This window comes from Kitasatospora sp. NBC_00240, assembly GCF_026342405.1.
In the GTDB taxonomy this organism is placed as follows: domain Bacteria; phylum Actinomycetota; class Actinomycetes; order Streptomycetales; family Streptomycetaceae; genus Kitasatospora.
Window position 1 is genome coordinate 55,035 of sequence record NZ_JAPEMU010000004.1, and the last position, 56,864, is coordinate 111,898.

Consider the following 56,864-nt stretch of genomic DNA (forward strand, 5'->3'; position numbering starts at 1 on the left):
GGGGCGTGGCCCAGCGGGCTCTTCCGCAGATAGCCGGGGCGGGCGGTACCACGGACCACGCGCGGGACGGACGCGGGCGCGGGCGCGGGGGCGTCGGGCGGCTTGTACTGGTAGAGCGCGGTGCCGGCCCGGATGAACGCCGTGTAGGCGCCGGGGTCGGTGGGGTCCGAGCTCCACAGGGTTTTCGCCTGCTGCCACGCACACCGCAGCTCGGCCACCATGAGTGCCCGCTCGTCAACGTCGTCGAGGTGGTCGTTCGTCACTGCCGTCATCGTAGGGGGCAGGCGGGCCGGTGCGATCCGGCACGCCCAACCGGCGGATGCCCCGGATGTCGCCGGTTCCCCGGGGCCTTGGCCGTGAGGTGGCCGGGCCCGGAGGAGTGCCTCACTCGGACTCAGCGGGCCGGCGCACAGAGCCGGCCCCCGCTTGCGACCCGCGTGGCGGCAGCCTGCGGGCGGGGGCGTGGGGGCGGGGGCTCAACAGGACGGGTGAACCTGCCCGGGTCCGGTGGAAGCCGGCGCGTGGGGGCTGACCCGCAGGACCCGGTTCACCCCGGTGCGCCCGAACAGGGCCACCACCCGGGCGGTCGGCGCCACCACGTGGAGCACCGCACCTGCTGCCTGGGCCCGCAGGTGAGCGCGGAGGACAGCGTTGAGGCCACCGGAGTCGCAGAACCTCACCCCGGCCATGTCCAACACCAGCTCCCCCGCCGCCGGGACGGCGTCCAGCGCGCCGTCCACCGCCGCATCCAAAAGCCCACCGGTGTACTGGTCCAACTCCCCCACCGCCTCCAGCACCGGATCACCCCCTCCCGGCCGCAACCGCACACTGAACAGGGGCGGATGCGTAGTCATCGGGTACGTCCTCACGGCCACGATCTCCGCGGCCCGGGGGTGCACCCGCGAAGCGGACGCGATCACCAGCCGGCCCGCACACGGGGCGGATGGCAACCGTAGCGCCCCGACCAGCGGCGCGGGCCGGGCTCGCACAGATGCAAGCCGAACGGGAAGCGCGTGGCGGCCGCGGGTGTGAGCGCGTTCCTGCCGCGGCTCGGCAGTGGTCCGCCCGGCCTGCTCCGGGCCGGGCGGGGCGGTCTTCTGCTGGAGCGTCAGGTGTCCGCGGTCGGGAGCGGGTCGCCGGCGTCGTGGCGTAGTTGCTCGTTGATGCGCAGGGCGTCTTCGAGTTGGTCCTCGAGGATGACGATGCGGCAGGCGGCCTCGATCGGGGTGCCCTGGTCGACGAGGTCGCGGGCGCGCATCGCGATCCGCAGTTGGTAGCGGGAGAAGCGGCGGTGGCCCCCGTCGGAGCGCAGGGGGGTGATGAGGCCCTGTTCGCCGAGGGCGCGCAGGAAGGCGGCGGTGGTGCCGGTCATCTCGGCGGCGCGGCCCATGGTGTAGGCGGGGTAGTCGTCGTCGTCGAAGGAGCTCGGGCCCGGGGTGCTGGGGCCGGAGGTGTTGGGGTTGGGGTTGTGGGGCCGGTTGGTTGCCGTGGTCACTGCACCTCTTCTGTGTGGGGTCGGGGACGCGTGGAGGGGCCCCGGCGCCGTGGCGGCTCCGGGGCCCCGAAGGGATACATCACCATCTGCCGGCCTCGGGCCGGCTTTTTTCAGTTCCGCACTGCCCCGGGGGAGGGGGCGTGCGGGGATCGCGTATGCGTGACCGGAAACCACCGTCCTTCGTAACTGGGGGGTCTGCGGTGTCCGCCCGGACGAACCTGCCTCACGGGCCGGGCGATCCTGATGGCGCTCTGTCCCCTCCGTTCATCCTCTGTGTGTGCTGACCTGCGTACTGCTCGGTACTGCTGGTTCTTCTCAACACGGGTACTGCTCGGTACTGCTGAACTGCCAACTGCCTGGTACTGCTGTGGCGGCCTCGAAGGGTCACCGTGTCCGGCAGCCAGCCCCGTCGCCCGTCCTGCACTTTCCCTGGCTTGGAACCCCACTGCCCGGACCTGCCCGGCACGCGCGCCCGCAGCCTGGGCGCCTTCACCGGGATACCGCGTACTGCGACTGCAACCTCAACTTCGACCTGCCGGGTACTGCTCCTACCGCGGTACCGCTGGGTGGCGGCCCCTGATACCTGCGGGCCGCCCGGTCCGGCCGCCGGTCCCGTCGCCGTCCTGCAACCGCTCTGGCTCCGAAACCCTGCCGCCGCACCGCGTCACGCCCACCTGCCCGGCGCATGTCCTGCGTACTGCTCACCCGCGAACTGCCGCGGTACCGCTGGGTGGCGGCCCCTGATCACTGCGGGCCGCCCGGCCCGGCCGCCGGTCCCGTCGCCGAACTGCAACCGCTCTGGCTTCAGAACCCCACCACCGCGCCGACCTGCGAACTTCTGTCCTACTACCCGCCAGTTCGTGTCTGCCGGGTACCGCTCGACTGCTTGCTACGGGAGAAACACTAACCACGACACCGAGCGATGTCTACTCCGGCCAGCACAGATTTTTCGCTGTTCGAGGGGAAGGTAGTCTTCGGCCGAACAGCGAAAGGCCGGCACAGCAACACGAACGGGAGGACCGACAGGTGGAAGGGCAACAGCCGGCACCAGGAGCGCGCGCACCCGCCCCGCATCCCCCGCGCACCCGGGCGTCCCTGCTGGCCGCCCTCACCGAAGCCGTCCACGACCGCGACGAACACGTCCTGCGCCGCCTCCTCGCCCGCTTCGCCGAACAAGCCGCCCTCACCGACCTGCCCGCCCTGCGCCACGCCCTCAACCCCCCGCCCAGCCACGACAACGACCGGCCACCAGCACCCCCATAGCTGGCGTGGCCGCGACCCCGGCGGGGGAAGTACAGGTCAGACGCGTCGCACCGCCCGCCCGCAGCCACGGCGCGACGCGCGCCCGGGCGGAAGATTTCAAGTCCAGTGAGACGGTCGTGACGCTATGAGGTTTGTGGTGCGGGTTCCCTGCGCTTGGCGGGGTCGTTGATCCACGCTGTCTTCGGGATCTCGGGTGGTCTGGGGCGGCGGCCGAAGCGTTCGGGGTGCCGCGCGTAGGCCTCGGCGAGGGTGACGGCCCGCTGGTCACGGATCTCCTCGGCGGTGCCGAAGTGGACGCTGGCGGGCGTGTGAAGTCCGATGCCGGAGTGCCGATGCTCGTGGTTGTAGTACGAGGTGAAGGCGTCGAACCATTCGCAGGCGTGGGCCAGGGAGTCGAACCGCTCGGGATAGTCGGCCATGTACTTGGTGGTCTTGAACTGGGCCTCGCTGTAGGGGTTGTCGTTGGAGGCCTTCGGGCGCGAGTGGCTTCTGGTGACGCCGAGGTCGATCAGCAGCTGGGAGACCTTCTTGGAGGTCATCGAGGTGCCGCGGTCGGCGTGCACGGTCTCGGGGACGATGCCGTTGCGCGCGAGGGTCTCACGGATCAACTCCTCGGCCCGCTCAGCTGATTCGGCCAGCTCGACGGTGTGGCCACGATGTAGCGGCTGAAGATGTCGATGATGACGTAGGCGTGGTACCAGATGCCCTGCGTGGGCCGGCTGCCTTGGTGATGTCCCAGGTGAAGACCTGGGAGGGGCCGTCGGCGACCAGTTCGGGCACCGTTTTGGCCGGGTGGGCGGCCTGGCGGCGGCGCTCACCGGGCTGCCCCCGCTCGCGCAGGATCCGGTACATCGTGGAGACCGAGCAGTAGTTAGCGCCCGGTGTCCAGCTCGCGGGCCCAGATCTGCGCGGGCGCCAGCTCGGCGTACTCGGGGCGGTTCATCAACTCCATTACCGCATTGCGCTCTTCGGCTGTCAGGGCCGACGGCTGGACCTGGGGTGACCTGGGCTCGCGCACGGGCGTGGGCTTCAGCCTGCGGTAGTGGGTGGCGCGGGAGCGGCCGGTCAGCCGGCATGCGGCCGTGGTGCCCAGCTCGTGTTCGACGGCGGTGAACGCCTCGTCCATGACGGGATCGGCGGTGCGCCTCAGTCCGCGCTCTCGGAGATCATTTCCAAGAGCGCCGACGCTTTTCCCAGGACCTCCAACGCGGCTTTGTTCCGCGCGAGTTCCTTCTCCAGCCGTTCCACCTGCCGACGCAGCTTCTCGTTCTCGGCCTCGGCGGCGGACTTCTTCGGTCGGGCCGGGCTCGTGCGGCGGTCGACCAGGTTCTCCAGGGCGCCGGCATCGCGCGCGGTCCGCCATTCGGTGACGTGGGAGTGGTACAGGCGCTCGCGGCGCAGGACCGCACCCTTCTCACCCTCGGGCGCGGCGTCGTACTCGGCGACGATCCGCAGCTTGTACTCGGGGCTGAACGTGCGGCGCTTCGGCCTGGGAGCCGGGTCGGCAGCGGACGGATTGGTACTGGTCATCAGGGGTGGAACTCCTACTCGGGCCCTCTCAGCCTAACCCGACAAAGCGGGATGTCTCACCCAAGGCTGACAGAGAGGGGAGAGCCCATGCCCTTACCGCTTGACGCGACTGCGGACGGCGAGGATGGCGAGGGCAAGAAGGACTGGTTCGATGATTCGGGACGCCATCTCGACGCGGCCGGGGGTCGGCTAACGTCTCGTGGTGCCCGCCAGGGCACGCGCGCCGAGCGCTGCCACGAGACGTTAGCCGACCCCCGGCCGAGTCTCTGAACGAGACCCGAGCCATCGCCGAGGGCTTTCTGGCCGCCTCGCCGTGGTTCGGCGACGTGCAGTGGGGCCGGATCCTGGTAGGCCCTGGCGTCGAACACCTCCTCGGTTGGGACGGCAAGGTCCCGGATGACGTCGAGCTCTCCGCGGGCCAGCACTGGACCTGGAGGGTGTCGTTTACTGACCCGGCCGGAGCAGTCCAGTCCCTCACCCATGAAGTCGTCCTGAAGGGCATCACGGACCTCGTCTACAGCAAGGACAGCTCGGCCGAGGGCTACCTGGTCCTGCCCGTCATGCAGTGGTTCCAGGAGCCCGCGCAGGACCGGCGTTCGTTCAAGTTGTCCCCCACCCAGCAGTCGCTGATCTGCCAGAAGGGCCTCTACGAGCGGACAGTCTTCTCCACCGACGAGCCCGGCGAACGACTGAGGCTGGACTTCTTCGCCAACCAGCGTTCCGACCCGAACAAGTCGGAGGGCTGAGCCCCTGCAGAGCGGCCGTCCCGGCTGGACGGCCGCGGGGGGAATCCGTGGTGGGACTGGTCCGGCAGCTGTGATGCCGGACCAGGACCACCTTCGTCTCGCCGTCCGTCAGCCTCGGCCGCGGCTGGGAGAGGGGCCCCTGCGCCAGGTCGAAGGGGCCCGACGGCGGAACGATTCCCCGGCCAGCACCGCCTGCGATCGCCGCGGCCGGCCTGCCATCAGTGACGACTCGCCGTATCGGTCCGCTCCGCCCCGGATCCACATCGGCGGTGCCAGGTCCAGCCCGGCGTCCGGCACGCCTCCTGGCGCCCTTGCAGGGCCGCGTCTGGCCCCGCTGCGCCGGCAGGCACAGCGCAGGGCGCCGGCGCCCTGCGGCTTGTCAGAACCGGTGGCTGCGCTGCACGACGGGCCGGGCGGGCGGGGCCGCCTCGGCGCCGCGCAGGGCGAGGGCCGCGGTGCGGGTGCGCTCCAGCCAGCTCATGACCTGGCGCAGCGTGGCGGGGTCGAGGTGGCAGGTGAGGTCGCGGACGGCCTGGTGGTCGTCGTCGGTGAGGGTGTGAAGGCCGGCGCGGTCGAGGGCGGTGTAGAGGGGTTGGGCGGCGGACCCGGCGAGGCGGCGGTGGGCGGCGTCGGTGGTCTCCCGGGCTTTGTGGGCAGCCTCGGCGGCGCGGTCGGCGATGTCGCGGCGGTGGTGCTCACGGCGCAGGGTGTGCTGGAGGGCGGTGTCGTTGTCGGGGTCGTAGCGCTCGGCGCCGGTGGCGGCGGTGTGGTCGTGTACCCGCTGCCTCTCGGCCAGGGTGTCGGCCGCGGTGGCGAAGGCAGCCTCGTCTTCGGCGTCGGCGTGCCGGTCGGCGCAGCGTTCCTCGAACCGAGCCTGTTCCAGGGCCTGCTGCAGGTTGTCCAGGGTCATCCCGGCTGCCCGGCGGCGGACCCGGCCGCGGGCGTCGCCGAGCAGTCCGTGGTCCTGGTCGTCGGCCTCTTCCTCGTCCTGGCCGTGGTCGAGACGGGCGGGGTGCTGGGCGAGGGCGGCGTGCAGGGTTGATCCGGCCTCCCAGGCCTCGGCGTGCAGGACGGGCCGCGGCCGGCCGTCGGGGCCGGCGCCGAGGACGATCCGTCCCTCGATCAGGGCCGCCCAGCCGCCTTGGCCGTCGACGTCGCGTTCGGTCCAGCCGCGGGCGAGGCCGGCGCCGTGGTGCAGGGTCAGTCGGCGAGGGCCTCCCCGATCACCTGCCGCACGTCCTCCTCGTCCTCGGCGCGGGCCAGGGCGGCGGCCTGCTCGCCCGAGAGGTTCAGGTGGACGTCGCGGGCCCGGACCGCGTCAGAGCCCTGGATCTCGAACGTCATCGTCCGCCCGACCCGAGCGCTGACACCGGAGACCCGGCCGCGCTGCGCCAACTGCTTGGCCTTGCGCTCTCAGTCGCGCTTGGTGGTCTGCACGTCGAGTGCGTCCAGGCGCAGCTTCTCCTGCTGCATGGTGGGGTGGCGGGTACCGTCGATCCAGTGCAGCCAACCCGCGCCGAGCCTCTGGTGTTGCCCGGCATTGTCACCGGCGTCCCGTCGAGATCAACTACTTGGCAGCCTGTGAGGATGCCGGGGGCGTTGCTGCTGTCGTGTTGGCGGCAGTGGTGGCCGGGCACGGTGGGGTGTAGGGGAGTTGGGGGATGTAGCGGTTCCACTGCTGGGGGCTGAGCGCGCTTGCGCTGGTCTCGCAGATCCGGTGGATGGCTTCGTCGGTGGTGAGGTTCCACAGGCCGACGACGCCGTCGTCGGTGGTGGCGGCGAGGATACGGCTGTTGGGGCTGAAGGCCACGATGGCGACGGGTCCGGTGGTGACGGTCAGTGGCTGGCCGATCGGCTCGGGGTGGTCCGGGTTGGTCACGTTCCACCGGCTGATGGTGCCGTTGCCGGTTTGGCCGCTGGCGACGAGGGTGTGGCCGTCGGGGCTGAACGCCACTGACCATAGCGGGCCGGGCAGGAGCAGGGGCTCGCCCCGGGGGGTTGGGTGGTGGGGGTCTGTGGTGTTCAGCAGGTTGATGGTGCCGCTGCTGTTGCCGACGGCGAGGGTGCGGCCGTCGGGGCTGAAGGCGACCCAGGCACTGGTCGAGCCGGGCTGTTCCAGGGGCTGGCCCATACGAACAGGGGAATCTTCCCTGCCCACTCTCCACAGGCCGACGGTGTGGTTGCTGTTGTCGCCGCCGGCGGCCAGGACGTTTCCGTCGGGGCTGAACGCCAGGGACAGTACCGAGTGGGTGGTGTCGTCTCCGAAGACGGTGGTCTCGTCCGTCGGACGACTCGGGTCGCTCACGTCCCACAGCAGGATGTCGCCGGAGATGGGGGCGTCGCCCGCAGCGGCGAGTGTGTGGCCATCCGGGCTGAAGACGACCGTGTGGACCGAGCCGCCGAGGCGTTGCAGCGGCTGTCCGAGCGGTTTGGGGTGCTGGGGGTCCGTCAGGTTCCACAGGGTGACCTCGCCGGCCTTGCTGCCTGCGGCGAGGGTGTGCCCGTCGGGGCTGAACGCCACCGACAGGGCGGGCTGCGTGGAGTTGGGCAGGGGTGGCCCCAGCGGTGCGGGGTGGTTGGGGTCGGTGGTGCTCCACAGGCTGATCGTGCCGTTCTGATTGCCTGCGGCGAGGGTGCGGCCGTCCGGGCTGAATGCCGCTGCCTCGACGTTGCCGCCGTCTCCGGCAAGGAGCGTTGCAGGCAGGCTCCACAGATCGGTGGCGCCGTCGGCGTTGCCTACCGCAAGGGTTCGGCCGTCGGGGCTGAACGCCACCGACAGGGCGGGCTGGCTCGGCCCCGTCAGTGGCCGGCCCAGCGGCGAGGGACGGCTGGGAAGAGTGACGTTCCACAGGTGGACGGTGTTGTCGGCGCTGCTGGCGGCCAGGGTGTGGCCGTCGGGGCTGAACGCCACCGACATGACGCTGTTGGCGGGCCCGGCCAGGTTCTGGCCCAGGGATGTGGGGCGCGAGGGGTCGGTCACGTTCCACAGGTGCACGGTGCTGTCGGCGCTGCCGACCGCGAGGGTGTGGCCGTCGGGGCTGAACGCCACGTCGGTTGCATCCTGGTCGGATGCCGTCTGGGCCTGGCCGAGCGGGATGACGGTCTCGGGGCGTGTCACGTTCCACAGGGTGACGCTGCCATCGGCGCCGGCGGCCGCGAGGGTGTGGCCGTCCGGGCTGAACTCCACTGAATAGACGGCTGACCCGGGCCCCGTCAGGACCTGGCCGAGCGAGGTGACGGCCCCGGGGCGTGTCACGTTCCACAGGGTGACGGTCCAGTCGGCGCTGCCCACTGCCAGGGTGTGCCCGTCCGGGCTGAAGTCCAGCGTCTGGATGGCGCTGAGGTCCGTGGTCACCGGCCTGCCCAGCGCGACAGGGCGGCTCGGTGAGGACACGTTCCACAGATCCACGAAGCCGCCGCCCGCCCAGCTGCCCCTGTCGTGGTTGCCGACGTGGCCGGCGACAGCAAGAGTCTTCCCGTCCGGGCTGAACTGCAACGACAGGATCGAGTCGACGGAACTGTCCTGGGGCAGCTCCGGGACCAGCAGGCGCGGACGGCCGGGGTCGGTGATGTCCCACAGCCGCACGGTGTTCTCATAGACACTCCCGGTTGCCAGGGTGTGCCCGTCCGGGCTGTAGGCCACCGTGTAGACGGATCCCTGCGGGCCCGAGGGGCTGCGCAGCCGGGTGGCCAGCGGGGTGTTCTCCGTGCTGATCAGTCGTGACGCCGCATCCGGGTTCGGTTTCATGCGGTAGGCGGCCAGGGCGAGTTGGGCGCCCAGGGAAGGATCACTGTCCATGAGCTGGAGGGCTTCCGCGGTGACCTGGGCGTAGATGGCCTGGTCCCGTTCGCGCAGTGCGGCGGCGGCGGAGTCCTGAGCGCGGAAGGTTTGGGTGACGGCGATGCCCGTGGCCCCGAGCGCGGCTGTCAGCAGTACCGAGAGAGCACTGATCACTCTGCGCCTCACGCGGACCGCACGGCGTTCCCGGCGGTCGGCGGCGAGAAGAAATGCCTGTGCGGTGGCGCTGATCTCGCCAGGGTGCTTCTCGACCCAGGCGTCGGCTGCCGCCCGGCGGTTCCCCCCGTAGAGGGAGGTCGGCTCCCGGCTGGCCTCGTCCCAGGCTCGGGCCGCCTCCTCAAGGTCCTGGCGCACCAGGTTCCCGGCCCGGTCGTGTCCGATCCAACTACTCAGGAGTGGCCACGCTCGTATGAGCGCCTCGTGGGTGATGGCGACGAATTCCTCGTCCTTGGTGAGCAGCCTGCCCTCGGTGAAGACGTCCACGACCTCCTTCGCCAGCGCGGGGTCCGGCGACTCGCGCAGCAACTGCTGGTAGTCGACGCGGCGGCGGACATCGTCGGCGTCGCGGCCGACCACCACCAGCCGCAGGAACACCGACTTCGCCGCCTCGCCGCCGCCCTCGGGCAGGGACTTGAAGAGCTGATCTGCCGTGTGCTCGATGGCTTTCTGGATCCCACCGGTGACGCGGTACCCGTCCAGGGTCATGATGTGGCCGCTGCGCGCCTGCCACGTGGCCCGCAGCGCGTGTGCCAGGAACGGCAACCTGCCCGCCTGCCCGGCGCCCTCCCAGCCGTCAACGGCATCTGCGGCCTGCCCCGCAGCCCCGAGTTCGCTCAGCAGGACCTCGACCAGGCCGTCCTCGATCTCGAGTCCCACGTCCCGGGCGGGCAGGCGGATCGCCTGCCTGAGCTCCGTTTCGGTCATCGGGGTGATCAGCACCGGGTCGTCCGCCAGAGCCTTGTGCAGCTGCGGATAGGCCGTGCAGGCCGCGTAGAAGTCGGCCCGCACCCCCAGGACGACGAGAACGGTCGGCTCACCGGGTGCCGCCTTCCGTCCGAGCCGCTCCAAGACCTCGATGAACCATCGCCGCTCGGCGTCGTCAAGGCACTGAGTGAAGGTCTCCTCGAACTGGTCCATCACCATCACCAGACCCGCCGAAGGCACCTGCACGGTGCCCGAGGTCCCCGGGCCGGGGCCGGCCACCCGGCGTAGGTCGGCCACGCACTGGCCGGGATCGGCCCGCCAGGCCGCGGTCCTAAGTATCACCTCTTCCGGCGGGATCCTAACGGCGGCGGCCAGTGCCTCCGCTGGTGCCGCGGTCGGCGTCAGCGTGATCCGCGGCCACCAGCGTGACCCGCCGGCGGGCAGTGCACCCTCGGCGATTGCCGGGAGCACCCCGCCGGATAGCAGCGATGACTTCCCCGTACCGGAGGCGCCGATGACACACAGCAGACCGCCGTCGTCCACCTGGTCGGCAAGCCGGGCGCAGACGGCCGCCACCATCCGGTCCCGGCCGTAGAACCACCTCGCGTGTTGCGCCGTGAAGGATTTCAGACCCGGGTACGGGCACGGGGGGTCGTCGTCGGCGCCTGGCCCCGGGAGTGTGCGGCGGGTTCCGTCCTCGTAGCGGATGTTGACGTCCCGGCCGGCCAGGATCGCGTCGCCGTGGGTGACGTGGGCTTCTATGTGGCGGGGTTGCCAGGGCTCCACTTCGTCGCTGGGCGGCGGGGTGGGCCCTTCCGTCACTGCCGGCCGTCCCGGGTGACGGTGATGTCGCGGCCGGCCAGGTAGGCGTCCCCGTCGGTGACGTGGGCCTCCTGGTTCAGCGAGCCGACCACCTGACCCACCGGGCTGCTGCCACGCAGTTCCTCGCTGATCAGCTGACGTACCTCGTCGGCGAGGTCCGGCTCGGTCGCGAGCAGCAGAGCGAGCTTGGCCTGCCATACCGCCACCAGCAGCGCTCGCAGGTTCTGGTCGTCGCCGCCCCCCTGGCTCGCGAGCAGCCTGTCGCGCGCCTCGCCCAGTTCCTCTTCTGCCCGTTCGGGGTGCGAGCGGCGCCACAGCGATGACACTGCGGCACGTACGGCGGCCCAGCCGTCCGTCGCCACCATGTCGATCAGGCGCGCCGAGGCGACCGATGCCAGCGTGGCCAGTTCAAGGCTTGTCTCCATGATTTCCCCCAGTGAGATTTGGCGTCGTGTGCTGTCTACGGCTTGTGCGCCGGAATGGCGGTGACCGTCAAGTTCGATGAGATGTAGACGTGGTCGCCGCCGACGGTCCAGAGGAACCCGACCGCGGGCTGCCCGGGGTCGCTGTAGGTCCACCGGGCCCTTCCGGTGGCGGCGTCGATGGCCCACAAGGTGCCCTTCACATCGGTGGCGAAGACCGTGTCACTGGAGCACTGGAGATCGGCGCTGACCCCCGAAAAGGCGAGGCTGGCCTTGAAGTTGGTGAGCGGGGGGAGGTGTGCGATCCATTTGACGCTGCCGTCGGCGGTGTTCGTCGCCACCAGGTCCTCCCCCACCGGGATGTAGACCGTCTTGCCGTCGAGGCTCGGCGTGGGGAAACCGAAGCGCACGTCGGGCTGCTCCGGTCCCCCGCTCAGGTGCCATGCCTCCTTGCCGGTGGCCGGGTCGACAGCCAGAATCTGCTCATCCCCGAAGATGAACAGCCCACCGGCGAACGCGGTCATCGGCCGCCCCTGCTGGTACAGGGCGTGCGGCACCGGCATCTTCCAGCCCCGCGCCCCCTGGTTCTGCGCGTCGATCATCTGAACCTGGTTGTTCCTCCCGTCCACTTCGGTGGGAGCCCCTGCGAGCAGGTAGCGGCCAGACGGAGGGATGAGAACGTTGGCGATGTCGGTACCGGTGGTCCGCCACAGGTTGCGGCCGGTACTCATGTCGAAGGCCCAGATGTAGCCGGACGCCAGGGAGTCCATACCGCTGCTCTTAATCCCGCACACGTACACCACACTTCCGCTCACCGCCACATACGACGGGTCATTGCGGATGTCTCCCTCCGTGTCGTTCCCGTTGACGACCCACTTCGATTTGCCGGTGCCACCGTCGACGGCGCCCAGCTGGTATCCGCTTTTCGATCCTGTGTCGCCGAGGATGTAGAGCACACCGTCGGCGAACGTTGCCAGCGAGTTGTAGCTCGAACTGAACTGGCCCACCGGCAGGGGGCTGTACGTGCTCTTGCCTGCGGAGTCCAGGAAGGTGGTGGCCTTCTCCGAGAGAAGGACGATCACTTTGTCGGATGCCACCACGGCAGTTGGCTTCGCCTCCACGACAACCGACCACGCCGGGACCGCCTCCGGAGCTGCCAGCTCGATCCGGGGCGGCTCCGACGAGGATGGGGACGAGGAGACTGAGGGGGAGACCGTTGCCGGGCCCGAAGCCTTGGGTGATCCACCTGGCGAGGTTGATGTCGGTGCAGAGCCGCCTTTCGCAGTAGGAGCCGAGGTGGGCGAACCGCCGGACAGGCCGGCCACGGCGGCAGCGACGCCTCCGACCGCAACCGCGCCACCCGCCAAGCCGATGATCAGAGTCCTCCGGCTGATCCCGCCGCGCCCTGTGCCGGGCACCAACGCCGTGCTCCCGCCTGTAAAGGCGGCCGGAGATGCCCACTGGCGGTTGGCGGCTGCTACCTCCTGCGCGAGCGGCAGCGGAAGCCAGGCGTTCGCAGGCACTGGTGGTACGCCTTGGCGGCCGAGGTAGTCCAGCAACTGCCGGGCTGTCGGGCGGGCCTGGGACTCGTCGTAGAGACAGCCCGCGACCACCTCCCGAAGCGACGGCGGCAGGGCCGCAACGTTGAAACCGGAGCCAGGCCCCAAAGGATCCCGTCCTGACGCCGCGAAGACCAGGGTCGCCCCCAGGGAGAACATGTCGCCAGCAGCTGTTCCTGCCTGCCCCGAGACCTGCTCGGGCGCGATATAGCCCGCCAGGCCGACGCTTGCCCTAGTCGCACCCTCAGAGAGCAAAGGCTCCAGGAGCCGGGGCACCCCCAGGCCGACGACGTAGGGCCCGCTCTCGGCCACCACCACGTTGTCCGGCTGCAAGCTGCCGTGGGCCACCCCGGCCTCGTGCACGGCGGCCAGCGCGCCGGCGAGACCCTCGGCCAGCACACGCAAGGTGGACTCAGGCAGATGCTGCTGCGTACCCACTGCCTGACGCAGGGACAGGCCCGGAATCAGCGTGCTCGCCACCCATGGGACGGGACCTTCTACATCAGCGTCCACCACCCGAGCGACGAAGGTATCCGGCAACCCGCGCGCCGCCGCTACCTCATCCCGAAGCCGTTGCCTGAACCCACTGTCCTCGGCCGGGTCGGGCCGGATCAGTTTGACCGAGACGATCAACCCGCTCGCTGAACGGCCCACGTAGTCCGTGCCCGCCCCGCCGGACCCCAGTCTTCCGAGCAGTGTGTACGGCCCGATCTGCTCAGGCTCGTCCGCCCCCAGACGCTCCAACTCGTCGCCCCCTCGATTGGCGTGAAGCAAAAAATCGTCCCACCTGCGGGACCAACTGTCACCATGCCCTTTCGCCACGAACAGCTCAGGGCAGCTTGAGGGGATGGCGCACGCACTGAACACCAACACACGCAGGCATATGCCAGCTGCGTCGGCTGCCAGGCATTCTTCGGTGGCACCACATCACCACGCAAAGCCCCCGCCCGGAGCGTACCCAAGGAAGGCGACTTCGGCTCGCACTTCTCCCAAAGGTGCCCGGGGCGGTGCCGGCTCCGGTGCGGACGATGGTCATGCCGCCGGGGATGGGGTAGTACCGGGTGCCGATCGGGTTGGTCTTGGTGGCGGTGTCGAGGGTGAGTTCGTCGGTGCCGAGGTTGATAGTGGTCTTGTCGGGGTTGCGGCGGATGAGCTGGTTGCATGGAACGCCCGAGGATGTGGACAAGGATCAGCGGGGTGAACGCGGCGGATTCGAAGTCGTCGACGATCAAATCATCGTCGACGAAAGTCTAGCCCTGCCGGTTAACTTTTCTGCGCCGAGTAAATTTATCGAGGCCTATAACTCGCTCGCAGCGAAAAAGATCGACGCCTACCATAGTCCAATTTCCCAATATCACCTCGCCGTCGACGTTTGCGCTTTCACGCCGGGTGCCTGCACAGACGACGAAGCCACACAAATATGGATGCTTCTAGGTACGGCCCTGGTTGCAATTGGCATGGAGGCTGGCGCCGATCGCCTCGCCAATGGCAATGGTGGGAAAATTGGTGCCGGATTCCTTTCTTCGAAGGGACCATTCTGGAATTCGATGACAAGCGCAGAAACGCCGCGCGGCATCAGAAGCTACATAGTTGCCCCGGGTGGTAATGGCCGCTTGTCGGATTCCCTGCCAAGGAAGTTACCCAAAACATTCATCGAGGAGTACGAGGAGATCCGGGCGGGGAGGGGAACTCCCCAGGTGTACGAGCAGGGCCACCCGCAAGCGGGTCAGCAGAAGATTTTCAGAGGAGATGACGGCCACAATAGTTTCTGGCAAGGCGCCAAGGAATGGCTCGTTCCTGCCGCGAAGGACCCAGGAAATGCGCGCATTCTGCAGAAGACGCTTCCAGACGGTCGAATCGTCATGGGTTATTCGAAGGATCATTATGAAACAATCCATAAATTCGATGCCCCCCATTTCCCAGATAATGGCTGGCGCTAGCCTCACTGTTTGCCAGGCCACCCCTACTCAAATCATGACTGGAGAAGAGAAATCTTCTGCCCTGTCATATTGAAAATGCTTTTCTGAGGAGGGCTGGGGACTGGAAACGGCGCATCAGCTGCCGCTCCAGTCCCCAGCCCTCCTCAAGGGCTGTCTCGTATTCCGTTCTGTAGCGCCAGAGCAAGGGCCCTGGGGGACTTGCTCACTCAGCCGGCGAGGGCAGGTTGTGCATACGGGGCAATGCCCCTGGCTACCCAGTGGACGACGGGGCCCTCGCGTCAGCACAAGCGGAGGATTTTCCCGGTGGCCGGGCCTGGACGGGTCCAGGCCCGGCCACAGCAGTCATCCGCTGCCTTGGCGAGCACCGGAAACCAGGCTGGGCGCGGCCTGGTGAACACCTTAGAAGTCATCTCATTTGGACGTTTGAGTAGACTCCGGGTGTGCTGATCGTGGATCGTCTCGTGCCGGACGAGTTGTGGGAACTGTTCCAGCGGGTGGTGCCCCCGGCGCCGACGCGTCCGCAGGGCGGCGGTCGGCGGCGACATGGGGACCGCGAGGTGCTGGCCGCGATCGTGTTCGTCGCAACGTCAGGGTGTACTTGGGCTCAGCTGCCGCCGTGCTTCGGCCCGTCCGGTCCGACCGCGCACCGGCGCTTCACCGAGTGGACCGCGGCGCGGGTGTGGGCCAAGCTGTACCGCCTGGTCCTGGACGAGCTCGGCGCCCGGGGCAAGCTGGACTGGTCCCGCTGCGCGGTCGACTCGGTGAACATGCGGGCCCTGAAAAAGGGGATCTGACAGGTCCGAATCCTGTAGATCGGGGCAAGTACGGTTCGAAGATCCATCTGCTCACCGAACGTACCGGTCTGCCCCTTTCGGTTGCGATCTCCGGGGCCAACCTCCACGACAGCCAGGCCCTGATCCCGCTCGTCGAGGCTGTCCCGCCGATCCGGTCCCGCCGCGGCCCCAGGCGCCGGCGACCCGGCAAACTCCATGCCGACAAAGCCTACGACCACCGCTTCATCCGGGCCTACCTGCGACGCCGCCAGATTGCTCACCGCATCGCCCGCCGCGGCGTCGAGGCCTCCACCCGCCTCGGCCGCCACCGCTGGACCATCGAACGGACGATGGCCTGGCTCGGAGGCTTCCGCCGGCTCCACCGCCGCTACGAACGCAAGGCCGACCACTTCGCAGCCTTCGCCACCATCGCCGCCACCCTCATCTGCCACCGCAGACTCACCAAATGAGACGATCTCTTAATGAGCTCACGGCACTCCGCCGACAGCACCTGCACACCTAGGCCAACGCCTCCTGGCCCACAGGTCCAGAGAAGCCCTTAGACCTTTTCCTATCACCCCAATTATCTTCCAATTGGGTAGCGCGGATCAGCCCCCTTAACTAATGGCTCTCGCGTTGATGCGGAGAAATTTGCGGCAGACACAGGCCGCGCCAGGCATCGTTTAACGGCAAAGCGGGCGGTCTACCGGATTAAGTCATTCCAGAAGGTAATGTCCGGCCGCTAGATCCACGTAGCAGGATGCTGTTGTCGACCCTAAGGGCTGTCCCGTAATTGATCTTCGGGGCGTCTCGGGCGGTGGGTTGCGTGGCGGCCGCCCGGCTCACGCGGCTTGGAGGAGGTTGTGCAGGCGGGCGATGCCGAGCATGGCGTGGTGAACGCCGTCCCCCTTGAGACGGCAGTCGCGCAGGGGTCACCGCTCCAGCTCTCGCAGCGGACGCTTCCCGATGGGAAGTCCAGCTCAGTGCCACGCGCCCTGTTGCCGGCTCCCACTCCTGGCGGACTCCGATTACGGGCTCCCCCAGGTGGACCTCGAAGGGTGTCTCGTCATGCACGGGCAGCACGTCGATCCGACCCCAGTCGCCCATGTCGAAGCCATCATCCGGCCGAGAGGTCTCGACCATGAGGCACCAGTCCGTGCCGCTGGCGATATTGGTGGACCTGTCTCGATCATCGATCAGCCAAACCTCGACCGGGCTGTCGCCGGGCCGCCCATCGTATGTTTGCCACGACGCCAGCACCTGGACGAGGCGCCTGCCGACCAAAGACGAGGGGTCGATGCCGGGTCCGTGCAGCGGGCAGGCCAGGTTCAAAAGCTCCACCCGGGGACCGTACCGCGACCGTCAGCGCCGCCTCACCTGCTTAAACGGGACAGCCCTTAGGCTTCACAAACCTCGCCAATAGAGAGGGAGCGTTAAGAAAGACCAGCCGCAGACGGACTCTCATACATGATCAAGGCTCAAGAGGCTCATGCCGCGTTCTGACTTTCCGTGAGAGGTTGGAGATTTTCTGGAAGTCACAGCTCAATCTACACGAAGCGCACCACAAGCCATGAGCGCACGCTATCATCATCATGTGACGAACCACGATGGACACCAACTAGGCGCCGAGGCCGCGCACCGTTTGGCAAGACTTGGATGCTGCACCATAGAGCAGGGCCTCAGCGATGCAGAGTTTGATGAAATTGAAGGACTGTACGGCTTTCAATTCGCTGAGGATCACCGAGATTTTCTCTCCGTAGGCCTGCCGGTAAGTTCGCCCCCCCGGGAAGGAGCGAGCTGGAATAATCCTTGGCCAGACTGGAGAAATGGCGGTCCGGATCTTCTTCGGAAACACCTCTCATGGCCTGAAAGAGGCGTTGCACGTGAGATTGAAATTGGACTCTGGAAACCCGAATGGGGATTGCGTCCCGCCGATCCTGAAGCTGCAATTTCGCTTTCCAGGAATCTACTCAAAGAAGCACCGAGACTAGCTCCCGTGTATGGGCATAGATTCCTGCCGGCAGGCCCCGGCTATGCCAGGCACCCTATTTTGTCGATTTGGGGAACCGATATCGTGCCCTACGGAGAAAATCTGATCGCCTATGTCGGAAACGAATTTGACGAAGAATCCGAAACTCCTCAATATGACGCTCGCCCTCAAGTAACTGTCACCTTTTGGCGAGATTTTATTCTCTAACAGCGTGTCCTATGTGGCCGCCGGAACGTTGGATCAGCCATGGGGAGTTATGGGTGAGGCTGGATCGTTCCTGACGGCTTGTGGGATCTGGTCCGAGGCCTGGGCGTCGTCGCCGGAGCCGGCCTCGACGCGCAGCTGGTGACCGCCCGGGTCGACGATCGGGCGCACGGGGGTGTTGCGGGTGGCGACCAGGGCGACGCGCTGGATGGCGGCGACGGCGTCGGCGACCGGGACGTTGATCGTCATCGGCCAGTCGCCGTCGAAGAAGCTGCCCATCTGCGGGAACTCGCTGTCCAACAGGCGGGTCATGTAGGTGCGCCGGCCGGGGAGCGACAGGCCGAACAGCCCTGCCGACCAGTGGACGCTCACGATGTGCTCGCCCTCCATCGCCTTCGCGGCCTCGGCGAGGCTCTTGCCGGGCACCAGGACCGCCGCAGGGTCGTCGCCTGATGGCGCTGCGCTCGCACGACGCGGCCGCCGTCGAGCGCCTGGCCCTGCCGCAGTCCGAGACCAGGCCGGCCCGCGAGCCGAGGCATGCCGGCGACCCTGAGGAGCGCCGCTCCGGCCAGGCCGGGGAGCAGCTGCTGCAGTTCTCCACGCAGCGGGATCCGGCGGTGGTCGCGGCGTTCGTGCGGACCCGGGTGTTGGAGCCGGAGCGGGAGGAGTTCCGGCGGGGCCTGGAGGAGCTGCTGGCCTACAAGGCCGCGTTCGGGGACGTGAAGGTCGCCTACGCCTACGTCGCGCCGTCCGGGCACCGGCTCGGGGTGTGGGTGGCCGACCAGCGCCGGTAACAAGGCCGCCGACGTCCTGGACGCCGAGCGCGTCAAGGAGCTGGACGCCCTCGGCATGGTCTGGTCGGCGTTCGACTCCGCCTTCACCGACAACCTGACCGCGGTCGCCGGCTATGCGGCCGAGCACGGGCACGCCTGCCCGCCGAACGAGGCCGTCTGGGGCGGGCGGCCGGTCGGGACCATCATGAAGAACCTGCGCACCGCCCAGCGGCGCACCGAGGCACTGGAACGCCGCGCAGAAGCCGGCGAGGAGGGTCTGGACTGGACAGGGGCGCTGACCGCCGACCGGAAGGCCGCCCTGGACGCCATCGACCCGGCATGGTGCCCCACCTGGGCAGTGGAATGGCAGCGGTGCTTCGCGCTCGCCTGGCGGCACGTGAAGGCCGGCGGGACCCTGACGGGTGATCCGGGCAGCGTCGTCGTCCAGGGCGAAGACCTCGCCGCGTGGGCGCGTACCCAGCGGGTCGGCTGGGACAAGCTCGGACCGGCGCAGCAGTGGCTGTGCGAGCACGTCCTCGGGCTGGAGCCGCTGGCCGCCGAGCAGCTCCCGCCGGCCAAGGTCGGCCACGCGGAGAAGGAGCGGCGCAACCTCGCCGCAGCCGCCCAGTACCGGAACGGGAGGGCCACCTGAACGCCCCGCGCAAGCACAAGGAGGCGCTGGAGCTGGCCGACGGCAGCACCGTAAAAGTCAGTCTCGGCCTGTTCATCGCCAACAGCCGCAGCCGACGCGCCGACATCCCCACCGAACGCGCCGCCCGCCTCACCGAACTCGGCATGCGCTGGGCGTAGCGGGGCCGGGGGCTAGGAGCGTGTCTCAGTAACGGGCAACCCGCCTGCGTCTCGTGACCTTTCATGCGGGATGATCCCGGTATGCGTGGTGGGGATGGGCTGTTCGAGATCGAGCCGGTCGAGGTGAAGCGGGCGCCGGGTCGTGCGGCAGCGGTGGACAAGACGTTCCGGACGTTCGATCCGCATCAGGTCCTGCTACTGCCGCCGTCTCTGGACGACTGGCTGCCCGAGGGCCACCTCGCCCGGTTCGTGGCGGACCTGGTCGACGAGGTACTCGACCTCTCCCCGATCCTGGCCGACTACACCGAGAAGCGGGGCTACCCGCCATATGACCCCAGGCTGATGGTGCGCCTGCTGATCTACGGCTACACCACCGGCGTCCGCTCCTCGCGGGCGATCGAGCGCAAGTGCTCCGACGACGTCGCGTTCCGGTTCCTGGCCGCCGACCAGGCCCCGGACTTCCGCTCGATCGCCCGGTTCCGCCGTCGCCACCTCGACGCCCTGGCCGACCTGTTCACCCAGTCGCTGCACCTCGCGACCAAGCTCGGCATGGTCAAGATGGGCCGCGTCGCCCTGGACGGCACCAAGCTCGAAGCGAACGCCTCCAAGCACAAGGCGATGAGCTACGGCCGCCTCGTCGACAAGGAAGAGCAGGTCGAGGCCGAGATCGCCGCGCTGGAGGCGAAGGCCGCAGCCCTGCTCGCCGACGCCGAGGCCACCGACGAAGCCGAGGACGCCACCTTCGGCGTCGACGGCAAGGACATGGACCTGCCCGCCGAACTCGACCGGCGCGAGAAGCGCCTCGCCAGGCTGCAGGCCGCCCGCGCCCAGATCGAGGCCGAGGCCGCCGACAAGGCCCGCCGCCACGCCGAGGACAAGGAACGCCGCCGCCGGCAGCGCACCGGCACCAGCGACCAGCAGGCCGTCATCGACGCCGGCGAGGCCGCCGCCAAGGCCCGGCCGAAACCGAAGGCCCAGGCCAACTTCACCGACCCCGACTCGCGGATCATGAAGAACAGCGACGGCGCCTACATCCAGGCCTACAACGCCCAGGCCGTCGTGGACGAGGCCCACCAGGTCATCACCGCCGCCGACGTGATGACCAACGCCTCCGACGCGCTGAACTACACCACGATGCTCGACCAGTCCGCACAGAACACCGGCCGCCACCCCAAGCAGGCCCACGTCGACGCCGGCTACTGCTCCGAGACCAACCTCGAAGCCGCGCAGGAGCGCCAACTGGCCTGCGGCACCGACACGTTCATGGCTACTGGTCGGCTCGGCCACGACGAACAGGTCCAACCCGCACCACGCGGACGCATCCCCAAGAACGCGACCCTGAAGGAGCGCATGGCCCGCAAACTGCGGACCAAGCCAGGCCGGAAGGCCTACAGCCGCCGCAAGGCCATCGTCGAACCAGTCTTCGGCCAGATCATGACCTGCCAGAACGGCCGCCAGCTCTTCCTGCGCGGCGAGGACGGCGCCCGCGGCGAGTGGCGCCTGCTCGCCGCCTGCCACAACCTCCGCAAGATCTTCCGCCACGCCGGGACATCAGGGCTCGCCGCTCTGGCCGGCTGACCAGCCGGGCCTCCCGGCCGCGACACGAGCCCTGACAGCCGGACACCCGACGGGCAGGCCCCCGCCACACCCCCACACAGGGCCTGGCAGGGCCGCCGCGACCGCCCCACAGGTCACGCGAGCAGAGCCGCTTGCTCGTTACTGACCCACGCTCCTAGCCGGGGCGGCAGCGCGCACCTCGCCCCAGCTGGCGGGTTCAGCCAGCCGCATGCGACACCCGGGTGAACGGAGGTGGCCCGTCGTCACCTTGCGGGCCGGGCCGGGGCCGCGTGGCGATCGAGTGAAGCGGTCGGCGCGGGTCCGTGATCCGGTCCTGCCGGGCGTGTTTTGTACATAGCAGACCCGGCAGAACCGCGGTGAGCCGTGACCTGGGCCACATCGCTCGTCCGAGGACAGGAGAAACGCATGGCCAGGTACACGTTCAAGCGACGGGCGTCCGCTCTGTGCACCCTGATGGGGCTCGGCATCGTCATGCCCCTCGCGCTGGGAACGGGCACCGCACACGCCCAGGCCCAGCTGCAGATCACCAAGACGCACAAGGGGGACTTCACCCGCGGCGGCCAGGGCACGTACGTCATCACCGTCACCAACAGCGGCGATCAGACAACCGAAGCCAGCCTCTCGGACTTCCTGCCCACCGGCCTCACAGTTCGCCCCTACGGGCCAGTCATCACCGCCTCGAACGGCACGGACATCAGCATTAGCAACTGTCTGTACGACGCGAACAGTTTCGACTGCAACAGCGTCCACTTCTCGCCCGGTGGGAGCTACACGCTGGAGGCCACCGTCGATGTCCTCGCCGACGCCCCGTGCAGCGTCAGCAACACCGCCACCATCACGGACGACCTCAACGGTTCCAAGGCCACGGCTACCGACACCGCGCCTATCACGGGCGGCGGGTGCGGCAACAGCGGTGGATCGGGAGGCGGAAACAGCGGGTCCATCCTGCCCATCAACCTCAGCGGCATCCTGCCCCTGTTCAACAACATCGCCACCAACAGCAACATCTACAGCCCCGGCGCCAGTAACGTCGCCGACCAGACCTTCGGCCTGAACACCCCCTGAAGCAGCGCGGCAGTGAAGTTCCAGCTGTTGGCGGTGTTGATGCCCCCGCGCGGCAGGCGTGCCCGCGCGCCGCACGCCACCGTCCAGGCCGCGCAAGTACGTCGACGCGTACGGGCTCGACGCCACCTCCCGCTCCCGCCTCATCGATGCCGTTCTCGACCGCCAGGCCCGCAACGCCAGGATGTCGGTGGAGTACCGGGGTGCCCGGCTGGCGGCCCTGCAGACGGCTCTGCTGACCGCTGCCGCCGAGTGGGATCTGGGCCGGGTACTGCCGTTCCACCACTTCGTGGCGGAGGCGCTGACGCTCAGCATCGGCCTGCGGGACGTGGCCAAGGTGCTGTACGAGCAGGAACCTGCCTTGCACCCGTCCCCGGAGCTGATCGGGACGAGCTGGCTGGAGTCCGAGCACACCGTGGCCGAGCGGCGTGATAGTGGCCAGTTGGATCTCCCCACTGGCGGCCAGCGAGTGGGGAGATATCTGGCCGCCAGTGGTCACACTGTGTAGCGCGGGGTGTGACGCGTTCCTTGTGTCACCTGCTCTGCGATGCCGGGAGTGCTCAGCTCGCAGGCTTCAGGACGGGGTTGAGGGCGAGGCGGTTGTCGGTGGGGTGGTGGCCTTCGGGGCTGAAGGGCGGCACGGTGGCGGGGAGGCAGTCGGCGATGAGCAGGGTGTCGTGGTGGCGGTCTTCGGGGGTGGCGGCGACGAGGGGTTCGCCGTCGGGGGCCCAGATGCCGGAGTTGCCCTGGTACTGCCAGGCGCCGGCGGGGACCTGTTCGCAGCCGCGGCGGTTGGCGTAGGCGATGAACAGGCGCCAGATGCTGGCCATGGCGGGGATGATGTGGCGGGTGGCGTCCTGGTAGGGGACCTGGCTCATGGTGCCGTCGGCCAGGCGGAAGTGCCCGTCGGCGGCGGTGGGCCCGAGCACGACCTGGGCGCCGTGTTCGGCCAGGTACTGGTACAGCGGTGGGAACTCGCACTCGTAGCAGTTGAGCACGCCCACCGCGATGCCGTTCATGGTGACCACGGGCGGCAGATCCTGACCGAAGGAGTAGTTGCGCCGCTCGGCAGCCCCGTACAGGTGGGTCTTGCGGTAGTTCGCCGCCACCAGCCCGTCGGTCGCGATCACGCTGATCGAGTCGTAGAAGTCGCTCCCGTCGCGTTCGGGGTAGGGGAGGACCACGGCGAGGTTGTTCTCCTTGGCCGCCAGCCGGGCGCGCTCGACCGAGGGGCCTTCGCGGTCCTCGGCCAGCTGGCGGCACTGCTCGGGGTCGATGGCGTAGCCGGTGGTGTACTTCTCCGGGAACACCACCACCTGGCAGCCGTAGTCCGCCGCCAGCGCGGTCACCTCGACCAGGCGCTCCAGATTTTGCTCCACCGCCTGGCGGCTGCCGACCGGGCCCTGTCCCTGGTACAGGGCCACCCGCAGCCCTTCGCCGAAAGCGGGCGCCGTGCGCGTAGCAGAGCGGAAGACGACACGGACGGGCTGGGTCATGAGCATGAGATCCCTCGTTGAAGGGCGGTCCGGGTGACCGCCGCTCCAGCAAGAACGATTCACCACGCCACCGGACACCAAGATCCCCGTCCGGCCTGACCAGGACCCGGCTGGGACAAGCACGAGCCGTCAGCGATCGGCCCCCACTCCCGATCACAGGGGGTGACTCCGCTGCTGGCCGTCCACGGGGAAATCATGGTGGCCGCTGTCAGCGGCGGCAGACCCTTGGTAACTTCTCCTCCCTGCTCGCCGGGGACGGGCTGCAGCTGCTGCGCTACGTCCTGCCTCGGTGAAGGTCTTGAGTGAAGGCGTCGACACCTTCGACTGCGACTCGGTGTTCTTCGCCGACGTGCGCGGGTCGATGGTGGACCTGGTGCAGGCCGTCGGCCGGGCGCTGCGGATGAGGCCGGGCAGTGGGAAGGTCGCCACCATCGTGGTGCCGGTCATCCTCGGTGCCGGGGATCGCGGAGATCAGCTGCTCTCCTTCCGGGCGTTCGACGGGCTGGCGAAGCTGTTGATGGCGCTGGGCTCGCACGACGCGGCCGCCGTCGAGCCTGGCGCTGCCGCAGTCCGAGAGCCGGCCCCCGCGCGAGCCGAGGCACGCCGGAGACCCGGAGGAGCGGCGCTCCGGGCAGGGTGAGGCGCAGTTGCTGCAGTTCTCCACGCAGCGGGATCCGGCGGTCATCGCGGCGTTCGTGCGGACCCGGGTCCTGGAGCCGGAGCGGGCCGAGTTCCGGCGGGGCCTGGAGGAGCTGCTCGCCTACAAGAGGGCCTTCGGGGACGTGCGCGTGCGGTACGCCTACACCGCGCCGTCCGGACACAAGCTCGGGGTGTGGGTGGCCGACCAGCGCCGCTACTGCTCTGGCCGCATAGGTTCACCGTGTTGGGGGTGTCTCTCAGTCTGCCTCCGGTGGGTCTGATCACTCGGCTACTGCCGCCCGCCATGTCCATGAGGTGCGGCGGGGATGGTCGTCCAGGTCGCCCCTGCCGGTGGACCAGAGGAGGACATGAGCCGGGTCACCGGGCGGAGCGTCGGGGAAGAGGCGGTGGAGCACCGCCTCACAAAGAGAGGCCGGGGGCAGCCACGGCACGCCCAGCCCCTGGGTGATGTCACGGGTGTGCAGGAGAACCTCGGCGACACCCATCGCCGCGAAGCCTGGCGGATCGCAAGGACCCCAGTGCCAGGCCCGCACCTCCGGGCCGGCCGTGGCCAGCGCACTGCCGAGCAGCCCCGCGCAGGCGGTGACCACCTGGAGCACCTCGCACGGAGAGCTGTCCGAGTGGACGGCGAGGTCGAAGGGTAGGTAGGCGTCCGTTGGGCGCGCGGCGACCTGCCCGGCGTAGGCCAGCAGGTCATGGGCGATGTGGGCGGCCGTCGTCCAGCAGCTCCATTCCAGCGAACCTGCCGGCACCGACCAGTCCTCCGCGTCGTGCGGGCCGAGTACCCGCACCATCTCGGTCACGGCCTCGTTGACGTCTCGGTTGTCGATGTAGCGCATCAGGCAATGCTATGGCTGCGCCCACGAGCGTTCAGCCGTCCACGGTCAGGCCGCTGTCGCGTTTACGAGAGGGCGACCGCCCCAACGGATGCCCTTCTCGCTGCGGATCCGGGAGCGTTCGCGGCGTTGGGCGGCCAGGATGTCGGGGTGACGGGCGTTGGCGTTGCGCCAGCGCAGGTATCGGTGCAGTTCACGGGTCTGGACGGTGTGGTTGGGGTGGTTGGAGTTGGCGAGGGTGAACTGCCGCAGCGGCCCGAAGTGCGCCTCGATGGGGTTGGCCCAGGAGGCGTTGGTCGGGGTGAAGCACAGCTCCACCTTGTTCTTCCGGGCCCACTGGCGGATCTTGGCACCCTTATGTGCGGAGAGGTTGTCCATGATCACGTAGATCGGGGCGCCGTCGGGGCGGGCGGCGCGGATGGACTTGAGCGCGGCCAGGCTGTTGGCGGTGCCCTTGCGCCGGTGGTTGACGCCCCAGAGGGTGTCGTCGCCGATGGAGTAGCAGCCGTGGAAGTAGGTCACGCCGTGGGTGCGGTGGTAGGTCGCCGGGGTCCGGTCGGGCCGGCCCTGCTCGGCCTAGCAGGATCCGCCGGTCGGGCGTATGCCGAGCGGTCCGAACTCGTCGAACGCGAAAACGCGGTCGGGGAAGGACGTCGGCGTCTCCCAGCCCACCGTCTCCCACCACCTCAAGAAACTCCGCGAGGCCGGCCTGCTCACCAGCGAGCGCCGCGGCACCTGGGTCTACTACCGCGTCGCCCCCGAAGTGCTCGCCGCCATGGCTGGCCTCCTCTCCACCGCCCACTGAACCATTTCGGCCGCGATCCACCCGGGACTGTCGGCCCCGCTATTCATCGACTAATGGACGCGCAGACCGCCGAGACGTACGCGGCGTGGTTCAAGGCATTGGCCGGCCCCACCCGTATCCAGCTGCTGCACCTGCTGGCGATCGCTGGCCGGCCGGTGAGCGTGGGCGAGATCGTGGAACGGTCGCCGGTGGGGCAGTCCACCGTCTCGCACCATCTGAGGGTCCTCGCCGAGGTCCGCTTCGTCCTGCCCGAGCGGCAGGGAACCTACACCCGCTACGCGGTCAACCGGACCTGCCTGACGGTCTTCCCGGCTGCGGTGCGGGCGATCCTCGGCGAAGACCCGGCGTCACTGGACACGGGAGAGTGCTGTGCGCGGTGACTTCACGGTGACCCCGATGACCCCGGACCACGCGGAGCAGGTGTTGGTGGTCTACCAAGCGGGGATCGACGAGGGCAACGCCACCTTCGAGACCACTGCCCCCACGTGGGAGGCGTTCGACGCGGCCAAGCCCGCCGGTCACCGGTTCGTCGCGCTCGACCGGGACGCACAGGTGCTGGGCTGGGTGGCAGTCGGCGGGGTCTCCGACCGGTGCGCGTACGCGGGTGTGGTCGAGCATTCCGTCTACGTCCACCCCGCCGCCCGGGGCCGGGTCGTCGGGCGCCGGCTGCTGGAGGCGCTGATCGCCTCGACGGAGGCGGCCGGGATCTGGACGATCCAGTCCGGTGTGTTCCCCGAGAACACCGCCAGCCTCGCCCTCCACGAGCGGGCCGGGTTCCGCGTGATCGGCACCCGCGAACGGATCGGGCGCCACCACGGCACCTGGCGCGACGTGCTGCTGATCGAGCGCCGCAGCCCGATCGTCGACTGCTGACGTCCCGGCACCGGTGCGCAACGCGATCGGACAGGGCAAGCCGTCCGCTGTCCCGACCGGTGTTAAGTGACTGGCGCTGGTGCGGGGCCCGCGAGGATGATGCGGCGATGGCCATCGACATCGACTGGGCGCGCGCCGAGTTCGCCCGGTTCCTTGAGCTCACCGACCTGATCCGCCCGCAGTCGCCGCCGGGCGTGACCGTCATGGGCAGCAGCAAGCTGTCCAACCGCGGCTCGCAGGCGGACATCGTCGCCAGCGCCCAGGTCGTGGAGCAGATCCTCGACCGGGTCCAGCCGCGCTGGCGCACCGACGTTCCCGATGACCGGAACAAGCGCGTCAACCGCTGGTACCAGCATCGCGAGGCGGTCCAGCGCGCGGATGTGGCGCTGCAGCGCGACGCGGAGGTCCGGGAGAAGCTCGGTGACGACGCGCCGCAACTGAGCGCCGCGACGATGCACCCCTGGGTGTGGGAGGGTGCGCGGGCCCTGTGGCGAAGCGGGCACTTCCGGGAGGCGGTCACTGCTGCCGCCCGGAAGGTCAATGCCGAGACGCAGAACAAGGTCTCCCGCCGCGATGCCGGCGAGACCGGTCTGTTCCAGAGTCTATTCTCCAAGGACGCGCCCAAGGCCGGCCAGCCGCGCCTGCGGCTGATGGACGACGACGGCAGCGACACCTTCCGCAGCGTGCACCGCGGCGCGACCGCGTTCGCCGAAGGGTGCTTCGCCGCGATTCGCAATCCCAACAGCCATGAGGACGGGCTGCCCGAGCTGCCCGAGCACGAGGCCCTGGAGCAGTTGGCGGCTTTCAGCGTGCTGGCCCGCTGGGTGGACACTGCGGTCCTCACCACGTGAGGGCCTGTCCGGCAGCGCTTCAGCGCAGGCGATCCGCGATCTCGGCCACGGCCTGCCGGGCGGTTCGGCCCACCCCGATGAGGGTGGCGGAGGCCGGGCCGGTCCAGTCCCCGTAGCCGAGCAGGTGGATCCGCGGGTCGGCCGTCGCGCAAGTGCCGACGGTATCGATCCGGCCGCGCTCGCCGGTCCGCAGGCCCAGCGGGGCGAGGTGGGCGAGGGTGGGGCGGAAGCCGGTGCACCAGATGACCGCGTCCGCCGGCCACACGGTGCCGTCGGCGAACCGCGGGCCGGTGGGGGTGAGGGCGTCGAACATGCGGTGGTCGTGCAGCAGCGCGCGGTCGCGGGCCGCGCGGACGGGTGGGACGGCGACGATGTCGCCGAGGTCGCTGATGCGCGGGCCATCTGCCTGGACGCGCCGGGTCGCGAGCTCGAACAGGGTGCGGCCGTCGATCTCGTCGGGGAGGAAGCGGGCGGGGCGGCGGGTGACCCAGCGGACGGCGGCGGCACAGGTGGTGAGGTCGGCGGCGATCTGCGCGCCCGAGTTCCCGCCGCCCACGACGACGACCCGCCGGCCGGAGAAGTCCCCGGCGGTGCGGTAATCGCGGGTGTGCAGCTGCCGCCCGGCGAAGAGCTCCCGCCCGGGGACGGCGGGGATGAAAGGCCGCCACCAGGTGCCCGTGGCGCTGACCAGCGCCTCCGCGTGCCAGTCGCCGTCGTCGGTGTGCGCGAGCAGGCCCCCGTCGGTGGTGTTCTCCACCGTCAGGACCCGGACGGGACGGTGGATGGGCAGCTCGTAGCGCTTCTCGTACTCGGCCAGGTAGTCGGCCACGTGGGCGGCGTCCGGCCACTCTCCCCCAGCCTGGCGGCCGGGAGGTGCCCCCAACCCGGCCTGGTGCGGCATCGGCCTGCCGGGCAGCGAGGAGTATCCGACGGGCGAGAAAAGGCGGAGGCTGTCCCAGTAGTGCTGCCACGCGCCGCCCGGTGTGACGGCGGCGTCGAGGATGGCGAAGTCGAGTCCGGCGCGCCGCAGGTAGTACCCGGCGGCGAGGCCGGCCTGGCCCGCGCCGACGACGAGCACCTGGGTGCGCCGGACCTCGCTCACTTCGAAACGGCCGCGGCGCCGGTACGGCGGCGGTGGTCGAAGACCAGCGCGACCAGCGCCAGGCCGACGATCCCACCGACAAGCTGCACGCCGATGAATCCAGGGACCGACCCGGGCGCGATGCCGGCGAAGGTGTCGGTGAACGCGCGGCCGATGGTGACGGCCGGGTTGGCGAAGGACGTGGAGGAGGTGAACCAGTACGCGGCGCCGATGTACGAGGCGACCGCGACCGGGGCGAACCGCAGGTGGTCGGTCTTCGCCAGGCCGAAGATCAGCAGGACCAGGCCCGCGGTGGCGACGACCTCGCCGAGCAACAGGTGCCCGGCCGAGCGGTCGTGCGTCGACCACTTCACCAGCGCCTCGCCGAACATCGCGTCCGCCAGGATCGCCCCGCCGATGGCGCCGGCGATCTGCGCCGGGATGTACGCGGCGACCTCACGCGGGCCCAGGCCCTTGGGGTCCTTGCGGCCCGTCCACCACTCGGCCAGCGTCACGACCGGGTTGAAGTGCGCACCCGAAACCGGGCCGAGCAACAGGATCAGCACACCGAGGCCGAAGACGGTGGCCAGGGAGTTGGCCAGCAGCTGCAGCCCGACGTCCTGACTGAGCTCGGTCGCCTGGATACCGGAGCCGACCACGACCGCGACCAGGGCGGCCGTGCCGACCAGCTCGGCCGCCACCCGGTTCAGCAGCGGGACCGCCGGCGGCTCGGCGGCCAGCGGCTCCGCCTCGGTGCTCTCGGGTCTGGCCTCGTCTATGGCGCTCATCAGGGCACTCCTGTGCAGGGGCGGGGCAGGCCGCCAAAGGTTGGGCAGGGGTTACGTCAGCAGGACCGCTTGCGGCCTTCCGCCGCGGCTTCGCGGGCGGTGGCGGCCAGCCCGCCGAACTCCGCGGCCACGGCCTCCAGGGCGTCGGCGCGGAGCTTGTAGTACGTGAAGCGCCCGCAGGGCTCGGTGTCCACGAGCCCGGCGTCGCGCAGGATCTTCAGGTGGTTCGACAGGTTGGTCTGTCTGGCACCGGTCTCCTCGACCAGATGCGTCGTGCACAGCGCCTCCTTGGCGAGGAGCGCGATGATCTGCATCCGGAGCGGGTCGGCCAGAGCCTTCAAGACGTCACTGTCGACTGATGTCACCATGGGCTGATACGTTACCTGTGTCGGGCCCGCGAAGCGAGCCCCCTTCTTCCCGGCCGCCACCGGGGACACCTGCGCGTCTTCTCCACCACGACCCGCTGCCCCGAAGGACCGGAAGACCAGATGACCAACTCCCCGCCCCCGGCGCCGGATCCGAGACTCTCGGCGGGCGCCGCCCGCCTGGCCCTCCGCTACGACGGCACGTTCGCCCCCGAGACCGTCCAGCGGCTGCTGCACGACTCCTACCGGCTGCTCGCCGAGGGCGCCACCGTCCGCGCCCACCTGGTCGTGCTGGCCGAGCGCCTTGCCGACGAGCGCCTAGCCGCCCTCGCCCACACCGGCGCGCCTGCCACCAGCGACGCACCGCGGGTGCTGTTCGTCTGCACCGGCAACGCGGGCCGCTCCCAGCTGGCCGCCGCGATCCTCGCCCACCTGGCGAAGGGCGCCGTCCTCGTCTACTCGGCCGGCACCCGGCCCGCCGTCGACCTGGACACCCACATCGCGGAGGTCCTCGCCGAGGCGGGCGTGCCGCTGCCCGAGAACGTCTTCCCGAAGCCGCTGACCGAGGAGGTCGTGGCCGCAGCCGACGTGGTGGTCACCATGGGCTGCGGCGACGCCTGCCCCATTCCGGCAGGCCGCCGCTACCTGGACTGGCCGGTGCCCGACCCCGACGGCGCCCCGATCGAGCGCGTGCGCGCGATCCGCGACCAGATCGGCTCCCGCGTCCAGGCCCTGATCGCCGACCTCGTCCCTGCCCAGCCGAAATAGCCCGCCCACGCGTCCGGCCCGCACCCGGGCGCGGAAGTCCGCACAACCGAAGGAACCACGATGACCACCGCGCCGATCGCCTCCGTGCTGTTCGTCTGCATCCACAACGCCGGCCGCTCGCAGATGGCCGCCGGTTTCCTGCGCCACCTCGCTGGCGACCGGGTCGAGGTCCGCTCCGCCGGGTCCATCCCCGGCGACCAGATCAACCCCTCGGCCGTCGCCGCGATGGCCGAGCTGGGCATCGACATCTCCGACCAGAAGCCGAAGGTCCTCACCACGGAGGCCGTCCAGGCGTCCGACTACGTGATCACGATGGGCTGCGGCGACGCCTGCCCGTACTTCCCCGGCAAGAAGTACCTGGACTGGAAGCTGGAGGACCCGGCCGGCCAGGACGTCGAGGCCGTCCGCCCGATCCGCGACGAGATCAAGGGCCTGATCGAGGGCCTGATCGCCGAGATCAACGCCAAGCAGCAGACGGAGAGCTGACATCTTCATGACCGCCAACCAGGACACCGCCGGCGCCGACGTGCGTGAGGTCGTCATCATCGGCTCCGGCCCGGCCGGGTACACCGCCGCGCTCTACACCGCACGCGCCCAGCTGAAGCCGCTGCTGTTCGGCAGCGCGATCTTCGTCGGCGGCTCGCTCACCACCACGACCGAGGTCGAGAACTTCCCCGGCTTCCCCGAGGGCGTCGACGGCCCGGACCTCATGACCAACATGCGGGCCCAGGCGGAGAAGTTCGGCGCCGAGATGGTCGACGACGACATCGTCTCCGTCGACTTCACCGGCGACATCAAGCTGCTGACCGACTCCGAGGGCACCGTCCACCGCGCCAAGACGGTGATCGTGGCCACCGGCTCCGGCTACCGCAAGCTCGGCATCCCCCGCGAGGACGAGCTGTCGGGCCGCGGCGTGTCCTGGTGCGCGACCTGCGATGGCTTCTTCTTCCGCGGCAAGGACGTCGTCGTGGTCGGCGGCGGCGACACCGCCCTGGAGGAGGCCACCTTCCTCACCCGCTTCGCCGACTCGGTCACCGTCGTCCACCGCCGTGACGCCCTGCGCGCCTCCAAGGCCATGCAGGACCGCGCGTTCGCCGACCCGAAGATCACCTTCGCGTGGAACAGCGAGGTCGCGGCGATCCACGGCGACAAGCTGGTCTCCGGCGTCACGCTGCACGACACCGTCACCGGCGAGGAGCGCGAACTGGCCGCCTCTGGGCTGTTCATCGCGATCGGCCACGACCCGCGCACCGAACTGTTCACCGGCCAGCTCGACCTGGACAACGAGGGCTACCTCAAGGTCGACTCGCCCTCCACCCGCACCAACCTGCCCGGCGTGTTCGGCGCGGGTGACGTGGTGGACCACATTTACCGCCAGGCCATCACCGCGGCCGGCTCCGGCTGCTCGGCGGCCCTGGACGCCGAGCGCCACCTCGCCGCGCTGGCCGACGTGGCCGCCGGCGACCTCGACGACGCCCCGGAGCTCGAACCAGCCGTCTGACACAACGCCAACCGCCCCCTTCTCCCCCGCGGTCCCGGGCGCGACACCGTCCGGGACCGCCCGATTTTGGAGCCACCCATGGCCGGCGCCACCATCACCGTCACCGACGAGACCTTCGCCGCCGACGTTCTCGCCAGCGACAAACCCGTCCTGGTCGACTTCTGGGCCGCCTGGTACGGCCCCTGCCGCCAGATCGCACCCGTCCTGGAACAGATCGCCGCCGAGCACAGCGACAAGATCATCATCGCCAAGCTCGACGCCGACGCCAACCCCGCCACGACCGTGAAGTACGGCGTACTGTCTCTGCCCACCCTGCACGTCTTCCAGGGCGGGCAGGTCGCGGCGACCATCACCGGTGCCAAGCCGAAGGCAGCCCTGCTCGCCGACCTGGCTGAGTTCCTGTAGCCGTCAGCGCCAACAACCAAGGCACCGCCCGGCCTACGGTCGCAGGCGGGTCACCACCGTCTGAGGCCGTGGTGGCGTTCGATGAGCTCGGTCGTGCTCGCGCTCCGCGCGTAGCCGATGCCCGGTTCGACTGATCCCCGGGGCCGGACAACAACACTCACTGGATACAGAAGCTCGTCCCCGCGATCTTGGAACAACGGGTCACGGTCACCGAGGCCCACCGGGGGTGGCGCTACCTGCTGCGCCGCCACGGCACGCCCGCGCCCGGACCACTGCCGGAGCTGCGGGTGCCGCCCAGCGCCCGCGAGTGGGCGCTGATCCCGTCCTGGGAGTGGCACCGCGCCGGGGTCGACCTGCACAGAAGCGAAACCGTGCTCCGGGCGGTCCGGCTCGCCCCGCGCCTCGAACAGGCCTCCGCGATGACCTCCGCCGACGCCATCGCCCGTCTCACCCTGATCCCGGGGATCGGGCCCTGGACTGCTGCCGAAACCCTGCAGCGCTGCAATGGCGACCCGGACGCCGTCTCCGTCGGCGACCTGCATCTGCCGAATTCGGTCGGCTTCGCCATGGCCGGCAGGGTGCGCAGCACGGACGCGGAGATGCTGGAACTGCTTGAGCCGTATGCCGGCCAGCGGCACCGGCTGTGCCGGATCATCCGGGCGGCCGGCGTGCGGGCCCCCAGGTTCGGCCCCCGACTCGCTCCGAACGATCACCGGCACCGCTGACCTCGGCCTTCGAACCGCCCGAGCAGCGGACACCTGCTGGGTGCGTGCGGGCTGTGTGGGGGCCGGGCCCGGCCGGGTCAGGGGTGGTCGTGGATGAGGGTCGGCGGGCCGATACGTCCACAGCCCACACCACCATCACTCGCCGGACCTGAGGCGCTCACGCGTACCCCCATGGTCGGCTGTCCAACGGTGCGCCCGGGCCGATGTACTCGTGCGGGCGCCGTCCATTCGGTGACCGTAGCCCCGCCGCTGCCGCCCTGCGCGCGATGTCGCTTGTTCAGGGAACGCGGGAAGCGGCTGCCCCCCTTCCAGCCCATGTGCCGCCCTCATCCGGCGATTCACCCCGCCCCTGCCCGCGGCCCGGGGCGGGCAGGTCAGGGCTGGGGGCCCCGGCGGCGTACCGGGTCGTACGCGGTCAGGAAACCGCACATGCCCAGCGTGGTCCCGGGAGGGCCGGCGATGCGGTGGACGGAGGCCAGGTCCAGGTGCGAGGTGTCGCCGTGGCGCAGGGCGTCGATGTTGGCGAGGGCGGCTTCGGCGGTGGCGGCGGCGCCGTCCTCGATGATGCGTTCCCATTCGGCCAGCCGGGGGGCGGCCAGGTTTGCGGCGGCGGTGTAGAAGTCTTCCAGCGCTTGGCGGTCGCCGAGCTTCCACTGGTCCAGCAGGGTGGTGAAGCCCTCGACGGCGAGGTCGCGGCGGGCGCGGGCCCGCGTGGGGTCGGGGGTGCTGTCGGCGCCGGCCAGGGATGCGGCGGCCGGGTAGGTGTCGCGGGTCAGGTGCGCGGGCGGGAAGGTCATGACGGCGTCCCCGGCCTCGGGCAGGCCGCTGTTCTGCATGATGACCAGGACCTGGAGGTCGCCGTCGTTGACGGCGCGGTGGATGGTGCCGGGGGTGAACCAGACGACGTCGCCGGGGGTGAGGGTCTGGGTGGTGGGTCCGGATCGGTTCAGGGTCTGCAGTCGGCCGCGGCCGTGCAGGACGATGTACGCCTCGGCGCAGGTCAGATGCATGTGCGGGGATCCGCCGTGGGCGTCGTCGGCGGTGGGCCAGGGGTAGGCGTTCAGGCGGCTGAAGCCGACGGCTCCGGGGAACTCGGGATAGGCAGGAATTGTCACAGCGTGAACTCGGCAGCTATCGGCTTCAGGATGGAGCGGTCGGTGGCCTGGTCGATGAAGACGAAGCGGTGCCGCAGCCGCAGGGTGTGGCCGGGGTCGAGCTTGATCTCGGTGTCGAAGGCCGGCGAGGGGTTGAGGCAGGCGAAGGCGTCACTGCGGGCGAACCACTTGATCGGTGCAGGGGCGGAGGACGTGCCGGCGTAGGCCAGGACGGTGGCCGCTCCGTCGATCCCGTCGTGCTCGCCACTGATGGCCGCCCAGGCTCCTTCGGTGCCCATGAGCTCCTCGCCGTCGGCGCCGTCGGCCAGGATGTCGGCTCCGGTCCAGGCCCGCGGGCCGCGCCAGAACAGGCCTGTGTAGCCCGCCTTCTCGCGTCCGTGGGTGGTGGGGCTGCCCATCTCCAGTGTCTCGGTGTGGGCGTTGGTCAGGTCGGTGTGGAAGTCCAGCACCCAGATCCCCCGGGCGGCGTCCGCGCTGTGGAAGCGCAGGGTGCGCGACTCGTGGATCCAGGTCTGCTGGTCGGACGCGACCCAGTGGAGCAGTTCGCGGACGGTGACCTCGTCGCCCTCGGTGTCGAGGGCCTCGAAGGACTGGTGTTCCTGGCTGCCCTGGTTGCGACGCCAGACGTAGCCGTGGCCCGGTGCCCCCGCCTCGAAGGTGGGTCCTCCCCAGAAATTGTCCCCGGACAGGTGGGACCAGGTCATCTGCAGGCCCTTGTGCCATCGGTGGTCCCAGGGCCGGTAGACGCCCAGCGGCGCTCCGGAGAGGGTGTTGAGCGGGTAGAGGTACGGCTTGGGCGACTCCTCGGCGGGGGCGTCGGGGCGGTAGACGTAGCGGGCGATCTCGGTGCCGTCGACGGTGACCACGAGCGTGGTGCCGTCGCTGTCGGCGATGTGGAAGCGGGTCTCAGGCATGGAGCTCCTCCTTCGCGGTGCGGGGATCGGGGGTGCCGCTCATGGAGTGGTAGAAGGGGTTGTCCGCGGTGAGCCGACCGGGGGTGACCGGGCGTCCCGTGGTGGCCGACTCGTAGAGGGCCGCGATGAACTCCAGGACCCGGCGGCCGTCGTCGCCGCTGCCCTCGGGGCGGCGCCCCTGCCGCAAGTCGTCTATGAGGAAGCGGAGCTGGACGGCGTGGGAGCTGGCTTCGTTACGGTCGGGGGCGCCGAGGGCTGCGGGAGTCTCGCCGCTGCGGTGCGGTGCAGGTGTCCAGGTCCAGTGGGAGTTGTCGTACCCGTACAGGTGGCTGAGCTCGACGGTGGCGTCGGGGAAGTCGAACCGCAGGTAGCTGGTCTCCCGGGGGGACAGGACGCTGTTGACCATGGAGACCATGGCGCCTGAGGCGAAGCGGACCAGGGCCATGGAGACGTCCTCGGTCTCCACGTCGCGGGCCAGCGTGCCGGTGGCGGCCCGGACTTCGGCCCACTCCCCCATCAGGGCCAGCATGAGGTCCATCTGGTGGATGCCGTGGCCCATGCTGGGGCCACCGCCCTCGGTGGCCCACTTCCCGCGCCAGGGCACCTGGTAGTAGGCGTCGTCGCGGTACCACAGGGTGTGGCAGATGCCGACCAGGGGCTTGCCGAGGGCACCGGTGCGGATGCGCTCGCGCAGAGCGCGGGCGCCGGAGCCGAAGCGGTGCTGGAAGACGTAGGAGACGTAGGGCCCGCCGTCGCGTTCGTGCCGCGCGATCTCGTCGTACTCGGCGACGGACAGCGTGGGGGGCTTCTCGCACCACACCGCGACGCCGGCGTCGAGGCAGGCGGTGACGGCGTCGCGGTGCGCGATCGGCGGGGTGCACACCACGACCAGGTCCGGGCGGGTGGCCCGGAGCATCTCGTGCAGGTCGTCGAAGGCCTCGTCGATGCCCCAGGTGGCGGCGAAGGCCTTCGCGCGGGCGAGGTCGACGTCGACGACGGCCACCGCGGTGGCGTCGGCGCCCTGGGCGCGCACAGCAGGCATGTGGCAGGTCTCGGCGATGTTCCCGGCGCCGACGATCGCCACGCGGACGGGCTGGAGGGAATCCGTCATGTCAGTCCTTCATTTCAGTGGGCGGCCGGCTTGGACAGCGCCTGGGCGGGGTTGGAGAACCGCAGGCTCACCGCGAGGCCGAGGAGGGCGATGGCCATGTAGAAGACGGTCATCGCGGCGGTGAGGGCGGCGGGCGGCCCGCCCGGGTCGGACATCGCGCCGAAGATGGCGACGACCAGCGTCTGGGTGCGGGCGCTGGAGACGAAGAACGTCAGCTCGAACGACCCCAGCACACGGACCAGGCTCAGCACGCCGGCGGCGACGATGCCGGGGGTGAGCAGCGGCACCAGGACGCGGGTGAACAGGCGCAGGTTGTCGGCGCCGAAGACCTTCGCGGCGTTCTCCACGTCCGGGGAGATCTGCTCCACGAACGGCACCGTGATCAGGATGACCAGCGGCAGGATGGGCACGAGGTTGACCAGGATCACGGCGGTCAGGGTGCCGCCCAGGCCGATGCGGTACATGAGGGCGGCCAGTTGCACGGCGTAGGTCAGTGGCGGCAGGATCACCGGGAACAGTGCGAACAGCATGATCGCCGAGCGGCCCGGGAACTTCTTGCGCGCCAGGATGTAGCCGGCGGGGACGCCGATCAGCAGGGCGAGGAGGACGTCGGCGAGGGCGACTTTGAAGGTGACGCCGATGGAGGTGGCCAGACCGGGCTGGTGCCACGCCTGTGTGAACCAGGACCAGGTGTACCCGGTCGGCAGCCAGTTGCCGCTCCAGGTGGTGGACAGGGAGCTGATCACGACGGAGACGAGGACGGCCAGCAGGGTGGCGGCGAACAGTCCGGCGAGGATCCAGGTGATGACGGCGGTGAGGGTCGGCCGGGGCCGGGGGCGCCCCGGTGCGGGAGCCGCAGGTGCGGCGGGTGCGGCAGGTGTGGTGGGTGTCGTGGGTGTGGTGGGTGTCGTGGTCATCAGCCCTTCCCTCCCGTGGCCGGGCCCTTGTAGAAGCGCCCTCGGACGGTGACCATCACGGCGAGGATCAGCAGCTCGATGAGGGTGAGCACGACGGCGATGGCGGACGCCTGGGTGTAGTCGGAGTGTTGCGAGGCGGCCTGGTAGATCGGGATCGTCAGGACGTGGGTCTGGTTGTCGGGCTGGCCGACCAGGATCGCGGAGGGGAAGATCGCGAACGCTTCGACGAGCGCGAGCATGAACGCGGTGAGGATGCCGGGGGTCGCCAGCGGCAGGATGATCCGCCGGAACCGTGCGGCGCGGGAGGCGCCGAGGGTGGCGGCGGCGTTCTCCAGCGACCGGTCGATCCCGCCGAAGAAGCCGACCATCAGCAGGAAGCCGAGCGGGAAGGTGGTCAGCACCGCGGCGATGAAGGTGCCGCGGTAGTTGTAGATGAGGTCGGCCTGCGGCAGGCCGACGGCCTTGAGGGCGAGGTTGGCCCAGCCGTACGGGGAGAACACCCGGGGCATGCCCTGCGCGATGAGGATGCTGCCGAAGGTGATGGGCAGCATCAGCACCAGCGTGACCCATCGGCGGCCACGGAAGTCACGGCGGCACTGGTAGGCCAGCGGCGCGGCCAGAGCGACGCTGACCACGGCCACTGGGACCGCCAGCCGCAGGGTCTTACCGATCGACCCGGCCAGGTAGGGGTCGGAGAAGAAGGCGCTGTAGTTGGCGAAGATCCCTTCGCCCTTCTGCGGCTGGAAGGAGATCGACAGGCCGTAGAGGAACGGGTAGAGGAACAGGCCGGCGATGACCGCCACGGCGGGCAGGAGCAGGAGCAGCGACCGGTCGATGCCGTGCTCGGCCAGCCGGTGGCGCAGCGGCTGTCGCGGTGCGGCGGTGACGGGGAGGTCAGCCATGGGGTTTCACCACCACCGTGGTGGGGTCGGGTCCGCCGGGGTAGACCAGGATCCGGTCCGGGCGCGCTGTCAGGGACAGTACGGAGCCGGCGACGACCGGTTCGTCGGTCTTCAGGTGCAGCACGCCGCCGTCGTTGGTGCGGGTCTGCACCGACAGCTCGCGTCCGTGGTACTCGACCACTTCGGCGACGGCCTCGATCGTGTTGCTGCTGCCGGCGACGGCCACCCGCAGGTCCTCGGGTCGGATGGCGACGGTGACCTGCGCGCCGACGGCCGGGACGGGGCCGGCGCCCTTGAGGGTGCCGGCGACGACCGCGCCGTGGGCGGCGATGGTCACCTGGCGGCCCGGGCCCTGGGAGTCGAGAGCGGCGGGGAAGAGGTTGCGGTAGCCCATGAAGCCGGCCACGTAGGCGCTGGCGGGGTTGGTGTAGACGTCCTCGGGCGTGCCGCTCTGTTCCAGCTTGCCTTTGCGGAGCACCACCAGGCGGGTGGCCAGTGACAGGGCCTCTTCCTGGTCATGGGTGACGTAGAGGACGGTCAGGCCCTGTTCCTGGTAGATCCGCTTGATCTCGGTGCGCATCTCGATCCGCAGGGCGGCGTCGAGGTTGGACAGCGGCTCGTCCATCAGCACGACCTCCGGCCGGATGGCCAGGGCTCGGGCGATGGCGACCCGCTGCTGCTGGCCGCCGGAGAGCTGGGACGGCAGCTTGGCGGCGTGCTCGGCCAGTTGCACGGTGCGCAGGGCCTCCAGAGCGCGCCGGCCGCGTTCCTTGCGCGCGATGCGGCGCATTGCGAGACCGAACTCGACGTTCTTCTGCACGCTCATGTGCGGGAAGAGCGCGTAGTTCTGGAACACCATCCCGAAGCCGCGCTTCTCCGGCGGCAGGATGTCGATGCGCTCGTCGTCGCGCCAGACGGAGCCGCCGGTCAGCGGTTGCAGTCCGGCCAGGCATGCCAGAGCAGTGGACTTTCCGCACCCGGAGGGGCCCAGCAGGGCCACGAACTCGCCACGGGGCAGTTCCAGGTCGAAGTGGTCCAGGGCGGGTGGGTTCTTGCCGTAGGCGCGGGTGATCCCGCGCATCGACAGCTTCTCGAAGCCCACGGCCGGTCTGGTCGTCGTGGTCGCCACGGCTCACCCACCGACCTTGGCGCCCACGTTGCGCTGCCACAGGTCGAACGCCTTCTGGAGGTTCGAGGGGGTCAGCGGCGGGCGGGAGGCGCCGGTCTTCAGCGCGTTCGGGAAGAAGTCGGGGCGGCCCCACTGCTGGACGAACGCGGTGACGTCCGTGCCGGAGTTCACGATGGTGGCGTCCTTGTTCGCCGTGGTCAGCACCCCGGTCGTCAGACGGGCCCGCTGCGCGTCGGCGGTGACCAGGTAGGACTCCAGCTTCAGGGCGACGTAAAGCGTCTGCGCGCTGACGCCGTTCGGGATCATCGCGAAGTGGCCGTCGTTGATCCAGGCCTCGTTCTGGAACAGGGCGATGCCGGTGCCGGCGGGCCAGGTCCCGGCCTTGCGGTTGGCGATGTCGTGGGACAGAACGGTCGGGATGAGGCTCAGCTGGCCGCTGCCGAACTGCTGGGCGAGCAGCGACGAGCTGGCCGGGTAGCTGTTGACGTACTTGCCCAGTTCCTGCAGGTAGGCCCAGGTCTTGGTCCAGCCGTCGACCGGGTCGGACGGGTCGGAGTCCCCGAGCAGGTAGGGCAGGGCCTGGATGAAGGCGCGGCCGGAGCCGGAGTTGGCCGGCTGCGCGTAGCTGAACCTGCCCTTGTTGGCCTTCGCCCAGTCCAGCAGCGCCTGCGGCGTCGTCGGGACCTGGCCGGCCGCCACGGCCGTGGGGTTGTAGTCGAGGAACGGCCCGTTCTGGTCGAAGTTGACCAGGAGGCCGTATCCGTTCGCGAGCCTTTGGATGTTGGAGCGCGCGTCGTCCTGGATGGTGCTCAGGTCCGGCAGGGACTTGACCTGGGTGTCCAGCTGCTGCTGGAACAGCTTCTGGTCCTCGCCGGCGCCGAGGACGTCGCCGCCGCCGAGCACCAGGGAGATGTCGATGTGGCCGCCCGACTGCTGGGCCTTGATCTTGCCGGCAACGTCCGTGGCGGCCGCGGTCTGGTACGTCACGGAGGACACCAGATCCGGGTTGGCCTTCACGAAGGCGTCGATGGCGGACTGGCCGCCGCCCTTGAGGTCGCCGCCGCCGTCCAGGATCGTCAGGGCGATCGGCTTGCCGGGCTTCTCGGGAGTGATCGTGCTCGAGGAGGCGGACGTGCTGTTCGGTGCGCCGCACGCAGTGATCATGGCCAGGGAGAGGGCCGCCGCGGCGGCTCCCGCCACGAGCCTGGGTCTGATTGCGTGGGTTGCATGGCGCTGAGTCATGGGTGTCCTTCCCTGGCACCTCGGTGTGCCGCGGAAAAACCGGTCCCCGGGTATGGGTGGGCAACCGGGATCAGATGGGGGAAACAAGCCGTTCACCGGCTTGTTGCAGCGAACGTAGTGATCGATCACCTTTGGCGTCAATAGCTAAAGAGTGATCGATCACTTTTTAGGTAGGTGCGCCCATGACCTGGGCATGCCCGACGTTGGTCGAACCCAGGCACGCAGGATTGGTCGCCCGGGTTCGCAGGGTCGGGGGTGCCTGCCGCTGGGGCGCGAGGGCCACAGGGTACGACCTGGCGTCGGGGATGGCGAGGGACCGGTGGGTGATGCGGATACCGGAGAACTCGTCGGAGTCCCTACGACCGTCACGTCGACGAAGAAAGTCCGCCTTGCCTCGACCGAGGCACCGCGTCCTACGGCGCCGCGCGGCCCGCCCAGCGGCCTGGTGCAGGCGTGGACGGGATTCTCCCCCAGGCCGACCCGGTTCCAGCCCCGTGGCCGGCGGCCCCTGATCCGTTCGGGATTCCGGTCGGCCGAGGGGGCGGCCCCTGACGGCATCGAACGGGCGCAATCGACGAGCACGGGCCGCGGCCCAGTCCTACGCCGGGGCGGCCTCGCTGCTCGGCCCCGTCAGGTACCGGGGCGCCGGACCCGGAGAGGGCGACGTGTATGGGGCGAGATGGGGACGTGGACGGGGCCGGGAGCGGCTTGGACGCGCAGGCCCCCGTTCGGCGAGAGCCAGGTCCGGCACCGCGACCGGAGTCTCCTCGCCGCTCCGCGATGCCATCGACCAGGATCCCCTGCGCAAGGTCGTGCTGCTGGGCGCCTCAACGCCGCTGGCCACGACCGCACCCTCGTGCCCCTGACCACCCGACTGTGCTCAGAACAAGAAGCTCCGGTGCCGGCTTCGGCTTCAGCTGGCCCAGCGCCCTCCCACCACCCCGGACGACCACCTCACCGGCCGCGGCGCCACCGCGACCTGGACCTTGCCCGCCACCGGCAGCGACCACCGCCCCGTCGCCGCCAGACTCAGACCGACCGGCAATTGGGGGGCGGCGTCGCGGCGCCCGGGCTGTCGCCTGGACTGCGTTGTCGTCAGTCGCCGCAGCTCCGCTGCTGCTCCCTCCTCCGCCTTGCCGGACTCGGCCCGAACACCGCCCCTTCACCCACCCCCCAATTGCCGGTCGGTCTCAAGGGGTGGAGCCGCATCGCAACGGGGCGGGGGCGGGATGACGCGCCCGGTCAGTGCGGCGCGGGGCCGCTGGAGCCACGGGAGAGGAGCTCGAACGGGGTGCTCGGGGACGAGGTGGACTGTGGTTCGCCGGCGACGAGGGCGAGCAGGGAGGCCATGGCCCGGCGGCCGAGCGCTTCGCGGTCGAAGCCGACCGTCGAGATGCTGGGCCGGAAGTACTGGGTGAACTGCTCGTTGTCCCAGCCGAAGACGCTCACGTCGCCGGGCACGTCCATGCCACGGTCCTGGAACCCGCGGATCACCCCCATGGCGACGAAGTCGTTGGCCGCCAGGACGGCCGTCACCCCGGAGTCGGCGGGCAGCTCCTGGGCCGCCAGGTAGCCGGAGGACACGGACCAGTCGCCCTCGTGGACGCCGTAGGACTCCAGTCCGAGCGCGGCGACCGTCTCCTCGTAGACGGCGCGGCGGTTGAGCGCGGAGGCCCAGTCGGGAGAGCCCGCGACGTGGAGGAAGCGGCGGTGGCCCAGCTCTGCGAGGTGGCGGACGATGTCCCCGGCCGGAGCGCCGTCGGCGAACTGACCGCGGGCATGCAGGTTGTCGTCGTACTCGCCGTACACCAGGACGGGCCGGCCACCGGCTGCCGCGATGACGGCCTCGCTGAGAGGCGTCAGCGACAGGACACCATCGACCTGCTGGCCGTCGAGCAGGGCGACAACCTCCGCCGCGCGGCGCGCCGCGTCCCCTTCCAGACCCATGACGTCCATGCTGTAGCCGGCCTCGCGCGCCACTTGGGAGGCTCCTCGCAGTACCGGGACCGGAACGAAGTTGGTCAGCGCCGGCAGGACGATGGCAATCCGGTTGCTGCGATTGGTCCGCATCGAGCGCGCGACCAGGTTGGGACGGTAGTCGAGCTCCTCGACCGCCTTGTCGATCTTCTCGCGAGTCGCCGGGCGCACGCTGTCCTGGTTCCGCAGATATCGCGAGACCGTCTGGTGAGAGACCCCCGCAAACCGCGCGACCTCCCAGATCGTCGCGCGCTTCTTCCTCGTTTCTGGACGAGCTTCACTCACCATGCGACCGACGGCACCTCTCCGGAATTCCTTGGCATATACAACGATCACCCCGAGCATGCACCGCACCCCCGCCCCTAGGCGCCCGGCTTCCCGATTCCGGCCCCGCCGCCAGCCCGGGCGTCGGGCGACGACGGTTTTCGGATCTCAAGGCAGCCCGACCTGAACTGCAGGTGATCGATCACTACGTTCACGGTACCGGCGCACCGGTGCCGCCGGAAGACCTTCCACCGCACCGGCGAACCGCTCCGGACGACCGATGGGCGGGGCCGGGCATCCAGCCGCACCAGGCACGCCGCCCCGCGGACGCGGCGCCCATCGTGCACACGGTGGCGGATTCCACAGGGCGACGGTGGCCGACACCGGCCGGCGGGCGCCGTCCGATCGCGGCCGCCGCCTTTGACGGTGCAGTTGTCAGCCGGCGTGATCAATGCGCCCTTTTATGCAACCGCCCCCGCTCCGCTCTCACTTGACCAGCTTTTGGAGGCGACCGCGGGGCGCTGCGCGCACTACCGGGACGCCTACGGCAATCGGGGAGGGCCAGATCCGTCCGGGCGCACCGGGACCGCCAGGGTGATCGATCACTGCACGAGTATTGACGCTACTGTGATCGATCACTATGTTCATCGATTACCACCGCGTTGCAAGGAAGTGAACGAGGCGGACCCTGCCGCACGGCCCCGGACCGGACGGAAGGCAAGACCGAGCGGCATGGAAAGGCCCCCGCCACAGCGGCGACCGCCCGCTCCCTGCCCAGCGCCCCATCGATCAACCGTTCAGGCGCATCGTGAATACCTGCTGGAATTCATCGGCAGCGGCAGTACCAATGCCTTCAAAGGACATCTCCGCACCTGGCCGCGGTCGCGGAACGTCCCCGGTTCGTACGTGGCCCACAGGAACAACCACCTCCACCGTGGCAACGACCGTCCTACCCCGTCAGCGACACCAACGCTGCGACCGGTGACCCGCACTGCGCCCCGCACGCCGCCACGCGCACCCCGGCCACCATCCGACATCCGCCCACCCCGCGACCACGCGCACGACTGTTGCCGCCGTCAAGCCGGACGCCCGCTCACGTCAGATCACTGTGCCGCCCGACAGAGGCGCACATTCTTCCGGCGGCAGAGCCGGCCGGCCGCCGAGGGTATCGCCGCCTGCCTGTCTGCCGGCGGTCGAGACCGCAGTCCGGCGCCCTGGGCCACCGGATCACATCCGACCACGATTCTGCGGTGAACACATTTCGGCAGGCTCTTGACTTCACCGCCGGCCGGACTCTCTAATTCTCGCCACCAATCCCCGACGGTCGAATCTTCCTGACCGTTGAAGGGACTTTCCCTTTCACGGGAATCAATCATAGAAGGGATGCATTATGGCCGGGACGGCTTATTGGACGAGGAGGGCCGCGGGCCTCGTGGGCACGCTCGCGCTGGGTACCTGGGGTCTGATGGTCGTCCCGCCACCGGCAGCCGCCGCGACACCGGAAACGTCGGTCACCGTGGACGGCCACGGCCTCGGGCGCGTCTTCGACGGCATCGGGGCGGTCAGCGGGGGCGGCGGGAATTCCCGCCTGCTGATCGACTACCCGGAGCCCCAGCGCAGCCAGATCCTCGACTACATGTTCAAGCCGGGCTACGGCGCCGCCCTGCAGATCCTGAAGGTCGAGATCGGCGGCGACACCAATTCGACCGACGGCGCCGAGGACTCCCACGAGCACATCCAGGGCCAGGTGGACTGCAACACCGGCTACGAGTGGTGGCTGATGGAGCAGGCCAAGGAGCGCAACCCCCAGATCAAGCTCGCGGCCCTCGCCTGGGGCGCGCCCGGTTGGGTCAGCGCCAACGGCAGCGACATGTGGAGCGACAAGGCCATCGGCTACCTGAAGGACTGGTTGGACTGCGCCAAGAACACGCACCACCTGACCGTCGACTACTTCGGCGGCCGTAACGAGGTGGGTCCGCCGCCGGCGGCCTGGTTCGAGAACCTTCGCTCGTCCCTGAACAGCGCCGGGTACAGCGGGGTGAAGCTCGTCGCGGACGACGACTGGTCGGGGTTCCCGAACCCGGGGGACACCACCGGTACGTGGCCGCTCCTGGGCAAGCTGCAGGCCGACCCCGCGTACGCGGCCGCGGTGGACATCATCGGGCACCACTACCCCTGCGAGGGCGTCAACGGCGGCACCAACGGCACCGGCACCGCCTACAACTGCCCTGTCCCGGAAGCGGCGAAGCAGCTCGGCAAGCCGATCTGGGCGAGCGAGAACGGCTCCCAGGACCTGAACACGGGAGCGGCCCCGCAGATCCGCACCATCACCCGCGGCTACGTCGACGGAAGGATCACCGCGACGTTCAACTGGCCGCTCATCGGGGCGCTCTACCCCAACATGCCCTTCCACACCGACGGCCTGCTCCAGGCCAACCAGCCCTGGTCGGGCAACTACAGCGTCGGCACCTCCGTGTGGAGCACCGCGCAGGTCACCCAGGTCACGCAGCCCGGCTGGCAGTTCATCGACTCGGCCTCCGGCTACCTGGCCGGGAGCAGCGGCACCGCCACCTCGCCCGGCAGCTACATCTCCCTCAAGTCCCCCAACGGCACCGACTGGTCGACCGTCGTGGAGACCACCACCGCCGGCGAGGCGCAGACCGTGCACCTGCGGCCGACCGGCGGCCTCACAGCCGGCCCGCTCCATGTCTGGGCGACGAACCTGAACTCGAAGGACCCCGGGCAGTACTTCCAGCAGCAGACCGACCTCGCCCCGGCCGACGGAGGCTACACCTTCACCGCGCAGCCGGGCTGGGTGTACTCCCTCACCACCCTGACATCCCCGGGGCGGGGCACGGCCACGGCACCGCCGCGCGCGGCCATGTCCCTGCCGTACGGCGACGACTTCGAGAGCGCCCCGGCCGTCGGGCACATGCCCGCCCTGCTGGCCGACATGAACGGTGCCTTCGAGGTCCAGCCGTGCGACGGCGGGCGCGCGGGCAGCTGTGTGCGCCAGATGGCCCCTGTGAAGCCGTTGCCGTGGGGGAACGTCTCCGACCCTTACACGCTGATGGGTGACGGCAGCTGGCGGGACTACACCGTCGGCGTCGACGCCCTGCTCCAGCAGCCCGGCGCCGTGCGGCTCATGGCTCGTGCCGGTACCCAGTCCGGCCCGGCCTGGATCAACTCCTACTACCTGCAGGTGTCCGACACGGGCGCCTGGTCCATCGTCAGGACCGACTACCAGGGCGCCCAGAAGACCACCCTCGTCTCCGGCACCACCACGGCACTGGGCACCGGCACCTGGCACCACCTGGACGTGACCGTCCAGGGCACCGCCATCACCGCCGCCGTCGACCACACCGTCCTCGGCTCCGCCACCGACACGAGCCACCCCACCGGACAGGTCGGCGTCGGCCTCGACTCCTACCGTACCCAGGAGTTCGACAACCTCACCGTCACCCCGATCGGCACCCAGCCCACCCCCTACACCTACGCGGTCACCAGCGCCCTCACCGGCCAGGCCCTGGACCTCGCCGGTGATCCGAACGCCGAAGGCGCCAAGACCGTCCAGCAGCCCGTCAGCGGCGCCGCCAGCCAGCTCTGGAGGCTGACCGCGAGCAGGGGCGTCTTCACCCTGGCCAACGGCGGCAGCGGCAAGGTCCTCGACGTTCCCGGCAACAGCCTCGCCGACTCCGTCCAGCTCCAGCAGTCGGCCCCCGGCGCCGGCACAGGCCAGCAGTGGGGCATCACCCCCGCCCCCGGCGGCGCCTACACCGTCACCAGCAAGCTCAGCGGCAAGGCCATGGACGTGGACCACGCACTGACCACCCCCGGAACCAAGATCATCCAGTATCACTCCACCGGCCGGCCCAACCAGCGCTGGAACCTGCGGATGGTCCCGGTCGACGGCGTCGGCTACCCGATCGCCAATGCCGCCACCGGCCAGAACATGGACATGAGCGGCGGGTCCAAGTCGGCCGGCGGGTTGGCCGTCCAGTGGCCGGCCAACGGGGCGCCCAACCAGGTATGGGACCTCCACACCGCCGCGACCCCGGGGAACTTCACCATCACCAACCGCAACTCCGGGCTGTGCCTCGACGTCGCGGGCGCGGTGACCACCGACCAGGCCAAGGTCCAGCAGTGGACCTGCACCGGTGGTCGCAGCCAGCAGTGGTCCTTCCAGCAGACCCCCGACGGCACCTGGACCCTGACCAACCTGAACAGCGGGAAGGTCCTCGACACCGCCGGCGCCAGCACCACCAAGGGCGCCCAACTCGTCCAGGCCGCCCCTTCCGGCACCGCCGCAACCCAGCAGTGGACGTTCCTGGCCCCTTAGGTCCTCCTCCCCCTCCTCGTCCCTCCCTCCCTCCCCCTCCCCTCCCCGTCCCTCCCTCCCCTCCCTCGTCCGCACCCCGACGGCAGGCCGGCCCCCTCACCCCACAAGCCCGCCGGCCGTCCCCGCAGACGAGAGCGCCACCCGCGGACGCGTGGCCCCCTCACCGGAGCCGCTGATCCGCCGCCACCCCCACACCCGGAAGGTACGACACGATGAGACGCACTCTCCTGCCGCGCTCGGCGCGCGCCAGACGGTACCCCGGCGTTCTGCTGAGCGCCCTCGCCTTCGCCTCGGCCGCGGCCGTCGGCACCGTGATGCCGCCGACGGCGATGGCGGCGAGCGGCGGCACGACGTACTACGTCAGCGCTTCCGGCGGAAGCGACCAGAACGCCGGCACGAGCTCCGGCTCGCCCTGGCAGTCCCTGGCCAAGGTCAACGCCACCACCTTCCAGCCCGGGGACACGATCCTCTTCAAGGCGGGCGACTCGTGGAGCGGCCAGCTCTGGCCCAAGGGATCGGGCGCCGCCGGCACCCCCATCAAGATCACCCAGTACGGCACCGGCGGCAAGCCCCAGGTCAAGGGCGCCGGAACCGTCGCGGACGCCGTCAGGCTGTGGAACCAGCACGACTGGGAGATCCGCAACCTGGACGTGTCCAACAACGCGCCGGCGACGGGTACGCCCGGGGCCAACCTCGGCGATTTCCGCGGGATCCACGTCGGCGGTGACAACGGGCAGCAGCTGAACCACTTCGTGATCGACTCCGTGGACGTGCACGACGTCACCGGCGAAATCAGGTGGATCTTCGGCACCACGCCCAGCAAGCCGGGGATCTCCTGGGGCAACGGCTGGGACCGCTCGAAGAACACCGGCGGCATCGTGTTCAACACCACCGTGGCGAACATCGCCTCGCCGCCGAGCACCGCGACGGTGCTGGGCGACGTGACGATCGAGAACTCCGCGATCCGCAACACCTCGTTCGCCGGGATCGTCTTCAAGCAGTACACCGGTGACGCGCCCGGGGCCGTGCCCACGGGATGGGGGGCCCGGACCAGCGCGACCGATCCCAAGTACACGCCGTTCACCCAGGTGACGGTCCAGCACAACTACATCACCCAGAACGGCACGACCTACGGGTGCAACGGCATGTACATCACCGGTGTCCGCAACGGCACGGTCCAGAACAACCTGGTCGACCGCGCCGGCACCTCGGGCATCGAGCTGTTCGCCACGGACCACGTCACCGTGCAGCACAACGAGGTCGCCGGCACCCTGAAGCGGGCAGGCGGTACCGACTCGAACGGCATCGACACCGACATCGCCACCACCGACTCCGTCGTCCAGTACAACTACCTCCACCACAACGGCGAGGGCTACCTCGCCTGTGCGTGCCTGGACAACCTCGGATTCGGCGACGCCGTGTTCCGGTACAACGTGCTCGCGAACAACGCGGACAGCGCCATCCACCTGGCCAACAACCCCGGCTCCACCACCAAGTTGTACAACAACACGGTGTACAACACCGCCCCGACCATGATCTACCAGCAGAGCACCGGCGCCACGGGCGGCACCAACACCTTCACCAACAACATCTTCCACACCACGGCCGCCGGCGCCACGATGGTCACGAACGCCGTCACGACGTACAACAACAACCTCTACGGCGGCACGTCACCCTTCGTGCCCTCCGACGACACCACCGCGGTGAAGGCGGACCCGCAGTTCGCCAGCCCCACCGCCGGCGGCACCGGAACCGAGGCCACCGGGCCCGCACTGAACGCCGGCCTCAACTGGCGGATCGCCACGACCTCACCCGCCGTCGACGCGGGCATCACCATCGGGACGAACGGCGGGGTGGACTACAACGGCGCGGCCGTTCCCGTCGTCCCCGACCTGGGAGCCCTCCAGCACACCCCGCCCGCCGGCACCGTCTTCGGCGACGACTTCGACGCCCTGCCCACCGGGGCGCTGGCGAGCGGGACCGACGGCTGGACGGTCGCCTCCACCGGCAACGAGGTGAACGTGTCCGGCACGCCGAACTCCACCGACAGGAGCATCCAGTTGGTCCGGCGGCAGGACACCGGCGGCATCGCGGGCACGAACCTCACCCGTACCTTCCCGGCGCCGCTCACCGGTACCGTCACCGTCGAAGCCGACGTGATGCGCAACGACCAGGGAGTGAAGGGCGACTACTTCGGGCTGCCCTACCTGTACAACAGCGCGGGCGACCAAGTCGTCAGCGTCGGCCTCTTCGAGGGCAACATCGTCGCCTACTCGGGAACCACGCGCCAGGTCATCAAGCCCTACGCGCAAGGCACCTGGTACCACGTCAAGCTCGTCGTCGACACGACACACCAGTCCTTCGACTTCGACCTCAACGGCCGACGGGTCATGACCGCCGCGCCGTTCCGCACCACCGCTCCCGCCATCGCCAGCATGGCGTTCTACGCCAACGGCGGCAATTTCGGCAGCGCCTACGTCAACAACGTCAGCGTCCACTGACCGGCCCGAGCCCCCGCTCGACCGGATCCGCGTGCGGCCTCGCAGCCGCACGCGGATCCGGCGCGCCCACAACGCCGACCGCCGGCGGGACCCACTCCGCCGCCGGCCTCCTCGGCCTCTTCTGCCGGGTCGCGCCATCACCCCCAGGACACGGGCACGGGGTGGGCAGGGTGCCCACGCCGACCACCATCGATCGGCACCCAAGCGCGGACTCAGAGCCGGAATCTCGAAATCCTCGACTGTGCCGCCGCACGCCACTGACCGCCCTCCACGGCCTCGGTGAGACGTCACTGCGACGCCCTGACCCCGCGACCCCTCGGAGTCGTCCGGCACCGCCATGGGCGGCGGAGCCGCTGGTGCCCTTCTCGGTGCCGTCTCACGGTCTGGGTGGCCCGCCGGTGCGGCTGCCGGCAGCACCCGGGGCATCACGGACATGGGTGCGGGTGACGCCGAGCTTCTTGAGGGTGTTGGCGACGTGGTGCTCGGCGGTGCGCGGGGAGATGGCGAGGACGCCCGCGATGTGCTGGTTGGTGGCGCCGTCGGCAAGGAGTTCGGCGACCTGCTGTTCCCGCTGGGACAGGACCGAGGCGCCGTCGCGCCGGGGGCGTGACGCGGGGCGCCGGCCGTTGCTGCGCAGGACCTGTTCGCAGCGGGCGGCGTCGGCGGTCGCGCCGAGGCGGGTGAAGGTGTCGAGGGCGTCGCGCAGATGGCCGACAGCTGTGTCCGGCCGGTCAGGGCTGCGGGCGAGTTCGAGGCAGCCGATGTGCTCGGCGACCTGGGCCGCGGTGTGGACGCGGCCGATGGCCCGGTAGCGGGTGCGGGCCTGTTCGAGGTGGCGCAGGGCGGTTTCGGGCTCGGTGTCGGCGTCGAGCATGGCGCGGCACCAGTGAAGTCCGGCCTCGACGCCGGGCGCGTTGAGGCCCTGGATCCCGTTCTGCGCGTCGTCGGTCAGCCGGCGGGCCGGGTCGGTGAGGCCGCAGCCCAGTGCGGCGCGTACGGCGGTGGGGGCAAGGTCCAGGGGTCGCATCCACAGGTTCTTGCGGCGCGTCGCGGCCACGACCGGGTCGAGGCGCCCCCAGGCCGCGGCGGGGTCGCCCTCCGCGAGGTCCAGCCTGGCGAGTGCGATCACGGCCATGGGACCGATCTCCTCACCGTACGCGGCGGCGAGCGGGGCCAGATCCTCGCGGGCCCTGGCCCACCGGCCGCACGCCGAGTCGAGCATCGCCCGGGCCAGGAGAGCACCGAGCCGGGCGGTGCTGTTCTCCGTGGTGTCCCGCAAGAGGGTGTCGATCCGCTCCGCCAGCTCCTGCCAGCGGCCGCCCACGAGGTCGAGGTGGAGGCGAATCGTGCGGCAGCTGAGTTCCAGGTAGGGGAAAGCGGTGCGGCGGGAGAGCTCCTCGGCCTCGTCGAGCAGGGCGCGGGCCTGGCCGTCGCAGCCGCGGGCCATCTCGAAGTACGCGGCGTCGTGCAGCGCGCGGGCTCGGTGGCGCAGGACGCCGAGGTCGGTACTCCCACGGGGAAGCAGGTCGAGGAGTTCGCGCCCCCGCGGGTCACCTACCAGTTCGAGCAAAGTGATGCGGTTGGCCAGGACGAACGCCCTGGCGTCCGGGTCGTCGCAGGTAGCGGCCAGGTGGGCGGCGCGCTCCATCAACCCGAGGCTCTCCGCGAGGTCCCCGCCCTGGGGGTTCATGAGGGTGCCGAGACTGAGCGACGCCAGGGCAGCGGCAGCCGGCCCCGGCCTGCCCTCGAGCTCGCTGATCGCCCGTTCCAACTCCGCGCGGCTGTCCCAGTGGACATTGCTGCCGGCCAGCGCGCGGGCGAGATTGAGGCGGATCTCACCGCGGGTCCCGGTCTCCAGGGCGGGGTCGGCGACGATACGGCGCAGAATCGCCTCGCTTGCCGCAGGGTCGCTGCGGACCATGGCGATGGCACTGAGGTCGAGGGCGCACCGGCCGCGCAGGTCGGGCGGCAGGGCGGGTTCGGCGAGGAGTTGCTGGAGAAGGTCGGCGGCGATGCCGTCGTCGCCGACGGCCAACGCGTGGTCCGCGGCCGCGACGGCGGCGGCGATCCAGGCCGGGGTGTCGCCGAGCAGGCGGACGTGGTGGGCGATCTGCACCAGGGCGGGCGGTTGCCGAACCTGCAGGGCCTGGGCCGCGCGGGCATGCAGGCGCCGGCGCCGGGGGGCGGGAATGGCGTCGCAGACGGCGAGGCGGGCAAGGGTGTGGCGGAATCCGTAGCGCCCGGGTTCCCCCTCGGTGAGGACATGGGCTTCGAGGGCGTCGGTCAGGCCCTGTTCTGCCTGCTCCTCGGTGAGGTGTGCCACGGCTGCCAGGAGGTCCTGGTCGGCGAGGACGGCCAGGACGGCCGCGCTCTCGACCACTGCTCGCGCGTCCGGGGCGAGCGGTCCGATACGGCTGACGACCGCCTCCTGCAGGGCACGCGGCACGCCCTGTGTCTCCAGGCTCGGGGCGGACGCGTCGGGGTGGCGGGCGAGGCGGTCGGCGAGGCCGAGGAGGTCCTCCTCAGCGGCGAGTGGCAGGCCGCCGCTGCGCTCGAACAGGTCCCGGCACAATGCTGTGCTCGCCGCGGCGCCGAGGGCGGACACCGCGAGGTGACGTACCTGTTCGGGGGACAGGGGCTGCAGCCTGATCTCGGTACCGCCGACCCCGACCGGACGGCGATAAGGCGCGCCGAGGACGGTGCCATTGCCCGGCAGGTCGCTCTCCCGGTAGGTGAGGACCAGCCGCAGCCGGTCCGGGGGATTGCGGGCCAGCAGGGACAACAGGTCTCGGGTCGCCTCGTCGGCCCAGTGCAGGTCCTCGACCATCAGCACGGCCGGCCCTATCGCCGCCAGGACCTCGTGCACGGCCCGCATCAGCAGCCGGCGGCGGGCGGAGTCGTCCGTGTCAGGGTCCAGGCCGGGGTACGAACCGGTGTGGGTGGTGGGGAGTCGATCGGCCAGGCCGGGCAGATACGGGGCCAGGACCGCTGTCGCGGGGCTGAAGCGGGTCTCGGTGGGGCACAGCGTCCATCCGGCGCGTAGCGCGTCGACGGCCGGGCCGAACGGCAGCGGTTCACGCAGCTGATGGCAGGCGGCTCGCAGGACCGGTACGCCGCCGTCGGCGAACAGCCGCTCCGCCTCGCGCAGCAGCCGTGACTTGCCGATCCCCGCCTCGCCCTCGACGAGAACCACCGCCGGGGCATGCCGGCACGAATCGGTCAGGGCACGCAACTCTCGCTCGCGACCCACGAAGGCGAAACCCGTGCGGCGCTCGGCAGTGGCCCCTGCGGTCTCCGCTTCTGCCATCGGTGTCTCCAGTCGCAACGACGGACAACGACTCATCCGATTCTCCCACCGCCGCCCGGGACCGGGCCGTACGGGCAAGCACGCCACATCCAGACCACTAGTCCACGGGTCCTTCCGGTACCGACGGGCCTTGGAGGGCTCAATCCTCGCCGCAAAACCTTGTCCCCGGAGTGGGCCGACTCCTCCGTGGCCTGCCAGGCCGGACCGTGCCGCTGCTATCCAACCCGGGCTGGTGATGTCCTTGCCGCTCGTCCGAAAGTCGCGTGTGCCTACCGGCATGAGCCTCGCCAGGGGGCTGCGGGGCGAGTTCCTTCTCACTCAACGTTGGCCCGGTCAGGCACTTCGCAGCAGGAATGCCATGGGCGTGGGCGGGTTCAGCAGGTGCAGTTCGGTGCCAGCTTCGCGGGCGTGGTGGCGGGCGCGTACGAGGGCGTTGAGGCCGCCGGAGTCGCAGAACCTGAGCTTGGACAGGTCCATCACCATCAACGGCTTCACCACCTGGCCGCCAACAACCTGATTGCCGGCATCGCCTACTCGCTGCTGCTGGGCGCACTCGGTAACTCCTACGAGCGCACCCACTCCATAGCGTGGGCCGCAGCCGCCCTCGGCAACGGGACCTGCGTCGCCCCTTGGATCGTCGCCCACTCCCGCTCCAGCACCAGCAATCTCATCACCGGCGTCATCACCACCCTGCTCACCCTCGCGGCCGCCTCCGCCGCCTGCGACCGCGACCGCGGCACCGGCACCGGCACCGGCACCGGCACCGGCGAACGCCAGAACCGCCTTCCGATGCCGGGACTCGACGACCGCTGACCCAGCGAAACTCGCACTCACCGCCGGGAGGGCTCCCCACCTTCCCTCTTCCCGACGGCCCCGCATGCCGCCACCCGCGACGGGTATACGCCCCTTGCCAGCGACCACCTCCCGGTGGAACAGGAGAGACGATGAGCGTCAGACCCGAACTCGAACCCGTAATGCGCGGCATCGCCGAAGCCGTCCACGACCACGACGACCACGTCCTGCGCCGCCTCCTGGCCCGCCTCGCCGAACAGGCCACGATCGACGACCTCTATGCCCTGCGCGACCTTCTGCCCCGCCTGCACGCCCCCGCCGGCACCACCCACTGACCGCACCACCGAGGCAGGTAGGGCCGCCCGGTGACGGCCCAACGTTGTGCGTCCCGGGTCCCGGACGGGAACCCGCCGGCCCGGCGCGGTGGCCACCCTGGTGCTCCCGGTCTCGGACGCTGCGGCAGATCGGTGAATGCAGGCTGTCGCAGGCGAGCGGCCGCAATCCGAGGGAGAAGCATGATCGGCATGCGAACGCAGTGGGTGTACCAGTTCCGGGACCGCCCAGGCGCCGGGGATGTCGAGGCCCTGGCCGGGCACGGCCGACCCCAGCCTGGCCCGCCGGCGCCCCGGCGGCGCCCTGGTGGACGGCTACATCCTGCAGAGCATCGACGCGCAGCTGCGCACCGCCGTCTACACGTGGGTGCGGGCCGGAGAGCCGGACACGGTGGCGACCTATCTGCTGGAGCTGTTGGCCGAGGTCTGCCCGAAGGAGCGGGCCCGGTAGGGGGCCGGCCGGCTTCGGGCGCCTCGGGCGAGGTGGTGGGTCAGCGGCCTTGTGGTGGGTCCCATTCGCAGAGTGTGCACCAGTCGCGCCCAGGCGTATCGCCGCGGAAGTGCACCGTGGGCTCGCCGCACATCGGGCAGGGGTGGCCCGCCTCCAGGCGGTAGGTGAAGGTGTCGAGGACAGCGCCTTGGTGGAGCAGGCGCTGTTCGTCCTGGTGAGCTTCCATGGCGGCCTCCTGGCGGGGCTGTTCTTTCTCCAGCAGGGCGCCTGCCCAATTTTCTGCGGGCCTCCCGGTCGGTGGGCCGAGGAGGCGGGTCTGGACCGCGACGTGACGGCGCCTTACGCCGACATGGGGCTCTTCGTGGCGGCGGGCCTGCTGATTGGCGAGCTGAGCGCGGGCCGCGATGACGGACAGGCCCGCGCGTTCGGCTTCGGCGCGGACCATGGCCGTGCCCAGGACCGGCAGCGCGGCCCAGCGGGCGAGCAGGGCGGCCCAGCGGGCGAGCAGGGCGGCCCAGCGGGCGAGCAGGGCGGCCCAGCGGGCGAGCAGGGCGGCCTTGCGCTCCTGGCGGTCCACGATCGCCTCGAGGTCGCCGGGACGATCGGTGCTCGCCCGAACCTCGGCCGCGAAGTCGAGCAACTGCTGGCGCAGCGGGTCGGGCAGGTCGCGGTAGATCTTGAGGCGGCCGAGGGTTCCGATGACGGGACGCTGGGGCGGGCCGCTGGAGGTCGGCGCCTGGGTGGGGTGGGTCCTGGGCGTGACGGGCGGCGGCTGCTGCGTGAGGGCGAAGGTGACGCGTACGGGGACAGCTTGGTCGAGGCCTGCCTTCTCCAGGCCGGGCAGGAACAGGATGCCGCTGTCCATGAGGTCACGGGCGATCTGCAGGGCCGACCGCACCCCGATCTCGCGCCGGCCCGGGCCCGGGACGGCACCCAGTTCGCGGGGCGTGACCGGGCTCCGGGCGGCGGCCGCCCACATCAGGTAGGCGCACAGCCGCGCCTCCGCCAGGCCCAACTGCCCCACCGCAACCGGCGACGCGAACCCCACAGCCATGCGCACAACCTCCGAGGACGACCGGACACCGAGCCGGACACGGACCGGGTCCAGGCGATTGTGTGGCGCAGCCCGGCGCTGATCTGCGGGACGGCGGGACGGCGGGTCGCCGAACCCGCCCTGGACGGGCCGCCGTGACCCCGGGCCTCAACCCTCGACCCTCGGCCCCGGCTGCGTGGCGGGAGCGGCAATCCCTCGCCCAGCGCCCGGAAGGTTCGTTCGCCGTCCAAGTGGCGTGTCGGTGGTGGCGGAGCATGACTGGCTCGTGAACGATGGCTGTCACCTGGCTGGCCATCAGCTCGGCGACCCGGAGTGATGCTTCGGCTGGCCCGCACTCGAAGGCCGGGACCAGCGTCTGCAAGCAGCCCTGTGGCCATCAGCGACTTCTCGTCCCTGCCGGTGGGGGCGTCAGGGTGCGCTGGCTGGCGTGGGCGGTATCGGCATCAGCGCAGGCCCGGCCCTTCGAATGGGCAACAGGGCCTGGAGGGCCGTCAAACATGGCCCGGGCCGGGGTCAGCGCGGTTACCGAGCAGCGCCTCGGCAACGGCGACTTGCCTCCACTCACGGACTGGTCGTCAGGGGCGGCATGGCCGGGTCCCCGCCGCCACTGTCGGCCCTGATGCTTGGCGACGCCTTCTGCCGGGGTCAGCCGGGCGGATCCGCGTCGACCTCGACGTGATGGTCGAGGCCCTGCAGCGCGGCGACGCCGCGCTCGCCTCCCGAACCATCCAGCGGCTCGTTGCGGAGCAGATCACCGGCGCCGACTCACTGATCCGCACCGTCAACGCCCTTGGGGCGATCGCCGAACTCGAACTCGACCACCGCACCACTCTGCAGCACGTCGCGGCAACCGTCGATGAGCTGCAGCCCGGCGACCCGCACGGGCTGCAGGCCGTCACGCTCTTCGCCGAACACGCCGTCGCCGACAACGATCACGCCCTCCTTCTGGATCGGTCGGCCCGCCTGCGGTCGTTTGTCGACGCTGCACCGGCCGACCCCCTCTGGCAAGCCCGGCTCACAGCATGTCTCGCCGACGCCGACGCCCCTGCGACGCCCTGGTCGGTCACCGCCGCCCGGGCCGGCCGAGAGCCCGCTGCGGCCGCCGCTCTGGTGACCGGTGCGTGGCAGCGCGAACAGGAAGGAGAGCGGCTGCTGGGCGCGTTCCACTTGCGTACCGGAGAGATCCACAGCGCCCTGCCCCATCTCATGGCGGGCGGCGAGACCGACACGCTGGGATCCGCAGCCGCACAGCTGCCCGACGAGCCCCTCGACCTGGAGCCCGGAGGGGTGGCCGCACGCCAATCGTGGGAGCGGGTCAGCGCCTTCACGCTTGCCGGAAGGGCTGCCGACCTCCTGCCGGACGAGCAGGCCGTCCAGTGGATGCAGGCCGCCCTCGACGAGGTCGCCGCGAACCGGCCGCCCACGTTCGGCGGCGACAGTGTCCTGGCCGCGTACAGGTCGCTCGCCGGCCTGTCCTGGGCTTGTACGGACGAGCAGGCCCAGTGGTACCTGGATTTCGTCGAGCCGTTCTTCGACCGCCGCCCCGGGTTTGCCAGCAAGTCCGATCAGAGCCATCCCGATGTCCTGATCGCCATCGCGGCACGCCACCCCGAGCTCCGGCGCCGTGCCGTCGAGCAGATGTGCCGCATCCTCGACCTGGCCCCCGGGCGGAT

Annotated in this window: 53 protein-coding genes and 4 pseudogenes (2 of these 57 cut by a window edge); 27 read left to right on the forward strand and 30 right to left on the reverse strand. The window is 70.1% G+C overall.

Annotation, left to right across the window (positions count from 1 at the left end):
• The 3 genes from OG689_RS43295 to OG689_RS43305 form a co-directional block, all read right to left on the reverse strand.
• On the reverse strand, positions 1-263 hold the 5' portion of the coding sequence (locus OG689_RS43295; RefSeq protein WP_266329012.1) for a hypothetical protein. The gene continues 43 nt to the left of window position 1, outside the view; the window shows 263 of its 306 coding nt (coding positions 1-263); the start codon lies at positions 261-263; the stop codon falls past the left edge of the window.
• 213 nt (positions 264-476) lie between these two features.
• Positions 477-854, reverse strand: a complete 378-nt coding sequence (locus OG689_RS43300) for an STAS domain-containing protein (protein ID WP_266329014.1) — start codon at positions 852-854, stop codon at positions 477-479.
• A gap of 254 nt (positions 855-1,108) precedes the next feature.
• Complete coding sequence (locus OG689_RS43305) at positions 1,109-1,390, reverse strand: MerR family transcriptional regulator (protein WP_266329160.1); 282 nt, start codon at positions 1,388-1,390, stop codon at positions 1,109-1,111.
• Positions 1,391-2,521: 1,131 nt separating this feature from the next.
• Here OG689_RS43305 and OG689_RS43310 point away from each other — a divergent pair.
• A complete protein-coding gene (locus OG689_RS43310; RefSeq protein ID WP_266329016.1) occupies positions 2,522-2,758 on the forward strand; it encodes a hypothetical protein in 237 nt (78 codons plus the stop codon).
• A 122-nt stretch (positions 2,759-2,880) separates the two neighbouring features.
• Here the strand turns inward: OG689_RS43310 and OG689_RS43315 are convergent, their stop codons facing one another.
• The 3 genes from OG689_RS43315 to OG689_RS43325 form a co-directional block, all read right to left on the reverse strand.
• Positions 2,881-3,366 carry an integrase core domain-containing protein gene (locus OG689_RS43315; protein WP_266329018.1) on the reverse strand — a complete coding sequence of 162 codons (486 nt, stop codon included), beginning with the start codon at positions 3,364-3,366 and terminating at the stop codon, positions 2,881-2,883.
• A 263-nt stretch (positions 3,367-3,629) separates the two neighbouring features.
• Positions 3,630-3,884 (reverse strand): hypothetical protein, encoded by a 255-nt coding sequence (locus OG689_RS43320; RefSeq protein WP_266329020.1) that lies wholly within the window; start codon positions 3,882-3,884, stop codon positions 3,630-3,632.
• 20 nt (positions 3,885-3,904) lie between these two features.
• Entirely contained in the window at positions 3,905-4,288 is a 384-nt protein-coding gene (locus tag OG689_RS43325; RefSeq protein ID WP_266329022.1) for a hypothetical protein, read from the reverse strand.
• A 326-nt stretch (positions 4,289-4,614) separates the two neighbouring features.
• Here OG689_RS43325 and OG689_RS43330 point away from each other — a divergent pair, with 326 nt between their 5' ends.
• Positions 4,615-5,034: a hypothetical protein gene (locus OG689_RS43330; RefSeq protein ID WP_266329024.1), complete on the forward strand. Its 420-nt coding sequence runs from the start codon at positions 4,615-4,617 to the stop codon at positions 5,032-5,034.
• Positions 5,035-5,413: 379 nt separating this feature from the next.
• Here the strand turns inward: OG689_RS43330 and OG689_RS43335 are convergent, their stop codons facing one another.
• From OG689_RS43335 to OG689_RS43355, 5 genes are all read right to left on the reverse strand, one after another.
• On the reverse strand, positions 5,414-5,944 hold the full coding sequence (locus tag OG689_RS43335; protein ID WP_266329026.1) for a hypothetical protein: 531 nt from the start codon (positions 5,942-5,944) through the stop codon (positions 5,414-5,416).
• Positions 5,945-6,234: 290 nt separating this feature from the next.
• Positions 6,235-6,378: a hypothetical protein gene (locus tag OG689_RS43340; RefSeq protein WP_266329028.1), complete on the reverse strand. Its 144-nt coding sequence runs from the start codon at positions 6,376-6,378 to the stop codon at positions 6,235-6,237.
• A gap of 223 nt (positions 6,379-6,601) precedes the next feature.
• Positions 6,602-10,579, reverse strand: coding sequence for a hypothetical protein (locus OG689_RS43345; RefSeq protein ID WP_266329030.1), 3,978 nt, complete (start codon positions 10,577-10,579; stop codon positions 6,602-6,604).
• On the reverse strand, positions 10,576-11,004 hold the full coding sequence (locus OG689_RS43350) for a hypothetical protein (RefSeq protein ID WP_266329032.1): 429 nt from the start codon (positions 11,002-11,004) through the stop codon (positions 10,576-10,578). Before OG689_RS43350 ends, OG689_RS43345 begins: the two co-directional genes overlap by 4 nt.
• 35 nt (positions 11,005-11,039) lie before the next feature.
• Positions 11,040-13,334: a PQQ-binding-like beta-propeller repeat protein gene (locus OG689_RS43355; protein WP_323189414.1), complete on the reverse strand. Its 2,295-nt coding sequence runs from the start codon at positions 13,332-13,334 to the stop codon at positions 11,040-11,042.
• 374 nt (positions 13,335-13,708) lie between these two features.
• Between OG689_RS43355 and OG689_RS43360 the strand changes: the two genes are divergently transcribed.
• On the forward strand, positions 13,709-14,500 hold the full coding sequence (locus OG689_RS43360) for a hypothetical protein (protein WP_266329036.1): 792 nt from the start codon (positions 13,709-13,711) through the stop codon (positions 14,498-14,500).
• Between the two features lie 446 nt (positions 14,501-14,946).
• A protein-coding gene (locus OG689_RS43365; protein ID WP_266329156.1) for an IS5 family transposase occupies positions 14,947-15,743 on the forward strand; the annotation gives its coding sequence in 2 pieces (ribosomal slippage) (positions 14,947-15,279 and positions 15,282-15,743; 795 coding nt in all).
• A gap of 372 nt (positions 15,744-16,115) precedes the next feature.
• On the opposite strand, the pseudogene OG689_RS43370 reads toward OG689_RS43365, so the two are convergent.
• A pseudogene (locus tag OG689_RS43370) lies at positions 16,116-16,202 on the reverse strand (IS5/IS1182 family transposase); the annotation flags it as partial.
• A gap of 665 nt (positions 16,203-16,867) precedes the next feature.
• Between OG689_RS43370 and OG689_RS43375 the strand changes: the two are divergent.
• Positions 16,868-17,470, forward strand: coding sequence for a hypothetical protein (locus OG689_RS43375; protein ID WP_266329038.1), 603 nt, complete (start codon positions 16,868-16,870; stop codon positions 17,468-17,470).
• 33 nt (positions 17,471-17,503) lie between these two features.
• Here the strand turns inward: OG689_RS43375 and OG689_RS43380 are convergent, their stop codons facing one another.
• Positions 17,504-17,893: a hypothetical protein gene (locus OG689_RS43380; RefSeq protein WP_266329040.1), complete on the reverse strand. Its 390-nt coding sequence runs from the start codon at positions 17,891-17,893 to the stop codon at positions 17,504-17,506.
• A 26-nt stretch (positions 17,894-17,919) separates the two neighbouring features.
• On the opposite strand from OG689_RS43380, the gene OG689_RS43385 reads away from it, so the two are divergent.
• The 5 genes from OG689_RS43385 (at position 17,920) to OG689_RS43405 (ending at position 22,198) form a co-directional block, all read left to right on the forward strand.
• On the forward strand, positions 17,920-18,261 hold the full coding sequence (locus tag OG689_RS43385) for a helicase associated domain-containing protein (protein ID WP_266329042.1): 342 nt from the start codon (positions 17,920-17,922) through the stop codon (positions 18,259-18,261).
• Between the two features lie 55 nt (positions 18,262-18,316).
• Complete coding sequence (locus tag OG689_RS43390; protein ID WP_266329044.1) at positions 18,317-18,892, forward strand: helicase associated domain-containing protein; 576 nt, start codon at positions 18,317-18,319, stop codon at positions 18,890-18,892.
• A gap of 257 nt (positions 18,893-19,149) precedes the next feature.
• Positions 19,150-20,628 (forward strand): IS1182 family transposase, encoded by a 1,479-nt coding sequence (locus OG689_RS43395; protein WP_266329162.1) that lies wholly within the window; start codon positions 19,150-19,152, stop codon positions 20,626-20,628.
• Between the two features lie 405 nt (positions 20,629-21,033).
• The gene (locus OG689_RS43400) at positions 21,034-21,693 is read left to right on the forward strand and encodes a hypothetical protein (RefSeq protein WP_266329046.1); all 660 of its coding nucleotides are present in this window, start codon (positions 21,034-21,036) and stop codon (positions 21,691-21,693) included.
• Between the two features lie 58 nt (positions 21,694-21,751).
• On the forward strand, positions 21,752-22,198 hold the full coding sequence (locus tag OG689_RS43405) for a hypothetical protein (protein ID WP_266329048.1): 447 nt from the start codon (positions 21,752-21,754) through the stop codon (positions 22,196-22,198).
• Between the two features lie 52 nt (positions 22,199-22,250).
• Here the strand turns inward: OG689_RS43405 and OG689_RS43410 are convergent, their stop codons facing one another.
• A complete protein-coding gene (locus tag OG689_RS43410; RefSeq protein WP_266329050.1) occupies positions 22,251-23,186 on the reverse strand; it encodes a nitrilase-related carbon-nitrogen hydrolase in 936 nt (311 codons plus the stop codon).
• A gap of 289 nt (positions 23,187-23,475) precedes the next feature.
• On the opposite strand from OG689_RS43410, the gene OG689_RS43415 reads away from it, so the two are divergent.
• Together OG689_RS43415 and OG689_RS43420 are read left to right on the forward strand one after the other, a co-directional pair.
• Positions 23,476-23,826 (forward strand): hypothetical protein, encoded by a 351-nt coding sequence (locus OG689_RS43415; RefSeq protein WP_266329052.1) that lies wholly within the window; start codon positions 23,476-23,478, stop codon positions 23,824-23,826.
• A 7-nt stretch (positions 23,827-23,833) separates the two neighbouring features.
• On the forward strand, positions 23,834-24,106 hold the full coding sequence (locus tag OG689_RS43420; RefSeq protein ID WP_266329053.1) for a helicase associated domain-containing protein: 273 nt from the start codon (positions 23,834-23,836) through the stop codon (positions 24,104-24,106).
• On the opposite strand, the gene OG689_RS43425 is transcribed toward OG689_RS43420, so the two are convergent.
• Together OG689_RS43425 and OG689_RS43430 are read right to left on the reverse strand one after the other, a co-directional pair.
• A complete protein-coding gene (locus tag OG689_RS43425) occupies positions 24,107-24,685 on the reverse strand; it encodes a maleylpyruvate isomerase N-terminal domain-containing protein (RefSeq protein WP_266329055.1) in 579 nt (192 codons plus the stop codon). It lies immediately after the preceding gene.
• Positions 24,686-24,730: 45 nt separating this feature from the next.
• A pseudogene (locus tag OG689_RS43430) lies at positions 24,731-25,330 on the reverse strand (transposase); the annotation flags it as partial.
• 1 nt (position 25,331) lies between these two features.
• On the opposite strand from OG689_RS43430, the pseudogene OG689_RS43435 reads away from it, so the two are divergent.
• From OG689_RS43435 to OG689_RS43450, 4 genes and pseudogenes are all read left to right on the forward strand, one after another.
• Positions 25,332-25,487: pseudogene (locus OG689_RS43435) on the forward strand (ArsR/SmtB family transcription factor); the annotation flags it as partial.
• 53 nt (positions 25,488-25,540) lie between these two features.
• Entirely contained in the window at positions 25,541-25,867 is a 327-nt protein-coding gene (locus tag OG689_RS43440; protein WP_266329056.1) for a metalloregulator ArsR/SmtB family transcription factor, read from the forward strand.
• 16 nt (positions 25,868-25,883) lie between these two features.
• Entirely contained in the window at positions 25,884-26,360 is a 477-nt protein-coding gene (locus tag OG689_RS43445; protein ID WP_266329058.1) for a GNAT family N-acetyltransferase, read from the forward strand.
• Between the two features lie 107 nt (positions 26,361-26,467).
• Positions 26,468-27,211 carry a TIGR02391 family protein gene (locus OG689_RS43450; RefSeq protein WP_266329060.1) on the forward strand — a complete coding sequence of 248 codons (744 nt, stop codon included), beginning with the start codon at positions 26,468-26,470 and terminating at the stop codon, positions 27,209-27,211.
• A 19-nt stretch (positions 27,212-27,230) separates the two neighbouring features.
• On the opposite strand, the gene OG689_RS43455 is transcribed toward OG689_RS43450, so the two are convergent.
• Genes OG689_RS43455 through OG689_RS43465 form a run of 3 tightly spaced genes read right to left on the reverse strand, consistent with a single transcriptional unit; the run spans position 27,231 to position 29,448 of the window.
• Positions 27,231-28,313 (reverse strand): ArsO family NAD(P)H-dependent flavin-containing monooxygenase, encoded by a 1,083-nt coding sequence (locus tag OG689_RS43455; protein WP_266329062.1) that lies wholly within the window; start codon positions 28,311-28,313, stop codon positions 27,231-27,233.
• Complete coding sequence (locus OG689_RS43460) at positions 28,310-29,080, reverse strand: MIP/aquaporin family protein (RefSeq protein WP_266329064.1); 771 nt, start codon at positions 29,078-29,080, stop codon at positions 28,310-28,312. The genes OG689_RS43455 and OG689_RS43460 overlap by 4 nt, the downstream gene beginning before the upstream one ends.
• 56 nt (positions 29,081-29,136) lie before the next feature.
• Complete coding sequence (locus OG689_RS43465) at positions 29,137-29,448, reverse strand: metalloregulator ArsR/SmtB family transcription factor (RefSeq protein ID WP_266329065.1); 312 nt, start codon at positions 29,446-29,448, stop codon at positions 29,137-29,139.
• A 120-nt stretch (positions 29,449-29,568) separates the two neighbouring features.
• Between OG689_RS43465 and OG689_RS43470 the strand changes: the two genes are divergently transcribed.
• The 5 genes and pseudogenes from OG689_RS43470 to OG689_RS43490 form a co-directional block, all read left to right on the forward strand.
• Complete coding sequence (locus OG689_RS43470) at positions 29,569-30,213, forward strand: three-helix bundle dimerization domain-containing protein (RefSeq protein ID WP_266329067.1); 645 nt, start codon at positions 29,569-29,571, stop codon at positions 30,211-30,213.
• Between the two features lie 60 nt (positions 30,214-30,273).
• Positions 30,274-30,699 carry an arsenate reductase ArsC gene (locus OG689_RS43475; protein WP_266329069.1) on the forward strand — a complete coding sequence of 142 codons (426 nt, stop codon included), beginning with the start codon at positions 30,274-30,276 and terminating at the stop codon, positions 30,697-30,699.
• A 7-nt stretch (positions 30,700-30,706) separates the two neighbouring features.
• On the forward strand, positions 30,707-31,714 hold the full coding sequence (gene trxB / locus OG689_RS43480) for a thioredoxin-disulfide reductase (protein ID WP_266329071.1): 1,008 nt from the start codon (positions 30,707-30,709) through the stop codon (positions 31,712-31,714).
• Between the two features lie 78 nt (positions 31,715-31,792).
• Entirely contained in the window at positions 31,793-32,119 is a 327-nt protein-coding gene (trxA, locus tag OG689_RS43485) for a thioredoxin (RefSeq protein WP_266329073.1), read from the forward strand.
• A gap of 164 nt (positions 32,120-32,283) precedes the next feature.
• Positions 32,284-32,844 (forward strand): annotated as a pseudogene (locus OG689_RS43490) (DNA-3-methyladenine glycosylase); the annotation flags it as partial.
• 374 nt (positions 32,845-33,218) lie between these two features.
• On the opposite strand, the gene OG689_RS43495 reads toward OG689_RS43490, so the two are convergent.
• The 8 genes from OG689_RS43495 to OG689_RS43530 form a co-directional block, all read right to left on the reverse strand.
• The gene (locus OG689_RS43495) at positions 33,219-33,959 is read right to left on the reverse strand and encodes a cupin domain-containing protein (RefSeq protein WP_266329075.1); all 741 of its coding nucleotides are present in this window, start codon (positions 33,957-33,959) and stop codon (positions 33,219-33,221) included.
• The gene (locus OG689_RS43500) at positions 33,956-34,873 is read right to left on the reverse strand and encodes a PmoA family protein (RefSeq protein ID WP_266329077.1); all 918 of its coding nucleotides are present in this window, start codon (positions 34,871-34,873) and stop codon (positions 33,956-33,958) included. The genes OG689_RS43495 and OG689_RS43500 overlap by 4 nt, the downstream gene beginning before the upstream one ends.
• Complete coding sequence (locus tag OG689_RS43505) at positions 34,866-35,984, reverse strand: Gfo/Idh/MocA family protein (RefSeq protein ID WP_266329079.1); 1,119 nt, start codon at positions 35,982-35,984, stop codon at positions 34,866-34,868. The genes OG689_RS43500 and OG689_RS43505 overlap by 8 nt, the downstream gene beginning before the upstream one ends.
• Positions 35,985-35,998: 14 nt before the next feature.
• Positions 35,999-36,901 (reverse strand): ABC transporter permease subunit, encoded by a 903-nt coding sequence (locus OG689_RS43510; protein WP_266329081.1) that lies wholly within the window; start codon positions 36,899-36,901, stop codon positions 35,999-36,001.
• Entirely contained in the window at positions 36,901-37,803 is a 903-nt protein-coding gene (locus OG689_RS43515) for a carbohydrate ABC transporter permease (RefSeq protein WP_266329083.1), read from the reverse strand. The genes OG689_RS43510 and OG689_RS43515 overlap by 1 nt, the downstream gene beginning before the upstream one ends.
• Entirely contained in the window at positions 37,796-38,932 is a 1,137-nt protein-coding gene (locus OG689_RS43520) for an ABC transporter ATP-binding protein (protein ID WP_266329085.1), read from the reverse strand. Before OG689_RS43520 ends, OG689_RS43515 begins: the two co-directional genes overlap by 8 nt.
• Before the next feature lie 3 nt (positions 38,933-38,935).
• Complete coding sequence (locus OG689_RS43525; protein ID WP_266329087.1) at positions 38,936-40,132, reverse strand: extracellular solute-binding protein; 1,197 nt, start codon at positions 40,130-40,132, stop codon at positions 38,936-38,938.
• Between the two features lie 1,284 nt (positions 40,133-41,416).
• The gene (locus tag OG689_RS43530) at positions 41,417-42,496 is read right to left on the reverse strand and encodes a LacI family DNA-binding transcriptional regulator (protein ID WP_323189415.1); all 1,080 of its coding nucleotides are present in this window, start codon (positions 42,494-42,496) and stop codon (positions 41,417-41,419) included.
• 1,351 nt (positions 42,497-43,847) lie between these two features.
• Between OG689_RS43530 and OG689_RS43535 the strand changes: the two genes are divergently transcribed.
• Together OG689_RS43535 and OG689_RS43540 are read left to right on the forward strand one after the other, a co-directional pair.
• Positions 43,848-46,754 (forward strand): RICIN domain-containing protein, encoded by a 2,907-nt coding sequence (locus OG689_RS43535; RefSeq protein WP_266329091.1) that lies wholly within the window; start codon positions 43,848-43,850, stop codon positions 46,752-46,754.
• 212 nt (positions 46,755-46,966) lie between these two features.
• Positions 46,967-49,255, forward strand: coding sequence for a right-handed parallel beta-helix repeat-containing protein (locus OG689_RS43540; RefSeq protein ID WP_266329093.1), 2,289 nt, complete (start codon positions 46,967-46,969; stop codon positions 49,253-49,255).
• Between the two features lie 376 nt (positions 49,256-49,631).
• Here OG689_RS43540 and OG689_RS43545 read toward each other — a convergent pair whose 3' ends face one another.
• Entirely contained in the window at positions 49,632-52,841 is a 3,210-nt protein-coding gene (locus OG689_RS43545) for an AAA family ATPase (RefSeq protein ID WP_323189416.1), read from the reverse strand.
• A 54-nt stretch (positions 52,842-52,895) separates the two neighbouring features.
• Positions 52,896-53,045 carry an STAS domain-containing protein gene (locus OG689_RS43550; protein WP_323189417.1) on the reverse strand — a complete coding sequence of 50 codons (150 nt, stop codon included), beginning with the start codon at positions 53,043-53,045 and terminating at the stop codon, positions 52,896-52,898.
• Between OG689_RS43550 and OG689_RS43555 the strand changes: the two genes are divergently transcribed.
• From OG689_RS43555 to OG689_RS43565, 3 genes are all read left to right on the forward strand, one after another.
• A complete protein-coding gene (locus tag OG689_RS43555) occupies positions 52,974-53,375 on the forward strand; it encodes an SPW repeat protein (RefSeq protein WP_266329164.1) in 402 nt (133 codons plus the stop codon). The genes OG689_RS43550 and OG689_RS43555 overlap by 72 nt on opposite strands.
• A 131-nt stretch (positions 53,376-53,506) precedes the next feature.
• Positions 53,507-53,689, forward strand: a complete 183-nt coding sequence (locus OG689_RS43560) for a hypothetical protein (RefSeq protein WP_266329099.1) — start codon at positions 53,507-53,509, stop codon at positions 53,687-53,689.
• A 238-nt stretch (positions 53,690-53,927) separates the two neighbouring features.
• Positions 53,928-54,137 (forward strand): hypothetical protein, encoded by a 210-nt coding sequence (locus OG689_RS43565; protein ID WP_266329100.1) that lies wholly within the window; start codon positions 53,928-53,930, stop codon positions 54,135-54,137.
• Between the two features lie 40 nt (positions 54,138-54,177).
• Here the strand turns inward: OG689_RS43565 and OG689_RS43570 are convergent, their stop codons facing one another.
• A complete protein-coding gene (locus tag OG689_RS43570) occupies positions 54,178-55,191 on the reverse strand; it encodes a hypothetical protein (RefSeq protein ID WP_266329102.1) in 1,014 nt (337 codons plus the stop codon).
• 678 nt (positions 55,192-55,869) lie between these two features.
• Between OG689_RS43570 and OG689_RS43575 the strand changes: the two genes are divergently transcribed.
• Positions 55,870-56,864: the 5' portion of a hypothetical protein gene (locus tag OG689_RS43575; RefSeq protein ID WP_266329104.1), read on the forward strand. Its footprint extends 904 nt past the window's final position; the window shows 995 of its 1,899 coding nt (coding positions 1-995); its start codon is at positions 55,870-55,872; its stop codon lies off the right edge, out of view.

Coding starts and splice junctions, on each gene's coding strand:
- OG689_RS43300 (WP_266329014.1), bottom strand. CDS start 854: ATGACTACGCATCCGCCCCTGTTCAGTGTGCGGTTGCGGCCGGGAGGG.
- OG689_RS43305 (WP_266329160.1), bottom strand. CDS start 1,390: ATGGGCCGCGCCGCCGAGATGACCGGCACCACCGCCGCCTTCCTGCGC.
- OG689_RS43320 (WP_266329020.1), bottom strand. CDS start 3,884: ATGGACGAGGCGTTCACCGCCGTCGAACACGAGCTGGGCACCACGGCC.
- OG689_RS43325 (WP_266329022.1), bottom strand. CDS start 4,288: ATGACCAGTACCAATCCGTCCGCTGCCGACCCGGCTCCCAGGCCGAAG.
- OG689_RS43335 (WP_266329026.1), bottom strand. CDS start 5,944: ATGACCCTGGACAACCTGCAGCAGGCCCTGGAACAGGCTCGGTTCGAG.
- OG689_RS43340 (WP_266329028.1), bottom strand. CDS start 6,378: ATGACGTTCGAGATCCAGGGCTCTGACGCGGTCCGGGCCCGCGACGTC.
- OG689_RS43350 (WP_266329032.1), bottom strand. CDS start 11,004: ATGGAGACAAGCCTTGAACTGGCCACGCTGGCATCGGTCGCCTCGGCG.
- OG689_RS43360 (WP_266329036.1), top strand. CDS start 13,709: ATGAGCTGGTTGCATGGAACGCCCGAGGATGTGGACAAGGATCAGCGG.
- OG689_RS43385 (WP_266329042.1), top strand. CDS start 17,920: ATGGCGCTGCGCTCGCACGACGCGGCCGCCGTCGAGCGCCTGGCCCTG.
- OG689_RS43390 (WP_266329044.1), top strand. CDS start 18,317: ATGGTCTGGTCGGCGTTCGACTCCGCCTTCACCGACAACCTGACCGCG.
- OG689_RS43400 (WP_266329046.1), top strand. CDS start 21,034: ATGGCCAGGTACACGTTCAAGCGACGGGCGTCCGCTCTGTGCACCCTG.
- OG689_RS43410 (WP_266329050.1), bottom strand. CDS start 23,186: ATGACCCAGCCCGTCCGTGTCGTCTTCCGCTCTGCTACGCGCACGGCG.
- OG689_RS43425 (WP_266329055.1), bottom strand. CDS start 24,685: ATGCGCTACATCGACAACCGAGACGTCAACGAGGCCGTGACCGAGATG.
- OG689_RS43440 (WP_266329056.1), top strand. CDS start 25,541: ATGGACGCGCAGACCGCCGAGACGTACGCGGCGTGGTTCAAGGCATTG.
- OG689_RS43445 (WP_266329058.1), top strand. CDS start 25,884: ATGACCCCGGACCACGCGGAGCAGGTGTTGGTGGTCTACCAAGCGGGG.
- OG689_RS43450 (WP_266329060.1), top strand. CDS start 26,468: ATGGCCATCGACATCGACTGGGCGCGCGCCGAGTTCGCCCGGTTCCTT.
- OG689_RS43460 (WP_266329064.1), bottom strand. CDS start 29,080: ATGAGCGCCATAGACGAGGCCAGACCCGAGAGCACCGAGGCGGAGCCG.
- OG689_RS43465 (WP_266329065.1), bottom strand. CDS start 29,448: ATGGTGACATCAGTCGACAGTGACGTCTTGAAGGCTCTGGCCGACCCG.
- OG689_RS43470 (WP_266329067.1), top strand. CDS start 29,569: ATGACCAACTCCCCGCCCCCGGCGCCGGATCCGAGACTCTCGGCGGGC.
- OG689_RS43475 (WP_266329069.1), top strand. CDS start 30,274: ATGACCACCGCGCCGATCGCCTCCGTGCTGTTCGTCTGCATCCACAAC.
- trxB (WP_266329071.1), top strand. CDS start 30,707: ATGACCGCCAACCAGGACACCGCCGGCGCCGACGTGCGTGAGGTCGTC.
- trxA (WP_266329073.1), top strand. CDS start 31,793: ATGGCCGGCGCCACCATCACCGTCACCGACGAGACCTTCGCCGCCGAC.
- OG689_RS43500 (WP_266329077.1), bottom strand. CDS start 34,873: ATGCCTGAGACCCGCTTCCACATCGCCGACAGCGACGGCACCACGCTC.
- OG689_RS43505 (WP_266329079.1), bottom strand. CDS start 35,984: ATGACGGATTCCCTCCAGCCCGTCCGCGTGGCGATCGTCGGCGCCGGG.
- OG689_RS43510 (WP_266329081.1), bottom strand. CDS start 36,901: ATGACCACGACACCCACCACACCCACGACACCCACCACACCTGCCGCA.
- OG689_RS43515 (WP_266329083.1), bottom strand. CDS start 37,803: ATGGCTGACCTCCCCGTCACCGCCGCACCGCGACAGCCGCTGCGCCAC.
- OG689_RS43530 (WP_323189415.1), bottom strand. CDS start 42,496: ATGCTCGGGGTGATCGTTGTATATGCCAAGGAATTCCGGAGAGGTGCC.
- OG689_RS43540 (WP_266329093.1), top strand. CDS start 46,967: ATGAGACGCACTCTCCTGCCGCGCTCGGCGCGCGCCAGACGGTACCCC.
- OG689_RS43545 (WP_323189416.1), bottom strand. CDS start 52,841: ATGCCGGTAGGCACACGCGACTTTCGGACGAGCGGCAAGGACATCACC.
- OG689_RS43550 (WP_323189417.1), bottom strand. CDS start 53,045: ATGGTGATGGACCTGTCCAAGCTCAGGTTCTGCGACTCCGGCGGCCTC.
- OG689_RS43560 (WP_266329099.1), top strand. CDS start 53,507: ATGAGCGTCAGACCCGAACTCGAACCCGTAATGCGCGGCATCGCCGAA.
- OG689_RS43565 (WP_266329100.1), top strand. CDS start 53,928: ATGTCGAGGCCCTGGCCGGGCACGGCCGACCCCAGCCTGGCCCGCCGG.
- OG689_RS43570 (WP_266329102.1), bottom strand. CDS start 55,191: ATGGCTGTGGGGTTCGCGTCGCCGGTTGCGGTGGGGCAGTTGGGCCTG.